The 57,671-nt window shown below is 58.4% G+C and carries 43 protein-coding genes (1 of these 43 running past the window's edge); 15 read left to right on the top strand and 28 right to left on the bottom strand.

Annotated elements, in window-relative coordinates; all coding sequences use genetic code 11:
* From M9Q49_RS33480 to M9Q49_RS33460, 5 genes are all read right to left on the bottom strand, one after another.
* Nucleotides 1-719, bottom strand: the 5' portion of a protein-coding gene (locus M9Q49_RS33480; protein ID WP_254513690.1) for a TrmH family RNA methyltransferase. It extends 73 nt beyond the left edge of the window; the window shows 719 of its 792 coding nt (coding positions 1-719); its start codon is at nt 717-719; its stop codon lies beyond the left edge, outside the window.
* 9 nt (nt 720-728) lie between these two features.
* A complete protein-coding gene (locus M9Q49_RS33475) occupies nt 729-1,976 on the bottom strand; it encodes a Gfo/Idh/MocA family protein (protein WP_254513689.1) in 1,248 nt (415 codons plus the stop codon).
* Nucleotides 1,977-2,075: 99 nt separating this feature from the next.
* Nucleotides 2,076-2,966: a hypothetical protein gene (locus tag M9Q49_RS33470; protein ID WP_254513688.1), complete on the bottom strand. Its 891-nt coding sequence runs from the start codon at nt 2,964-2,966 to the stop codon at nt 2,076-2,078.
* Entirely contained in the window at nt 2,963-3,649 is a 687-nt protein-coding gene (locus tag M9Q49_RS33465; protein ID WP_254513687.1) for a metal-dependent hydrolase, read from the bottom strand. Before M9Q49_RS33465 ends, M9Q49_RS33470 begins: the two co-directional genes overlap by 4 nt.
* Before the next feature lie 99 nt (nt 3,650-3,748).
* Complete coding sequence (locus M9Q49_RS33460; RefSeq protein WP_254513686.1) at nt 3,749-5,167, bottom strand: glucose-6-phosphate isomerase; 1,419 nt, start codon at nt 5,165-5,167, stop codon at nt 3,749-3,751.
* Between the two features lie 226 nt (nt 5,168-5,393).
* Between M9Q49_RS33460 and M9Q49_RS33455 the strand changes: the two genes are divergently transcribed.
* The 10 genes from M9Q49_RS33455 to M9Q49_RS33410 all read left to right on the top strand — a co-directional run bounded on the left by M9Q49_RS33455 (nt 5,394) and on the right by M9Q49_RS33410 (nt 17,958).
* Entirely contained in the window at nt 5,394-6,599 is a 1,206-nt protein-coding gene (locus M9Q49_RS33455) for a 2,3-bisphosphoglycerate-independent phosphoglycerate mutase (RefSeq protein WP_254513685.1), read from the top strand.
* A gap of 382 nt (nt 6,600-6,981) precedes the next feature.
* Entirely contained in the window at nt 6,982-8,028 is a 1,047-nt protein-coding gene (floA, locus tag M9Q49_RS33450; protein WP_254513684.1) for a flotillin-like protein FloA, read from the top strand.
* A 15-nt stretch (nt 8,029-8,043) separates the two neighbouring features.
* The gene (locus M9Q49_RS33445; RefSeq protein WP_254513683.1) at nt 8,044-8,574 is read left to right on the top strand and encodes a hypothetical protein; all 531 of its coding nucleotides are present in this window, start codon (nt 8,044-8,046) and stop codon (nt 8,572-8,574) included.
* Between the two features lie 123 nt (nt 8,575-8,697).
* Complete coding sequence (locus M9Q49_RS33440; protein ID WP_254513682.1) at nt 8,698-9,615, top strand: NAD(P)-dependent oxidoreductase; 918 nt, start codon at nt 8,698-8,700, stop codon at nt 9,613-9,615.
* 59 nt (nt 9,616-9,674) lie between these two features.
* Nucleotides 9,675-10,925 (top strand): cysteine desulfurase-like protein, encoded by a 1,251-nt coding sequence (locus tag M9Q49_RS33435; protein WP_254513681.1) that lies wholly within the window; start codon nt 9,675-9,677, stop codon nt 10,923-10,925.
* An 18-nt stretch (nt 10,926-10,943) separates the two neighbouring features.
* Nucleotides 10,944-11,264 (top strand): hypothetical protein, encoded by a 321-nt coding sequence (locus tag M9Q49_RS33430; RefSeq protein ID WP_254513680.1) that lies wholly within the window; start codon nt 10,944-10,946, stop codon nt 11,262-11,264.
* A gap of 8 nt (nt 11,265-11,272) precedes the next feature.
* A complete protein-coding gene (locus M9Q49_RS33425; RefSeq protein ID WP_254513679.1) occupies nt 11,273-12,085 on the top strand; it encodes a 3-keto-disaccharide hydrolase in 813 nt (270 codons plus the stop codon).
* A gap of 451 nt (nt 12,086-12,536) precedes the next feature.
* Nucleotides 12,537-12,890: a divalent-cation tolerance protein CutA gene (gene cutA / locus M9Q49_RS33420; protein ID WP_254513678.1), complete on the top strand. Its 354-nt coding sequence runs from the start codon at nt 12,537-12,539 to the stop codon at nt 12,888-12,890.
* A 150-nt stretch (nt 12,891-13,040) separates the two neighbouring features.
* A complete protein-coding gene (hrpA, locus tag M9Q49_RS33415) occupies nt 13,041-17,024 on the top strand; it encodes an ATP-dependent RNA helicase HrpA (protein ID WP_254513677.1) in 3,984 nt (1,327 codons plus the stop codon).
* A gap of 496 nt (nt 17,025-17,520) precedes the next feature.
* Nucleotides 17,521-17,958, top strand: coding sequence for a hypothetical protein (locus M9Q49_RS33410; protein ID WP_254513676.1), 438 nt, complete (start codon nt 17,521-17,523; stop codon nt 17,956-17,958).
* A 48-nt stretch (nt 17,959-18,006) separates the two neighbouring features.
* On the opposite strand, the gene M9Q49_RS33405 is transcribed toward M9Q49_RS33410, so the two are convergent.
* A complete protein-coding gene (locus M9Q49_RS33405; protein WP_254513675.1) occupies nt 18,007-18,402 on the bottom strand; it encodes an ASCH domain-containing protein in 396 nt (131 codons plus the stop codon).
* Between the two features lie 24 nt (nt 18,403-18,426).
* On the opposite strand from M9Q49_RS33405, the gene M9Q49_RS33400 reads away from it, so the two are divergent.
* Complete coding sequence (locus M9Q49_RS33400) at nt 18,427-20,097, top strand: glycosyltransferase family 4 protein (RefSeq protein WP_254513674.1); 1,671 nt, start codon at nt 18,427-18,429, stop codon at nt 20,095-20,097.
* A gap of 663 nt (nt 20,098-20,760) precedes the next feature.
* Nucleotides 20,761-23,019: a serine/threonine protein kinase gene (locus tag M9Q49_RS33395; RefSeq protein ID WP_254513673.1), complete on the top strand. Its 2,259-nt coding sequence runs from the start codon at nt 20,761-20,763 to the stop codon at nt 23,017-23,019.
* 7 nt (nt 23,020-23,026) lie between these two features.
* Here the strand turns inward: M9Q49_RS33395 and M9Q49_RS33390 are convergent, their stop codons facing one another.
* From M9Q49_RS33390 to M9Q49_RS33320, 16 genes are all read right to left on the bottom strand, one after another.
* Entirely contained in the window at nt 23,027-23,437 is a 411-nt protein-coding gene (locus tag M9Q49_RS33390; RefSeq protein ID WP_254513672.1) for a hypothetical protein, read from the bottom strand.
* Nucleotides 23,438-23,510: 73 nt separating this feature from the next.
* Nucleotides 23,511-24,467: a DUF1559 domain-containing protein gene (locus M9Q49_RS33385; RefSeq protein WP_254513671.1), complete on the bottom strand. Its 957-nt coding sequence runs from the start codon at nt 24,465-24,467 to the stop codon at nt 23,511-23,513.
* 437 nt (nt 24,468-24,904) lie between these two features.
* A complete protein-coding gene (locus tag M9Q49_RS33380) occupies nt 24,905-26,431 on the bottom strand; it encodes an arylsulfatase (RefSeq protein ID WP_254513670.1) in 1,527 nt (508 codons plus the stop codon).
* A 407-nt stretch (nt 26,432-26,838) separates the two neighbouring features.
* Entirely contained in the window at nt 26,839-29,844 is a 3,006-nt protein-coding gene (locus M9Q49_RS33375) for a M12 family metallopeptidase (protein WP_254513669.1), read from the bottom strand.
* Nucleotides 29,845-29,897: 53 nt separating this feature from the next.
* On the bottom strand, nt 29,898-30,938 hold the full coding sequence (locus M9Q49_RS33370; protein ID WP_254513668.1) for a trypsin-like peptidase domain-containing protein: 1,041 nt from the start codon (nt 30,936-30,938) through the stop codon (nt 29,898-29,900).
* A gap of 70 nt (nt 30,939-31,008) precedes the next feature.
* Complete coding sequence (locus tag M9Q49_RS33365; RefSeq protein ID WP_254513667.1) at nt 31,009-33,120, bottom strand: Dyp-type peroxidase; 2,112 nt, start codon at nt 33,118-33,120, stop codon at nt 31,009-31,011.
* Nucleotides 33,121-33,131: 11 nt separating this feature from the next.
* Entirely contained in the window at nt 33,132-35,738 is a 2,607-nt protein-coding gene (locus M9Q49_RS33360) for a pyruvate formate lyase family protein (RefSeq protein ID WP_254513666.1), read from the bottom strand.
* A 57-nt stretch (nt 35,739-35,795) separates the two neighbouring features.
* Nucleotides 35,796-37,679, bottom strand: coding sequence for a phospholipase D-like domain-containing protein (locus M9Q49_RS33355; protein WP_254513665.1), 1,884 nt, complete (start codon nt 37,677-37,679; stop codon nt 35,796-35,798).
* A 33-nt stretch (nt 37,680-37,712) separates the two neighbouring features.
* A complete protein-coding gene (locus tag M9Q49_RS33350) occupies nt 37,713-39,419 on the bottom strand; it encodes a S1 family peptidase (protein WP_254513664.1) in 1,707 nt (568 codons plus the stop codon).
* A 122-nt stretch (nt 39,420-39,541) separates the two neighbouring features.
* The gene (locus M9Q49_RS33345) at nt 39,542-40,834 is read right to left on the bottom strand and encodes an effector-associated domain EAD1-containing protein (RefSeq protein WP_254513663.1); all 1,293 of its coding nucleotides are present in this window, start codon (nt 40,832-40,834) and stop codon (nt 39,542-39,544) included.
* Between the two features lie 334 nt (nt 40,835-41,168).
* On the bottom strand, nt 41,169-42,026 hold the full coding sequence (locus tag M9Q49_RS33340) for a hypothetical protein (protein ID WP_254513662.1): 858 nt from the start codon (nt 42,024-42,026) through the stop codon (nt 41,169-41,171).
* Between the two features lie 111 nt (nt 42,027-42,137).
* Entirely contained in the window at nt 42,138-42,272 is a 135-nt protein-coding gene (locus M9Q49_RS35665; RefSeq protein ID WP_261365427.1) for a hypothetical protein, read from the bottom strand.
* 446 nt (nt 42,273-42,718) lie between these two features.
* The gene (locus tag M9Q49_RS33335) at nt 42,719-43,615 is read right to left on the bottom strand and encodes a cation diffusion facilitator family transporter (RefSeq protein WP_254513661.1); all 897 of its coding nucleotides are present in this window, start codon (nt 43,613-43,615) and stop codon (nt 42,719-42,721) included.
* Between the two features lie 10 nt (nt 43,616-43,625).
* Nucleotides 43,626-46,736 carry an efflux RND transporter permease subunit gene (locus tag M9Q49_RS33330; RefSeq protein ID WP_254513660.1) on the bottom strand — a complete coding sequence of 1,037 codons (3,111 nt, stop codon included), beginning with the start codon at nt 46,734-46,736 and terminating at the stop codon, nt 43,626-43,628.
* A gap of 58 nt (nt 46,737-46,794) precedes the next feature.
* The gene (locus M9Q49_RS33325) at nt 46,795-48,279 is read right to left on the bottom strand and encodes an efflux RND transporter periplasmic adaptor subunit (RefSeq protein ID WP_254513659.1); all 1,485 of its coding nucleotides are present in this window, start codon (nt 48,277-48,279) and stop codon (nt 46,795-46,797) included.
* Nucleotides 48,280-48,365: 86 nt separating this feature from the next.
* Complete coding sequence (locus tag M9Q49_RS33320) at nt 48,366-48,866, bottom strand: hypothetical protein (RefSeq protein ID WP_254513658.1); 501 nt, start codon at nt 48,864-48,866, stop codon at nt 48,366-48,368.
* A gap of 696 nt (nt 48,867-49,562) precedes the next feature.
* Between M9Q49_RS33320 and M9Q49_RS33310 the strand changes: the two genes are divergently transcribed.
* Entirely contained in the window at nt 49,563-50,480 is a 918-nt protein-coding gene (locus tag M9Q49_RS33310; RefSeq protein ID WP_261365426.1) for a DUF1559 domain-containing protein, read from the top strand.
* Between the two features lie 37 nt (nt 50,481-50,517).
* Here M9Q49_RS33310 and M9Q49_RS33305 read toward each other — a convergent pair whose 3' ends face one another.
* Nucleotides 50,518-51,258 (bottom strand): response regulator transcription factor, encoded by a 741-nt coding sequence (locus M9Q49_RS33305; protein WP_254513657.1) that lies wholly within the window; start codon nt 51,256-51,258, stop codon nt 50,518-50,520.
* A gap of 78 nt (nt 51,259-51,336) precedes the next feature.
* Here M9Q49_RS33305 and M9Q49_RS33300 point away from each other — a divergent pair, with 78 nt between their 5' ends.
* Nucleotides 51,337-52,413 (top strand): ATP-grasp domain-containing protein, encoded by a 1,077-nt coding sequence (locus M9Q49_RS33300; protein ID WP_254513656.1) that lies wholly within the window; start codon nt 51,337-51,339, stop codon nt 52,411-52,413.
* A 12-nt stretch (nt 52,414-52,425) separates the two neighbouring features.
* Here the strand turns inward: M9Q49_RS33300 and M9Q49_RS33295 are convergent, their stop codons facing one another.
* On the bottom strand, nt 52,426-53,817 hold the full coding sequence (locus M9Q49_RS33295) for a serine/threonine protein kinase (RefSeq protein ID WP_254513655.1): 1,392 nt from the start codon (nt 53,815-53,817) through the stop codon (nt 52,426-52,428).
* Between the two features lie 395 nt (nt 53,818-54,212).
* Between M9Q49_RS33295 and M9Q49_RS33290 the strand changes: the two genes are divergently transcribed.
* Entirely contained in the window at nt 54,213-54,983 is a 771-nt protein-coding gene (locus tag M9Q49_RS33290; RefSeq protein WP_254513654.1) for a M90 family metallopeptidase, read from the top strand.
* 31 nt (nt 54,984-55,014) lie between these two features.
* Here M9Q49_RS33290 and M9Q49_RS33285 read toward each other — a convergent pair whose 3' ends face one another.
* The 4 genes from M9Q49_RS33285 to M9Q49_RS33270 all read right to left on the bottom strand — a co-directional run bounded on the left by M9Q49_RS33285 (nt 55,015) and on the right by M9Q49_RS33270 (nt 57,467).
* Nucleotides 55,015-55,590 carry a hypothetical protein gene (locus M9Q49_RS33285; RefSeq protein WP_254513653.1) on the bottom strand — a complete coding sequence of 192 codons (576 nt, stop codon included), beginning with the start codon at nt 55,588-55,590 and terminating at the stop codon, nt 55,015-55,017.
* 407 nt (nt 55,591-55,997) lie between these two features.
* Nucleotides 55,998-56,342: a hypothetical protein gene (locus M9Q49_RS33280; protein ID WP_254513652.1), complete on the bottom strand. Its 345-nt coding sequence runs from the start codon at nt 56,340-56,342 to the stop codon at nt 55,998-56,000.
* A 9-nt stretch (nt 56,343-56,351) separates the two neighbouring features.
* On the bottom strand, nt 56,352-56,819 hold the full coding sequence (locus tag M9Q49_RS33275; RefSeq protein WP_254513651.1) for an SMI1/KNR4 family protein: 468 nt from the start codon (nt 56,817-56,819) through the stop codon (nt 56,352-56,354).
* 36 nt (nt 56,820-56,855) lie between these two features.
* Nucleotides 56,856-57,467 (bottom strand): hypothetical protein, encoded by a 612-nt coding sequence (locus M9Q49_RS33270; RefSeq protein WP_254513650.1) that lies wholly within the window; start codon nt 57,465-57,467, stop codon nt 56,856-56,858.
* Nucleotides 57,468-57,671: the final 204 nt, after the last annotated feature.

Below are 57,671 nucleotides of genomic sequence, written 5' to 3'. Positions count from 1 at the left end.
GGCAGCGTGATTTGCTGCGGGCAAAGTTGCAGCCAACGTTCATCGAGGCCGTGTCCTTCGCTGCCCAGAACCAGCGCGAGTCGCCGCGGCCGCGCGACTTGATCGAGGGGCGTGGCGTTTTTATCCAAGACCGTGGCCAGCACTTCGAAACCGTAAGTTTCACGCAGCGCGACGACATCGCCGACGAGATCGGCTGCTTCGCGAATCGGCAGGAACAGCGAACTTCCCATCGAGACCCGCAATACGCGCCGCGAGAAGGCATCGGCACAATCGCCACCGAGCAAGAGCGCGTTCGCTCCCATCGCGGCTGCCGTGCGAATGATGCTGCCGAGGTTGGTTGGATCCTGCACGGCAGGGCAAACCAACACCAGCGCCGGTTCATGATTTGCCGGCAGAATTTCAGCCAGCGTCGGCGTTTCTTTTCGTCGCCCACAACCGAGCACACCGCGGTGAAAACGAAAGCCGACGAGCTCGGTCATCAGCGCGCGCTCGACGATATAGATGGGCGTTTCGGCAGGAACCTGCGGTTCGAGTCGCTCCGCCCATTCTGCTTCAGCAAGGAGCGAATCGACCACGTAATCGCTGTCGATCAGCCGCTGGACGACCTTATCTCCCTCCGCGACAAACAGACCGCTGCCGCGCGTGAGATTGGTTTGATGCAGCTGAGCGTAAGGAGCAACTCGCGGATCGGTGATCGAAGTAACGGAGTAGCGCGGCATGACGGCAGACTATTTCGAAACCGCGACTTGTCCGCTGCGTAGTGCTTGATTCGAAAGCTGAGCCGCCGCTGCAGCGAGCACACCCGCTTCCACGGGAGCGACCGGCGCCGTGCGAGCGCGCACCGAATCGACCCAGTTGGTGAGGTGGAGCAATTCGCCGTCGGGGTTCGGATAAAAATCGGCGCCGCGCGGACGATCGGGATTGAGAATCCATTCGCTCGGCTTGACCTTGCTGTTCCGTTCGGGGATCAGTTCGGTGCGACCGCGGTCGATGTAGACGCTGCCTTCGGTACCCATGAACTCGATCATGGCAGCATTGCGGGCGTTGCTGAATGTCCCTTCGAAGTACGCTTGAATTGCACTCGGGCTCTCGTCCTTGCTCGCTTGCGGATCGGCGTAACGAAGGAGCGTTTGCACCGTATCGGGCGTTTCCCAAATGCCGGCCGCGTGATGGAAGTCGCCGATGCTGGCGGCCGAGAGAGGTTGCTTGAGGTCGAGCACCCAATGAGCGACGTCGATCCAGTGGACCATCAGGTCGGTGAAAATGCCGCCGCCGAAATCCCAGAACCAGCGCCAATTGCGAAAGCGATATTCATTGAAGTCTTGCTGCGGCGCACTGCCGAGAAACCGCTTCCAGTCGACGCTCTTGGGATCGATGCCCAGCTTATTCGCCGTCGCGCGCGAAGTGTTACGATTCCAACTGAGATGAATCTTCAGCACCTTGCCGATGCCGCCGGCCTGGATCAGTTCGCGGGCCTTGGCGATGTGTGGCATCGAACGCTGCTGCATGCCGACCTGCACGATTCGTTTGTGATCGTTCTGCGCGGCGATGACGCTTGCCCCTTCGGCTGGATCATGCGTCAGCGGCTTTTCGACATACACATCTTTGCCGGCAGCGCAGGCATCGATCGTGAGCGGCACGTGTTGATGATCGGGCGCTCCGATCAGCACGGCGTCGACGTCCTTGCGCGCGAGCAACTCGCGATGATCTTTCGTGGTGAAGGCCGCCGCATCGGCAAGTTTTTTGCCTTCGTCGAGATGCACATCCCACACGTCGCAGACGGCCGTGATCTTGACGTTCGGCACTTTCACGAGCGACTTCATCAAACCGCGGCAGCGACCGCCGGTGCCGATGCAGCCGACCTGCAGCGTGTCGTTGGCGAGATAACCGCGGGCCGTTTCGGGTTGCGTGCTGAGGGCGAGAAGCGCGGCGGACGCAGCGGCCGAATGTTGCAGGAATTCGCGACGCGATGACATGGAGAGGCTCCGGCGAGAGATTTCAACGAACGACTGCGCTCGATTGTTGCGCGGCGGGCGAAGAAATGGAAGTCGGCGAGCCGGTTTCCAGCGGCTTGCTTATTCGCGCGGCGTGAGTGTGGTGCTCAGCGTTGTAATCAGGTCGACGGTAATGGTCGAATCGCGATACATGCTCTCGGTAACGAGTCGCTGCGATGTTTCGGCGGCCAGCAATCGGCCTGGATCTTTCGCAAACCAAGCCGTGCCGGTATGGCTTTGCGTTTTGAGTTGCGGCGCGCCTTTGGGTGGCGAGTCGATCGTGAGTTCACCTTTCACATTGATCTTGTGTGCTGTTTTGCCGTCGCGGGTATCGCTGCCGGCGAGCGTGAACGTGCGGACGAGTTTGGCATTGCCGAGGGCCGCTTTGCTTTGGCGTTCGTCGGTCCAGGTTGCATCGCTGCCGGCGACTTCTGCGGGCAGCGGCAGGAGAGGTTGCTTGAGGAGTTGCTCGACCGTTTCTTTGCTTTGGACCGCGACTTTGGCCGCGTCACCAGCGGGCGCAGCTTCGGCGGGTGGTGACAAGCGTTCCGCGCTCGAGATCGCGCCCAGCGGCGTCATGGTGAGTTTGAACTTCGCGCCGATCAAACCCACAACCGCGCTGGCGAAATCCTTCGCGGCGCCGACGACGGGTTTCTTTTCGCGCGAATCGTAGATGACAGGAGTCTGCTCCGGGCCCTTCATTTCCATCCGCACGGCATCGATCGTTTGCTCGATGACAAACGCGTCGGCATCGGCCGACGTCACATCCCAGCCAACGAGAATCAGCAGATCGATCGTGGAGTTGAGCTTTTTGCCGCTGAGGTTCACCAGCGATTCGGTTTGTTGTTTCATCTCCAGCTGAAACTTGTCACCCTTTTGCAGCTTCCAGCGCAGTTCTTCCGCGATACTGCTCCTGTCAAAAGAAAAGACGAGCGCGAGAGCGGCGACCAACAAGAACATCCAAGTCTTCATAGCGAAAAACTTTCTCCCGGCTGCAGCACGCGCGGCTGGGCCGAGGTTTCCTGGCTGACGCGCTGAGCCCAGGCCTGAGCATCTTGCGCGATCGGCGGCCAGGTGTTGTAGTGCGAGGGCGCGACGAACTTCGGCTGCAGCAGTTTCGTCGCGGCGAGCGAATCATCAATTCCCATGGTATAGAGATCGCCGATAGGTAATACGGCCAGATCGAGTTTTGGTTCGGCGATCAGCCGCATATCGCTGAAGAAAGCCGTGTCGCAGGCGAAATAAATCCGCTTCCCTTCGTTCAGCTGCAGGATAAAGCCCGCCGGTGCGCCGCCATAACTGCCATCGGGCAATATCGACGAATGCCAGGCGATGGTCATCGTCACGCGGCCAAATTTTGTCGCCACGCTGCCGCCGAGATTCATGGCGATGGTGTTCTTCACGCCATGCTTCGTCTCGAACCAAGTGGCGATTTCGAAATTGGCGATCAGCGTGGCGTTGTTGCTGTTGGCTACCGCGGCTGCTTCCAGGCAGTGATCGTAATGGCCGTGTGAAACCAGTACGTAATCGGCACGGATGTCAGCCGCCTTGCAGGAAGCGGCTGGGCTGGAATCGAGATAAGGATCGAGCAGGATGGAGTGCTCGCCGGTTTGGATGAGCCAGCACGCGTGACCGAGCCAGGTTAGTGTCGCCATAGGAAGTTCTGAGTTTTGAGTTCTGAGTTCTGAGACAAGAGGACCTTGCTCGAGACTTCCTGTCTCAGAACTCAGAACTCAAAACTCAGAACTTTCCTCCTACCGCCCCAAAATCCGCTTCATCGCACCCTTATACATCTGCACGCCGGGCTGACCGTACGGATTGATGCCGAGCAACCGACCTTCGACGACCGTCGCGATCATCAGCCATTGAAAATATTGGCCCATCACCGTGACGTCGGTTGACGGCAAGTGCAGATCGATCGTCGGCCGGCCGTCGCCTGCATAGGCTTCGTTGGTCCCTTGGATGGCAGCGCTCATCAGTTCCGGCAGCGTCTTGGCGGCGATGTCGTTGAGCTTGTCTTGATCGAATTCGCTCTTGCCGACGGCCAGCGAATCGAATCGCCACTTGTCGACGATGACGTTGACGAACAGTTTGTCGCGCCGGCCTTGCTGATGTTGTTGAGCGCGGCTGTGCAGGTCGCGCGTGTTCACCGTCGTGAGTGGCGTCGCGCCCAGGAACCGCTTGCCGAGGCTTTCGGCGAGGAGTTGGTCATACCACAGGCCGGCGCACTCCAGCGACTTGGCCCACATGCAGAGGATCCGCAGGTTGGCCATGCGACGCGTTTCCATCAGGTGGCTCACGCCGACGAATTGCAGCACGGCGTTTTCCTTCGCCGGCGCTTCGCGGAAGTGCTTCGTCATCAGCGAAGCACCTTGCAGCAGGCGAATGATATCGAGCCCCATCAGGGCGGCCGGAACCAAGCCGACGGCAGACAAAATCGAGAAGCGGCCACCCACGCCGTCCGGCACGGGGAACCATTCCTTGCAACCGAGGGCCTGCGACAGATCGGCCAGTCGACCCTTTTCGCCCATCACTGGAATGATCAGCTCCGCAGCTTTCTTCACATCGCCGCCGCAGCTCTTCACGAGGGCCGCGGTGAACTGCCGGAAAGCAACGGCCGTCTCGAGCGTTTCGCCGCTCTTGCTGATGACGACAATGCCCCAGCGAGTTTCCGGCGTGGTCCCTTGCTGCGTGCCGAGCAGGTGCAGCAAGCCCTGCGAGGCATCGTTATCGATGTTGTTACCTTCGAAATAGATCCGCGGATAGCCGCCGCGCTCGGCTCGGCTCAACTCGTTGTAGTAAGGTTGGCAGCAGGCATCCATCAGAGCCTTGGCACCCATGTACGAACCGCCGATGCCGAGGATCACGACGCGATCGACCTGCTCGCGCAGCTTCGCGGCCGCCGTCATGATGCGGCCCAATTCGCTCTCGGCCCGCCTCTCTTGATATTCCTTCAGCAAGCGATCGGGCAGATCGAGAAAGCCGTGATCGAGCGGGTCTTTTTCGGCGGGGATCTTCTTCGAGTCGTACGCCTTGGCGTCGGCTTCGAGGACTTCCTTCTGAGCGTATTCCAGCGAAGGCCGCAGCGCGGCGAGCTCGGTTTCGGTCACGCCGAAGTCCGCGTGAATGGCGCCGGAGATGTCGAGTTTGAGAGGAACGATGGCAGCGGCCATGGAAAAACGCCTGTCAGAGCGGTAGCGAAACGCAAAAAGGAGAGAGTGCGGTTGAAGATACTGCGTCCACGCCACCTTGTGAACGGGCCGGGGGATAGGGATAAAGGTGGCAGAGAGGAAGAGGATAGAGATTAGAGCTGAAGCGACATTCTTCATCTCAAATCTCTCCTCTCTTCCCTTAACCTCTAGCCCCTTCATCTCTTCATCCCTACCCTCCGCCGCCGCCATGGATATCCACGCCCTTACCCGCGAATTGCAAACCAAGAACGACTCGAAAATCGTGATGCTCGTCGCCGACGGCCTCGGCGGTTTGCCGATGACGCCAGGCGGTAAGACGGAGCTCGAAACGGCGGTCAAGCCGAACCTCGATGCCTTGGCGAAAATCGGCGTGCAGGGTGCCAGCCTGCCGGTTTGTCCGGGCATTGCTCCGGGTAGCGGCCCCGGCCACCTCGGGCTGTTTGGTTACGATCCCATTCAATATCAGATCGGCCGCGGCGCACTCGAAGCCACCGGCATCGGCTTCGCCATGCAACCGGGCGACGTCGCCGCTCGCGGCAACTACTGCACGCTGGATAAGGACGGCTTGATCAGCGATCGCCGCGCCGGCCGGATTGCCTCGGAAGAAAGCGCGCCGCTGGCCACGCTCCTCCGCGCGGTGAAAATTCCCGGCGTCGAAGTCTTCGTCGAGCCTGTGAAAGAGCATCGCTTCGTCGTCGTCTTCCGCGGCGAAGGTCTCGCCGGCAATGTGAAGGACACCGATCCACAAGCTGTCGGCAAAGCGCCGCTGCAAGCCATTGGTCACGATGTGCCCAGCGAAAAAGCCGCCGCCATCGCCAATGAGTTCGTCAAGCAAGCCACGAAGATTCTCGCCGGTCAGCCGAAGGCGAACGGCCTCACGCTCCGCGGCTTCAGTGGTCGTCCCGCGTTGCCAAGCTACGACGAAGTGTACGGCCTCCGCGCCGGCGCGATCGCCGTTTATCCGATGTACAAAGGTCTGGCCCAGCTGGTCGGCATGAAGATCCTCGGCAAGGCCCAGACGCTCGACGAGCAAGTCGACGTGATGACGCAGTACTGGAAGGATTTTGACTTCTTCTTCCTGCACTACAAATACACCGACAGCACCGGCGAAGACGGCAACTTCGCCGCCAAGGTGAAGAAGATCGAAGAGTTCGACGCCGTTCTGCCCCGCGTCCAAGCCCTCAAGCCCGACGTGCTGATCGTCACCGGCGACCACAGCACACCGAGCTATCTGAAGGCCCACAGCTGGCACCCGGTGCCCACGCTCCTCGTCAGCGACTGCTGCCGCACTGACGGCAACACGACCTTCGGCGAAAACACCGCCATCCGCGGTGGCCTGGGGCAATTCAAGGCGAAGTACTTGATGACGCTGGCCCTGGCGAATGCCGGGCGGTTGCAGAAGTATGGGGCCTAACAAGGTAGGCCGGAATGACTTGCAACTTTTGGCCACCGCATCTCCTGCGACCACTGGGCTTGCCCCAGTGGAGCATTCACTGATCGGCTACACACGGACGACTCTTGAATCTCCCGGCGACCACCGGCCTCGCGCCGGTGGGGCCCTCACTACTTTGGCTAGATCGCAGCTCAGTGAACGCTCCACGGGGACGAGCCCCGTGGTCGCGGTGAGTTCGACATTCTCGTTCAACGTAGCTGGCCAGTGATCGCCCCGCCGGCACTAGGCCGGCGGTCGCGTGTCATCGAAACGCGTTGCCCATGAGTGTATGCGTGAATCGTTCCGGTTATCATATCCGGCAAGACACGCTATCTGAAAACGCGCCGCTTCCTGAGGCCTCATTATGTTCTTGCTTGCTGACGATATTTCGCTCCCAGCCATCATCACGTTGGTGCTGCTGGTTTTCGTCGTCATCTTTATGCTGATCGTGGCGGCGATCTTTGCGAACTTCTTTCGGCTGTGGATTCAATCGTTCCTCACCCGCGCCGGCATTTCGCTGTTCGATCTGATCGGCATGACGTTCCGCAAGGTGAATAAGGACGTCATCGTCAAATCGAAAATCATGTGCGTGCAGGCCGGCCTGCCCGATGAAATCACCGGCAAAGCCCTCGAAGCCCACTACCTTTCCGGCGGCAACGTGCCGCTGGTGATTCGGGCCCTGATCGCCGCCAACAAAGCCAAGATCATTCGCCTCAGCTATCGCGAAGCGACGGCCATCGACCTCGCTGGTCGTAACGTGCTCGAAGCCGTGCAGACCAGCGTTTATCCCAAGGTCATCGATTGCCCGGCCAAGAATTCCGGCAAGGACTTTCTCGAAGCTGTCGCGGCCAACGGCATTCAGCTCCGCGTGCGAGCTCGCGTGACGGTGCGGGCCAATCTGCAACAGCTCATCGGCGGCGCTACCGAAGAAACAATCATCGCCCGTGTCGGCGAAGGGATCGTGTCGGCCATCGGTTCGGCCGAAGATCACATGGAAGTGCTCGAAAATCCCGACCGCATTTCGAAAGCCGTGCTCGCTCGCCGGCTCGACTCGCAAACGGCGTTTGAAATTGTCTCGGTGGATATCGCCGACATCGACGTCGGCGAAAACATCGGTGCTCGCGTGCGAGCCGATCAGGCCGAAGCCGATACTCGCGTGGCTCGCGCCCGCGCCGAAGGTCGCCGCGCCATGGCAGTGGCTGCCGAACAAGAACAGATCGCTCGCATCGAAGAATCGCGGGCGCTCCTCGTCGCCGCCGAAGCCGAAGTGCCGAAGGCCATGGCGGCTGCGTTCAACAGCGGTAAGCTCGGCATCATGGATTACTACAAGATGCGAAATCTGGTGGCCGACACCGACATGCGTCGCGGCATCGCCGGGGCCAGCGCCAGCACGCCGACCAAAACGAACTAGCGCGGGAGCTCAGCCATGCGTGATGAAGTCGAAGAGTTTCTCCGCCGCGCTGCCGCCCGCCGCGCCCAGGCCGAAGCCAAACGCCGCGAGCAACAGCAACCGGCCAAGCCCGCGCCGCCTCCGCAGCAGCCACAGCGTCAGCCGCTGGTGCAACGCCAACCGCTCGCGCAGCGAGCGCCGGTACAAGCCGAGCCGCTGGTCGAAATCATCGACGCCGAAGTCGCCGATACGAGCAGCAGCTTTAACTCTTCCGTTTCGCAGCACCTCCGCGGCACGACCGAGATCGCTCGCCACGCTTCCAGCCTCGGCGCCGAAGTCGACCAGGCCGACGACCGGCTCGAAGCCCGCCTGCACAAAACGTTCGATCATCAACTGGGCCAACTCAAAGACACAACGACCGCTGCCCCCGTGAAGCAGCCGATGCAAACGTCCGACGCCCTGCTAGCCTCGATGAACCTCACGCGGCTGCTGTCGAACGCCCAATCCATTCGAAACGCAATCATCCTCAGCGAAGTTCTGAACCGGCCCGAAAGCCGGTGGGAGTGAGGGCAGGGAACTAGGGACTGGGGGCTAGGGAAATGCAGTTTTCCTAAACCTCGTTCCAGTGTTCAGCCTTTTTCCCCAGCCCCCAGTTCCTAGCCCCCAGCCCCTATTTCAGAGATAAACATCATGGCTATTCAACGCATCGTTCCCGGACAAACTCGCCTCGGCTGGATCGGCACGGGCGTGATGGGTTCGAGCATGTGCTCACACCTCATTGCCCGCGGTTTTCAAATGACCGTCACGACTCGCTCGCGCAGCAAAGCCCAAGCCTTGCTCGACCGCGGCGCGGCCTGGGCTAGTTCGCCGCGCGAAGTGGCCAGCCGTAGCGATGTGGTGTTTGCCATCGTCGGCTTTCCCAAGGATGTGCGCGAAGTGTTCCTCGGTGCTGAAGGGGCCCTCGCTGGTTCGAAGCCCGGCAGCATTCTCGTCGACATGACCACCAGCGAGCCGTCGCTGGCAGTCGAGATCTACGACGCTGCGAAATCGCGCGGCGTGCATGCGGTCGATGCTCCTGTTTCTGGCGGCGACATCGGTGCCAAGGAAGCTCGCCTGTCGATCATGATCGGCGGCGATCGCGACGTGGTCGAAGCCCTCCATCCTTGCTGGGAAACGATGGGCAAAACCATCATCCACCAAGGCCAGGCCGGCGCGGGTCAGCACACGAAGTGCGTCAACCAAACGCTGATCGCGGCCAACATGGTGGGCGTGTGCGAAGCCTTGCTCTATGCCTACAAAGCCGGTCTCGATCTGAACACGGTGCTGCAATCGGTCGCGCCGGGCGCTGCCGGCAGCTGGTCGTTGTCGAACCTCGGCCCGCGGATCATCGCCAACAATTTCGACCCCGGCTTCTTCGTCGAGCATTTCATCAAGGACATGGGCATCATCCTCGACGAAGCCAACCGCATGGGCCTCAGCCTGCCCGGCCTGGCGCTCTCGCGGCAACTCTACATCGCCCTGAAGGCCCAAGGGCATGGCCGCGACGGCACGCATGCACTCATGCTCGCCCTCGGCTCGCTCAGCGGCGTCGATTGGCGTCGGCGGTAACAGACGGCCTGCAATCCGCTAAAATGCCCGTTCACTAAAAACGGGTAGGAGCGGCGGCGATGAAATTTACTGCAGATGTTCTCGAGCATTGTCGACGGCAGTTTCCGGCGCTGTCGCGGCGCATCGCCGATCAGCCTGCCGTTTATCTGGATGGGCCGGCCGGAACGCAGGTGCCGCAGCGCGTCATCGATGCGATCGGCAATTATCTGGCCCACACCAACGCCAATCACGGCGGGCTCTTTCCCACGGGTCGCGAGAGCGATCGGCTGCTCGACGAAGCCCATCGCGCTGCTGCCGATTTTCTCGGCACCGACGATCCCGATACGGTCGCCTTTGGCCAGAACATGACGTCGCTGACGTTCGCTTTTTCGCGCGCCCTCGCCAAGACCTGGCAACCGGGCGACGAAGTGATCGTGACGCGTGTCGACCACGATGCCAACGTCACCCCGTGGGTTCTCGCGGCGAAAGATGCTGGCGCGACGCTCAAGTTCATCGAGTTCAACCGCAGCGATTGCACGCTGGACCTCGAACAATTTCGGGCTGCCATCACCAGCAAAACCAAACTCGTTGCGGTTGGTTGCGCGAGCAATGCCACCGGCGGCGTGAATCCGGTGCGCGATATCGCTGGCTGGGCACATCAAGTCGGCGCGCTGGTGTTTCTCGATGCGGTTCACTACGCGCCGCATCGTTTGATCGACGTGCAAGCGCTCGGCTGCGATTTCCTAGCTTGCTCGGCCTACAAGTTTTTTGGGCCGCACACGGGCATGTTGTGGGGCAAACGCGAGTTGATGGAAAAGCTGACGGCGTACAAGGTGCGCCCGGCCACCGATTCACTCCCCGGCAAATGGATGACCGGCACGCAGAGTCACGAGAGCATCGCGGGCGTGCTGGCCTGTATTGATTACCTCGCCGATATCGGCCGCATGGTGGCCGGCAACGATTCGCTCGACCGCCGATCGGCGCTGCGCGAGGCGTATGCTGCGATCGACGAGTATGAAAAAATTCTGATTGACCGACTCTTGCACGGTCTGAGCCAAATCGACGAGATCAAAGTCTGGGGCATCACCGATCGAGCCCGGCTGAGCGAACGCGTCGCGACCGTTTCGCTGACGCACGATCGCTACACCTCGGCCCAACTCGCCGAGCGTTTGGGCGAGCAGGGTATTTTTGCCTGGCACGGCAACTATTATGCATTGCAGTTGAGCGAAGCCCTCGGCCACGAACCCAACGGCATGCTCCGCCTCGGGTTGGTGCACTACAACACGACGGCGGAAGTCGACCGAGTGCTCAGATCGCTGGAAGAGGTTTAGTTTCCCGGAGTCGAGTCGATGTTCACGAAACTTCGCTTCACGATTCGTGATATTCTGTGGGGAATGACGCTGCTCGCGGTTTTGCTCGGCTGGGCCGTCGATCGGAATTGGCGAGCGCGGATTAGTTCCAATGAAGACTTACGCGCCTGGCAATTTGCCTCGGTCGCTCATTTTCTAAAACAAAAGACGCCTTGGACGGCAACAACCTCAGCCAACGGCGATGTGGTTTTCACCAGTTCGGATCACGAAAAGACCGAAATCTCGCAGCAGGCGTTTGTCAGGCCAGAACACGTTCCGCAACCTCAGTACGTTGGCAAGCCAATTTATCCACATCCTTAAGGAATACCATGTTTCGCTCCTCTCTTCTGACGTTGTCGTTCCTCGCACTCGCCACCGCAAGTTTGGCCTTCGCTCAAGAAGCCAAAAAAGACGAAGCCAAGAAAGATGACGGCGAATGGATTCAACTCTTCAACGGCAAGAACCTCGACGGTTGGACTCCCAAAATTCGTTATCACGAACTGGGCGAGAATTGGAACGACACGTTCCGCGTCGAAGATGGCCTGTTGAAGGTCGGCTATGACAAGTACGACAAGTTCAACGAGACCTTTGGCCATTTGTTCTATAAGGAATCGTTTTCGTACTACGTCCTCCGCGTCGAATATCGCTTCGTCGGCAAGCAGTGCGAAGGCGGGCCGGGCTGGGCCATTCGCAACAGCGGTGCGATGATTCACGGCGAAAAGCCGGAGACGATGACCAAGGATCAGGACTTTCCGGCGTCGATCGAGGTGCAACTCCTCGGCGGCAACGGCAAGGACCCGCGGACCACGGCCAACCTATGCACGCCCGGTACGAACGTGGTGATGAAGGGTGAACTCATCACGCGGCACTGCACCAACTCAACGTCGAAGACCTACCACGGCGAAGATTGGGTGACGGTCGAAATCACCGTGCGCGGCAACCAGGTCATTCAGCACAAGATCGACGGCGCTTCGGTGCTCACCTACAACGAACCGCAACTCGACGAGCGCGACGCGCACGCCAAGGACTTGATTGCCAAAGCCGGCAACAAAATGCTGAGCGGCGGTACGATCAGCCTGCAATCGGAAAGTCATCCGGTTGAGTTCCGCAAAGTCGAACTAAAGAAACTGGCTGTGGAGTAGTTCTGTATTCTCGGTACTCATTTCGCTCCGCCGAGATGAACCGCCGTAAGCGTACTCGCGAAGCGGCGGTGCGTTAAAGCGGGATTATCAAAGAAGCAGACAAAGGCATGCGTTACTTGCTCCGCACCCTCCTGTTCGTGATGTTCCTCGTTGGGCCAGCGATAACAATGCCTGGTATCTTCGGTCTGCTCGCGGGGATAGTAGTCGCAGTGTGCCTGATCGCTGCCGTGCTAACGGCAGCGGACCTATGGATGCGGAGAGTTTTCTGAAGGCATGCTTATTCGTGACATTGGGAATTGCCGCCTTGGCAAACAGAGGATCCGAACCCGTGAGTTGACCGTCACCTTAATCGCCCGGTTATGCAAACCGGGCCGTTTCGTTAAAATCGATCGCGAACAGCGTCGTTCTAACGGGCAAACGGCGTGCTTTTTTCTCATAACGGAGTTTGCCAATGCCCAAAGAGTTCATTCAGGTCGTCACGACCACCGGCGACAAGGAATCGGCCGACAAGATCGCGACGAACATTCTCAATCGTCGCCACGGCGCGTGCGTGCAGATCAACGGGCCGATCGAGAGCAGCTATTGGTGGAACGGCCGGATCGAAACCGCCCGCGAATACACCTGCACCATCAAGACCCTGCGCGATAAGTTTTCGCAGGTCGAAAAAACAATCCTCGAATTTCATCCGTACGATCAGCCGGAAATTCTCGCCACGCCGGTCGTCGCGATCACCGCCGATTACGCGGCCTGGCTGATCGAGCAACTGGCGCCGCCGAAGAAGGTGGCGGCCAAGGAAGAGAAGTAGCGGTTTTTTGCCGCGTGAACCTGCTGGCGAATGCGAGTGTCTGCGAAAGTAGCTGAATTCGCCAGAATTCAGATGGTGACGTTCAACTGCCGGCCCTGAATTCTGGCGAATTCAGCTACAACTCGCGAATTCAGCAACACGTCTCTCCTCATGTCCTACTACGCTCAGCTCGAGGCGCAACTCGCCGCAGCGATGCAGCGCGATGCTCATCGCCTGCGCAATCAACTGCGCGCCATCCGCCAGGCCGAGCAAAGCGGCAAGCCCTTCGATCGCAATCTGGCGAAGTTGCAAGCCGAACTTGAGAAGTCGGTCGCCGACGCCGAACGGCGCAAAGCACTCGTTCCCAAAATCGAATACGACGAGGCCCTGCCGGTCGTCGGTCAGCGCGAAATCATCGCGAAAACCATTCGTGAAAACCAAGTCGTCGTCGTCTGCGGCGAAACAGGCTCTGGCAAAAGTACACAGCTGCCGAAGATTTGTTTAGAGATCGGCCGAGGTGTGCGCGGGCTCATCGGTCATACCCAGCCGCGGCGAATCGCGGCACGCTCGATCGCCGCGCGTGTGGCGGAAGAATTAGGTCCCGGCGGACAAAAACTCGTCGGCTACAAGATTCGCTTTGCCGATCAGACCTCGCCCGACACGCTGCTGAAAGTGATGACCGACGGCGTGCTCCTCGCCGAATCGCAAAGCGATCGCTACCTCGAGCAGTACGACACGCTGATCATCGACGAAGCCCACGAGCGCTCGCTCAACATCGACTTCCTCCTCGGCTATCTCCATCGCCTGCTGCAAAAACGATCCGATCTGCGACTGATCATCACCTCGGCCACGCTCGATGCTCAGCGCTTCGCCGAACACTTCGGCCATGCTGGCGAAAACGGCAAAGTCATTCCCGCGCCGATCATCGAAGTGAGCGGGCGAACTTATCCCGTCGAATTACTCTACCGGCCGTTGTCGCACGAAGACGACGACTTCGAACTCGATCCGGTGCAGGGCGTGCTGCGCGGGATCGATGAACTCGCGTCGCGCGGACCCGGCGATGTGCTCGTCTTCCTGCCAACCGAGCGCGACATTCTTGAGGTTTCGCATAAGTTAAGAGGTCGGCAGCTCGCCGGCGGCTCGGCCGAAGTGCTGCCGCTGTACGCTCGCCTCTCGACGGCGGAGCAGAACAAGGTCTTCCGCAATCACAGCGGCCGGCGAATTGTGCTCGCCACCAACGTTGCTGAGTCGTCGCTCACCGTGCCTGGCATTCGTTACGTCGTCGATACCGGCACGGCCCGCGTCAGTCGCTATTCGGCCCGCAGCAAACTGCAACGGCTCCCCATCGAATCGATCTCGCAAGCATCAGCCGACCAGCGCAAAGGCCGCTGCGGTCGTATCGGCCCCGGCGTGTGCATTCGTCTTTACAGCGAAGAAGATTTTCTCCGCCGCGAGCGCTACACACCGCCAGAAATTCAGCGCACGAATCTCGCGTCGGTCGTGCTGCAAACGCTGGCGCTCGATCTCGGTCTGATCGAAGATTTTCCCTTCATCGATCCGCCCCGCTCCGAATCCATTCGCGACGGCTACAAGACCCTCTTCGAACTCGGCGCGATCGATCATCAGCAGCAGCTGACCCCCGTCGGCAGACAGTTAGCAAAGCTCCCCGCCGATCCGCGGATCGGCCGCATCTTGCTGGCCGCCGATCGCGAAGGTTGCCTAGCCGATGTGTTGATCATCGCGGCTGCCCTCGAAACACAGGATCCGCGCGAGCGCCCCGCCGATCGCGCTGCTGCCGCCGATGAAGCTCATCGCAAGTTTCAGTCCGGCGACAGCGACTTCCTGACCTACATCAAGCTTTGGGATTTTTACAACAAGCTGAAAACAGAGCTGACTCGCGGCCAGCTGCGCAAAGCCTGTTCGCAGAACTTCCTCTCCGAGCTCCGCATTCGCGAATGGCATGACGTGCATCGGCAGTTGCTCGACATGGTCACGCAGTTCGGCTTGAAGGTTGGTCACCGTCGCTGGCTCACCGCGGCCGGCGAAGACTTGCCGAAAGATCAAAATGCCTACGATGCGATCCATCGCGCGCTGCTCACCGGCCTGCTCTCGAACGTCGCGCTGAAGGGCGAAACGGCGGAGTACACCGGCGCGGGAAACAACAAGCTCTTCCTCTGGCCCGGCAGCGGCGTGTTTCAAAATCGGCCGAAGTGGATCGTCGCCGCCGATCTTGTGGAAACGACGAAGAACTACGCCCGCACCATCGCTCGCATCGATCCCGGTTGGATCGAGCCCCTCGCGCAGCACCTGGTCAACTATCACTACACCAATCCCGCTTGGGAAAAGCGGGCCGGTTCGACGATGGCCAACGAGCGCGTCTCGCTCTTCGGCTTGACCATCATTCCGCGGCGACGAGTTCGCTACGGCCCGATCGATCCGCTCGCTTCGCGCGAGCTGATGATCCGCAGCGGCCTGGTCGAAGGGGAATTCGAAACCCGCGCGCCCTTCTTTCGGCACAATCAAGAGCTACGCGAAGAGCTCATTCACCTGGCCGCGAAAGCGCGTCGGCGCGATCTGCTCGTCGAAGATCAACTCGTCGATGATTTTTACAGCGGCCGAATTCCGCCCGATGCTTACGATCAGCCGCGACTCGAAAAATGGCTCCGCGCGAATGAAAAAGAGAAGCCGCGCGTGCTGCATATGGAAGCTGCCGATCTTTTAGGTCACGAACTCGAACCGCCGCCGCCGGAAGAGTATCCCGAGAAGCTCGAGCTCGATCGGCTGCAGTTGCCGCTCGAATATCACTACGAACCGGGGGCCGAAAACGACGGCTTGACGGTCGACGTACCCCGCGAAGCGATCTTCCAACTTTCGGCCGAGCGACTCAACTGGCTGATCCCCGGCATGCTCGTGGAAAAAGTCGAGCACCTCATCAAGTCGCTCCCCAAGCAGCAGCGGCGCAACTTGATCCCCGCGCCGGACGTTGCCAAACGCGTCGCCAAGCAACTGCACTTCGCCAAGTCGTCGTTCATGCTCGAAGTGGCCCGCAGCTTGTCGAAGGAAGCCGGCGAACCGATCGGACCGGAGCAGTTCGATCTGTCGCGGCTGCCGACGCACTTGGTGATCAACGTGCGCGTCCGCGACGAGCACGGCAAAGTCCTCGCCGAAGGACGCGATTTGGAAGTGCTGCGCGAAAAAGTCGGCGCAACGAAATCAGTTGCCGCCGCGCAAGCCGCCGAAAAAAGCCCCTGGCATCGGGATGGCGTGAAGGCTTGGGAATGGGATGTGTTGCCGGAATCGGTCGATCTCACCCGCGGCGGTTTGTCGTTCACGCGTTTCCCCGCCGTTGTCGACATGCAGGAAACCGTCACACTGCGGCTGTGCGAGACGCAGCCCGAAGCCGAGCAACTGACCTGGGGCGGCATTCGGCGGTTGGTGGTGATCGATAAGCCACGGCGGTATCGCGAGCAGATCGAACACTTGCCGAAGCTTGCACAGATTCAAGTCCTCGCCGCGCCTCTCTGCAAGGAACGCACGCTCATTCAGCAATTGGTAGATTTGCTCGCGCAGCGCTCGATTGATCTGGCCCGCACTTCACCGCGGGCGATTGGTCCTAAGGGCGCTCTCCCGCGCACGAAGGACGATTTTCTCAAGCTCCAAAAACTCTCCGCCGATCAACTGCTCCCCGCCGTGCAGGAAGTAACGCGGTTCGCGCTGCCGCTGTTCGAAGCCTATCACCAGGCTCGCCTCGCGCTCGAACAGCCGCGGCCCGAAATGTGGCAGCCGATTGTGGAGGACCTGCGGCAGCAGTTCGCCGAACTTCTCACGCCCCACTTTCTCGCCAACACCCCTTGGGAATGGCTACAACATTTCCCGCGCTACCTTAAAGGCATCGCGCTCCGCCTGCAAAAGGTCATCAGCACCGGCCTGCCGCGCGATCGCCAAGCCATGGCGCAAGTCACGCCCCGCATCGAAGCCTGGCACACCCGCCGCGAAGTTCATCGCAAGCATCACGTGCTCGATCCGCAACTCGAAATCTTCCGTTGGCAACTCGAAGAATTCCGCATCAGCTTGTTTGCCCAAGAACTCGGCACAAGCCAGGCGGTGAGCGGACCGCGGCTGGATAAGCAGTGGGAGAAGGTGAGATTGACTTAGAGATTGCGACCGAACGCGTATCTAGTCGATCGCTGGATAGTGTTTCATTAGCCTCCGGCTTCAGCCGGAGGTGTTCGCGTAAAAACGCTCCCGGCTTTAGCCATCGAAATGCAAGCGGCTAAAGCCGAGCCCGCTTGGGCCGAAGTACCACCGGCTGAAGCCGGTGGCTAAGGGGTCACAATATCAGTTGCGACTTGCGAGGATTTGTCGCGCACGATTTTGGAGAATAGCGACGAACTTATTAGCACGCACGTACCCTGTGTACTCGGCTCGTTCTGCCTCAGTCAAATCGCCGTCGGTGCACTTGGTAGCGAGTTTCTCAATGCGATCTGCTAGCGCCAGATCTACGCGAAAGGCCGCCACCTGTTCAGCAAATTCGGGAAAGAGCAAGTCAAACAGCGGCTGAACGGCCCGCTCAAACGCCTTTGATTCGTTGGGAGTTTGCATTTGATTAACATAACAAAATCACCCTGCAATCTCCAAACTTTTGGACATCATGACCGACGCCGAACTCCTCCGTCGCTTCGAAACCCAAGCCATCGCGCGCAGTCAGTGGACGCATCGGCTGCATGTGCGGATGGCGTATTTGTATTTGCGGCAACATTCGTTCGACGAAGCGCTCGCGAAAATACGCAGCGGCATTCAACGGCTCAACGTGGCCAATCAAGTACCCGAGGAACCGCAGGCCGGTTACAACGAAACGCTGACGGTGGCTTGGGCGCGGATCATTCACACCACGATCGTCGAGCAAGGGCCGGAGCAAACTTCCGACGAGTTTGTCGATCGGCAGCCGCAGCTCTTATCGAGGACCTTGCTGCGGTTGTTTTATTCGCGTGCGATTTGGAATGAGCAGGATTGCAAGACGAAGTTTGTCGAGCCGGATCTAGCTCCCTTGCCAATGCCACGAACAGGATCGCGTAGCACGAACCCCTAGGTTCGTGCGAGCGAGTGAAGCTCCGTTTGTCGATCGACGCGAACGAACCTAGGGGTTCGTTCTACGTCGCTCTGGGGAATCGTCCGGCACGGCGAAGGGAAAGAAAAACATCGGCTGCGGCCGGCGCGTTGGTTTGAGCGGTTTCGTCAGGCGCTCGGGCCGAGCGAGTTGCCATTCGTAGAATTCTTCGCCGCGCACGCAATTGGTGATTTCGACGCTGCCGAGGATCAAGCCGATCGGCAGTTCTTCCCGGCTCAATTCGGCATCGGTAAATGCGCACGCGGGTCCCGGGATTTGACTCGCGTAAAGATAGACGCGCTCGCGCACGCGGGTGGCTCGGCTGCGGTATTCTATCGTCTTGCGGCCGGCGAGGATCAGCTCGATGTACGGCTGCCGAACGCTGAGGGCGCGCGTGATCGATGGTGGTGAAGCGCGACGTGACACGGCTGAAATGGGCAGGAGGATGATGTGACGACGACAGCCGCCGTCTGGTATCAACCGGATGGCTATGATACCAGCGGCCAACGCCTGGTGGGTCGGCAGGCCGCGGGCGAACAGTTTCTCAAAGCGTGGGTGCGGCATTCAGGGGCGGCGCTGTTGCCGTGCTGTTCGCCGACGAAAAAAGAATACGAAGACTTCGTCAGTCGCACGCGAGCCTGGTTGCCACCGGGCAAGACCGCGCAGTGGGTTCCTGCCCGCTGGCTCGAAGGGCTCGGCAAGGTCGGCACGCTCTATCGGCCTGATCCGGCGCTCGGCGATTATGCCTGGCAGCGTCGCAGCTACGATCAGCGGGCTTACAGTTTGTGCGGCATTACGCACACCATCTGCAGTCGGGCCGTGATGGAGTTTTTTGGCGAGCTCGTCACCGCGCCGCTGCAAAGTTGGGACGCGCTCATCTGCACCAGCGATGCCGTGAAAGACACGCTCGACCAGGTGCTGCAGCATTGGTGTGAATATCAGCGCGAACGCAACGGCGGCGGTAATCCGCGCTGTCACGCGCAACTGCCGATCATTCCGCTGGGCGTTGATTGCGAAGCCTTTGCGCCGAGCGCGAAGAGTGCGCAACTGCGCGCTGGCTTTCGGAAGTCGCTCGAAATGAAGGACGACGACGTTGCGGTGCTCTACGTCGGCCGGCTGAATTTTTATGCAAAGGCGCATCCACTCGCTTCGTTTCAAGCCTTGAGTCGGGCCGCGAAAGCAACCAAGAAAAAGCTGTATTTGATTCAGGTTGGCTGGTTTGAAAACGAGCGTGAGGAAAAATCATTTCGGGCCGCGACCAAGCAATTTTGTCCCGGTGTCGATGCGGTGTTTCTCGACGGCCGACTGCCGGAGGTGCGGCAGCAGGCCTGGGCCGCAGCCGATCTCTTCATGTCGCTGTCGGACAACATTCAAGAGACCTTCGGTCTCACGCCCCTCGAAGCCATGGCGAGCAGTCTGCCGGTGATCTGTTCCGATTGGAATGGCTATCGCGCAACGGTGCGTCATGAGATCGATGGCTTTCGCATTCCCACGGTCATGCCCCCCGCGGGCGTCGGCGAGGACCTGGCCCGCGATCACTGGTCCGAATTGCTGCAGTACAACTCGTTCATTGCCCGTACCGCGATGACGACGGCCGTCGATGTCGATCAAACGACGCGCACGCTGTTGCAACTGATCGAGAATCCCGCCCTCCGCAAGCAGATGGGCGCGTCGGGCCTGGCTCGCGCCCGCGCCGAGTTCGACTGGCGACACATCATCGCGCGCTACGAAGCTCTGTGGCGCGAACTGGGCGAACGGCGACAAAAGGAAACCGAAATCGCGCCGCTGAAAAAGGGCTCGCCGGCTCATCCGCTGTCGATCGATCCCTTTCGTCTCTTTGGCCATTACTCGACGACCACGCTGTCACCGGCAACGCGTTTGCAAATCGGCCCCGAAGCCAGCGAAACGTCGCTCGCCGCCCTCAACGCCGACTGGATGACCTCTTTCGGCGCCGATGCCCGCCTGCCAGTCGAAGAATGGCAGGCGTTACTCACTCAACTTCGCGCGAAGGGCGAAGCCACCATCGGCGACTTGCTGAAGGCTTACGCCGGCCGCGAGATCCCGCTGTGGCGGACGATTGGCTATCTGCTGAAGATCGATGCCTTGCGGGTGAAGGTGTAAACAAGCGATGTGTGTGCGCGAAACTCTGACCTAAGTTGTCACCACTTGCACATTTAATTGACGACTGATCTTTCTCACTTAGGTTGATATTCGTGAAAATGACAGTTGTCGCTGCGCTACCGGTGCGCGCTGAGAGCGCCGACTGATATCGAGTGAAACGCTGCGGTGGGAGCGATCGGTTTGCGTGGAAGGGTCGTCGCTGATTGTTCCGTTTGCTGGTAATAAAGTGTGATATTTGAGCCCCGATATTGCGGCCAGTTTTTGTTCTTAAGTCTGGTCCGGCAACGACTTGTGGCTGAAATGATTTTTTGCATCACCTGTTATATTCTGGGAGTATGAAAGGGGGGGCAAGCTATTCCAAAATAGTTGGCCCACTGCACGGCTTGCCAGGAGCCTCGCCTGTCTCGCCCTCGTGAAATCAGCGCCAGGATGAAGGGCGACATCGTTCCTTTGGAAAGGACCTAAGTTGTCGGCGCGAGTTGTCTAATGATCGGCAGATGGATGTTTCCATGGGCCTGATCAGGAGGACGGACGATGAGAACTAAGGAAGGTGCGACTTGCGAACGAGCGATTCACCAGCGAGTGAACTGCGACGAGGGGAATTTCGAGACTCCCAGTTGGCCGTTTGGTTTTGACTATAATCGGGCCACCTTAGGAAAACCTATGCAATGGTCCGTTGACGAATGGTTGGAACAACTCACCGCGAGTGGGTTGCGCACGCGCGAAGGCTGGGAAGAATTGCTGGCCACGATTGAGCCGGCCGTGCGCGCGAATGCGGATGCACTTGCGCGCGAATTGGTGCGACTCGAAGCACTGACACCCTATCAGCTGCAGGAACTGCGGGCGGGGCGTGGTGGTCGGCTGCGGCTGGGAAATTATTTGCTGCTGGATGAACTGGGCCAGGGGGGAATGGGGACGGTTTACAAAGCCCAGCATCGCCGCATGGAAAGGTTGGTGGCGCTGAAGATTGTATCGCCGGCGGCGTTCGACACGCCGGGCGCATCGCCAGGAGTAGCCGGAGTCGCTGAGCGGTTTCAACGCGAAGTGAAGGCGGCGGCGCGGTTGTCGCATCCGAATATCGTCACGGCATACGATGCCGATGAAGCCGATGGTCAACATTTTTTGGTGATGGAGTACATCGCCGGCGACAACCTCGCCCACGTGGTGCGGCAGCGCGGGCCGTTGTCGGTGCCGCAGGCGCTGCACGTGATTGGGCAGGTCGCGCGGGGCTTGGAATATGCTCACGATCAGGGTGTGATTCATCGCGACATCAAGCCGGCGAATCTGCTGGTCGATGACCGCGGCGTGGTGAAGATTCTCGACATGGGCCTGGCTCGGTTGGAGTCTTTGGGTGCTGAGCAGGCATCGCTCACGGGCACGGGACAGATCATGGGGACGGCGGATTACATGTCCCCCGAGCAGGCGCTGAACACGCGCAAAGCCGATCATCGGACCGACATTTATTCCCTGGGCATCACGCTCTGGTATCTGCTCACTGGCACGACGGCGTATGGCGGCGAAACCGTGATGGAGCGGATCATGGCGCATCAAACGGCGCCGCTTCCTTCGCTTCGGTCGCTACGGCCAGAGGTGCCTGCTGAACTCGAACAAGTATTTCAGCGGATGATTGCCAAGAATCCCGCCGATCGGTTTGCCTCGATGACCGATGTGGTGGCTGCGCTGGAACGCTGCGGCAGCGACCTGGCACCGGCTGCGGACTTGCTCTTGCCGGGCGATGATACGCGGCTGATCACGACTGGCACCTCGGCGGGAACGCTGATGACCTCGACCCGGGTCACGCCGGCGCCGGCGGTGTCGATCACGAAGACGGCCATCGTTGCCGATGTGCAGCCAACGATTGCGTTGATGACTCAGCCGGCAACCCCGACACCGGTGTCAGCAGGATCAAGCTTCGCGCTCGTACGCTGGATCGCCATCGCGCTCGGCTTGGCAGTGTTGTTGCCGGTTGGTTACTTCGCCTGGACTGCCAATCGTGAGCCCGAGAAAGTTCCGCAGCGAGAAACGGAACCGACTCCGGCGGTCGTAGTGCCCGTCGTTACACTTGAGGATCGGTTGTTTTCCCCGGAGTATGAATGGACCGAGCCGGTGAACCTGGGACCAGCGATCAACACGGCTGCGCGTGAGACTTGTCCTCGTTTTACTGATGACGAGTTGACATTGATCTTTGAGCGCGGGGGCCGATTGGTGCAATCGCGCCGCGCGAACCTCGACACGCCTTATGACGAGCCGCAAGAGTTGATCGGAGGAGTGAACGAGCTGCCGGAAATGCGAGCTGGTTTTGGGCTCTCGGGTGATGGCTTGGTGCTGGCGGTATGTGCTCGTCAGGAGGGAAACTACGACCTTTTCTTAGCGACCCGCGCCGCAGTCACCGAGCCGTTCGGTCCGCCGCGTAAATTGCCCGCGCCTGTGAACACGCCGGACTGGGAGATTGTGGCGATGCTATCTGGCGATGGTCTCACGCTGTTTGCCTCTTCGAACCGTGGCAATCGCAAAGGGCAAGCGCAGGTGCATCAGTTCACGCGTGCCTCGCGGGAAGATGAATTTCAGGGAGGCGAAAAGCTGAACGACAATGTGAACGATGGCGGGATGACGGTCGCGGAATGGCTCAGCCCCGATAGTTTGGTGCTGGCCTCGACGCAGATGATTCAAACGCCATTTCCGACGCGATTGCATCGGCGCGAGTCGGTCGACAAGGAATTTGGACCGGCTATTTCATTTGGCGGGCCGTTCGAAAAAGTGCAGCCCTCGTCGCCGTGGATTTCACCAACCGGCGAGCGACTCTACTTTCACGCGCGTAACCTGCCTGAGAGTCGCGGCGATCTCGATCTGTGGATGTCGCGTCGGGTGTTAAAATCGAGCGAGGCGAACACGAACTCGGCGACGAACAACAGCGCTCCTTGAGCGTTGGCTATTCGATATTGAAATCAAAGCGGTTCGCGCCGCTGGCTTTGACTTCGACCGTTTGCTCGCTGGCCGTGTTGTACTTGGGCGGGACGCGATTCTTGGCCGGCGGGGCGGTCTTGCCCGCAGCAAGCTCATCGGGCGTGATGGGAAACTCTTCCATGGCGTTGATCTGCACGCGATAGCTGCCGGGCATCAAGCCTTGCGCGGCAGGGATTGAGTAGCTGCCATTGGTCACGAGCGCGCCGGCGGCTTTTACTTTGGCGTCGGGGAGTTCCAGAAAGTCGATCGTGGCTTTGTCGAGGGACTTGCCGTTCAACGTAATCGAGCCGCTGACGGCGCGCCGGCCGCCATTGTTATCACAGCCTGCGAGAAGGAAGAACGACAGGATCAGGCAGACGATGGAGAAGCGATTCATGAATGGTGCAGGTCGAGGAGTAGTGCAAAAGCTGGTGAACCACCGCCGCAGGGGCGGTGGCGGTGGAGGGCGATTAGTAATCGCCGATAACTTCGTTGCCGTAGCTGGTGCCGAGGTCGTGCCAGGTGGTGGCGTTGATGTTGTTGGTGATGAAGCGGACGCTGCCATCGCAGAGCGCAGCGTTCACACCGGCGGGATGGCGGCTGCGAGCACCGAAGACATAACCATTGGTGCGGAAGGCGCACGGCGGGTTCGGCCTGACTGCATCGCACCAATCCGAGCCGCTCCACGAGAGATCGGGGCTGGTGTCATTGGGCTTGAGCATTACGGAGAAGCCGCTACCCGGACCCCACCAAGTGTTGCCGCGCAGATCGTTTCGCTGACCGATCACCAATTCCGAAACCATCAGCGTGGAGCTCAACCCATCGGTGATCAGAGCCAGGCGTGGCGGCTTGCCCGAGACGAAGGGAGCGCCTTTGAAGGTGTAAGTGCCGTAGGTCGCCGTCGTCCAGTTGGCGGATTCGTCGACCGAGGTGTTGCCGAAATTGACGATGTAGTTGTGATAGGAAACATTGCTCGTGCCGCCCGGCCAACCCTTCTTATTCTTGATATCGCTCGGGCAGAGATAGAACTTGATCTCCTTGCCCGATGCCCCCGCGATGTTGTCGGCATGGTAGTAGTTGCGGCCGTTGGCCACGCCGTAGTCGTAATAAATAGCCGCGAGGTTCGAGGCTTCGGTGTACGGCATGACGGGAACCATCCACGAGCCTTGCCCCCAATAAGGAGATACACCCGGATTGGCGGGAGGCAGACCGCCGAGCGCGTCGACGTGGTTGTGCATCGAGATGGCGATCTGCTTGAGATGATTCAAGCACTGCGTTCGCCGCGCTGCTTCGCGCGCCGCTTGCACGGCAGGAAGCAAGAGCGCGACCAATACGCCAATGATCGCAATGACAACGAGAAGCTCGACCAACGTGAAGGCAGCAACATGCCGGACGCGCATGCGCAAGCCAGGAGAGAGGCGCCGCATAGGAATCTCGAGAAAAGGGGAGAGAGCTTGAGAGCCGAAAACCGAAGCAGCGGAAATGGCAGCAATTTCCGCTGGCAGTATAACATGAACGACGAGCGAAACCGTAGTTCAATTACTTTTGAGAAAGCAATTTTTTAGGGAGCTTCGGGTGGCGGTTTTCGCTTGCCCTCGAGCGGGTATGTGAAGACGGTGTCGCACTCGGAACACTGAGCGGTTCCGTGCGTTCCGGTGGATAGAACGTCGTCCAACTCGCGGGCGTCGGCGCCACACAAGGGACAAGGCGGGGGGCGGGTCATTCCGCGGCTTCTAGGCGTGCGCGTGGCAGGCGCTAAGGTGGGCGAGTCATTCGGCCCTTGGATTCTAATAGCGGGCAGCGAAATCTGCAGCAAAAATTACCGACGGGTTGAAATCTTAACAGTCTCGCGGAGGCGACTGATCTACTTCTTCTTCAGATCAGCCGGCGGCGCGTCTTTCAGGGCGGTGGCAGAATACTCGCGTGCGCGGCGGTCCCACTCGGCGGCGAGCTCTTTGACTTTGTCGGGATGTTCCGCGGCGAGGTTGTGGGTTTCACCTCGATCTTTCGACAGATCGTACAGCGACCACTCGTTTCCCTTGGCGGCAACGAGTTTCCAGATTCCTTGCCGGATCGCGCGGTTGTCTTCGTGCAGAAACCAGAGAGCATCGCGGTTCAGGTGGGTGTCTTTGGCGAACGAAGGAACCAAGCTGCGGCCAGGAGACGCCGGATGATCTGCCGTGATTTTGGTGGCTGCCGTATCTGAAGTTGAGACGCTCAGAATCGTCTGTGATAGATCGATGACATGGCCGGGAGTGTGGCGGAACTCGCCTTTCGCGGCGATGCCTTGGGGCCAATGAACGATGAGGGGCGTCGAGATGCCTCCCTCGTGAACCCAAGTTTTGTGGCGGCGGAAAGGAGTGTTGGCACAGCTCGACCAACCTGGGCCGAGGCAGGGATAGGTTGCTGCCGAACCGAGGGGCGCGGAAGGATCGTGCCCATCGCCGCGGACCATGATCTCGGCACTCGCGCCGTTGTCGGAGTGGAAAAAGATGAGCGTGTTTTCGAACGCGTTCATCGCTTTGAGTTGGGCCAGGACTTTGCCGATCTCCTGATCCATGCGGTCGACCATCGCAGCATGAATGGCCATCTTCTGCGCTTGAAAAGCTTGTTGCTCGGGTGTGAGTTCCGACCAAGGCAACGGCCGATTCACTTCGCCGGGCCCAAGTTTCTCCATCGCGGCTGGAAAGGGATAAGGCGGGCCGACGTCGCGTTCCATCGGCGGCAGCTCCGCCGCGGGAAAGCCCAACTCCTGTTGTTTGGCAAATCGCCGCTGCTGAATTTCATTCCAGCCGGCCGTGTATTTCCCTTCGTACTTCTTGATGTCCTCTGGCAGCGCATGCAGCGGGAAGTGGGGCGCCGTGAAGCAGAGATAATGAAAGAAGGGCCGATCGGCAAATTTCTCGGCATGTTCCTGCAAGCAGCGAACGGCGTGATCGGCGACGCCGATGGTCGAGTAATAGCCTTCGCTCTGCGGCACCGGTTTTTCGTCGTCGGTCACGCTCCCCGTTTTGAAGTAGTTGCTCTGGCTGATGCCGCCGAGGTCGTAGGAGTGATCAAAGCCCTGGGCCAGCGGCCTGCCATCGATGTGCCACTTGCCGCTGTGATAGTTGCGATAGTTCTGCTCGCGCAGTTGTTGCGAAAACAGTCGCGCCCACTCCGGCCTTGTTCCCTGGCTGCCGCTCTTTACGCCGGCGACGGTATCGCGGCGGACCTGCTGCGGATAATAACCGGTCATGACCGCCGCGCGGGTCGGCCAGCAGCGAGCCGTGTTGTAAAAGTTGGTATACCGCAACCCACCTTTCGCCAGCCCATCTAAATTGGGCGTGGCAATCTCCGAGCCATAACAGCCGAGATCGGAATAACCCAAGTCATCGGCGAGTATAAGCACTATATTAGGCGCACGACCGGCCGTCGGTTGCTGTTCGCAATTGGCCGTTCGAACTGACACCGAAAGGCAACAGGTGGCAAGGATCAGTGCAACGAATGAGTGTTGTAGACGGCCAAAGTATTCGGCAGGCGAACACGGCATCATTCGGTGAAAGAGCATGAACCACCAAGCTGCTGAAAGATAAGCTGCGAAACGAGCGCCAGTATCTGTCGAGTGAATTGGCTGGTCAACAGACTGGGAAAGCCAGCAACATGAGCGCCGGGGTCGATCTCGTGCGCGATGCTTTCCGCCCTGCGCTGCAGGATTGGTTCTCAATGCGGAAGCCGATGGCCGCATTACCGACCTTGCGCCGACGTCTTAAGACGCGGCGTCTCACTTTCAGAAAAGATAGGTTCGTACTGCACCGCCTACGGGTACAAGGCTGCGACGGCAGCGATGTCTCCAGCGCTCAAGCCGGTGCGTTGCCCAATCGGTTCACCATGGGGAGTTCTGATTGTTGGCAACGCGGGATTCTTGGCAAAGGCGTTCCATGGATAATGCATGATCGAGCCGTAGTCGTAGGCACCGATGTCATCGCCATCGGTAACGTGCTGCAGAAAATTGTGAGCCATGTTGGTTTGCACGTTGGCAAAATCGATGGTCACAAATTGATCGCGATCTTTGCGGCTTTGTTCGTGCCAGAGCCCGACAACATGCCCCATTTCGTGAATGGCGTTGCCTGTCGTGCAATTTGGGCCGAGCGTGACAAATTGCTGCCCACCCTGGCGACCAACGGCAGCTGAGCAGCCGCCACCAGGGCGGAAGGTGACGAAGTCGGCTTGATTGGTCCTCGCCACAAACCGAATTTGAGTTTTGTTGTGCCACTCGTCAATCGCATCCGTCACGCGTTGCTGGTTGGGAAGCGCCGGATCAATGGTGTAGGGAATCTGCCGATGCGGCCAGCGGAACCGCGTGCCGGTTATTGCCAGGCCTTCAAGCCCTGACTCAGGGTCGCCGGCAATCTCGGTCAATGACCCTAGATCGATATCGCCTTCGAAGATTGCACGGTTCTCGAGTACCGAGAATTTGACGAGACGATTTTGAAACGTCTCGCCATGAATATATCCCTCGGCAACTTCAAGTTCACTCAGCGAGTCAGCAGTCTCGACATAAGCCCGCGGCGCCGCGGGAGCGTCTTGCGATTCCAAACCCGATCCGGCGACGACGCCTTCATTAACCGCGTCACCGGCCTCCAAGCCATGCTGGTCGTATTTTTTGAACCAGGTGAGTTTGAACAGGCCGCCCAGCATCGCTTCGATTTCGGCGATGGGTTTGGTGAATGGTTGCCACTCCTCGGGAACGATAAACTCGAGCCCGCTTTCGGAGAGATCCTGCTCCAACACAAAGCCAAAAGCCTGCGGACCAGTCGGGCCCTTGGCGACAATGATCTTCCAATAGGAGCTCGGAATTTGAATTCGCACCTCGCCGTAGTCATCAACAACGCGAAACACCTGATCATCCGCACGCAGCACAGGCCCGGCAAAAATGCACAGCAGTTCCGAGCCGGCCTGCTTTGCAACCATGTTTTCTAAATCGCCCCAATTGTCGTCCCCTTTGTTGCTGCGATTGAAAATCGCCGTTTGCGGCGAGCAATTGGTCGTATGAAAAGTGTCTCCATTGGCCTTGCGAATGTCGGGCAGCGTTTTGCCCCAGCACACATCTTCGCGGCGGATCAGATGCCCCTTGTCCCAGGCCTGGTTGTCGTCGGTGAAGAAGATGTCGGGCAACTGTTGATCCTCGGGAATGCGCGGATCGGTCACCCACTTTTCCGAGGTTCCTTCCGGCAAACCAGTCAGTTCGTTGCGAGTCGGTTTTTTACCGTCGATCAATCGCGACGACTTCCGCCAATCGACGTTGGCCGCGGTGAACATGGCCAGGCGGCGCTTCTTATGCATCACCACCGAAAACTTGTGATATTTCAACTCAACCGAATCATCGTCGAGCTTCGCTGCCATCCGTTTGCCGGCAGCGGTGAGCGTGGGGAGCGGCACCACTTCGTCATCGTTCAGTCCGAGAAAATCGGGCTGATATCCCTTCCGTTGATTCAACCGCCCCGCGATGATCGGCTCCTGCAGCCCCTCCAATCCGGTAGTTACTGCATCGGCCTGGATCGATTCGACCTGGGTGCTCTTGGGTGCGAGTGTTTCGACCGTCACCGTAATTTTGAGCGGACCGGACACAATGGTAGAAGTGATCGGCGCAATAGTTGGTGCCGACGCTGTAGGCGGTGTTGGCGCGTTGGCTTCAACTTTGACAGGCGGTGTGGTCGCAGGCGGATCTCCCGCGGGACTTAACGCAGGAGATTCAGGATCGGCCAATCGCCAGGCAGCGAGCCATTCGTCCGTCGCTGCAACGTTGGCCACAAAGTTTACCCCCGCAGCAACGACCCGGCTGTCGCGCGCGAGTTCATACGTCGGCACGCAGTAATTGGCCTTTAGATAAATCCCAGCAAAGTGCAGGCCGACGATTTCCCCGGTCATCACGTCGAGCACGGCCGATCCGGAATTACCGCCGAGCGTAGAACTATCGTGCGTCATTGCATTGACGGAGTTGCCAAAGCTATTGATGATCGCCCGCGCGCGAATCCTACCGGGATGCAGACGTTTGACATTAAAGACGCCGCCGAAGATCTGGTTCTGCAATTGAAAATCATTGCGAGCATCCTGAGCCGGATAGCCGATTACCGCGATCTCGCGGCCATCGAGTTCTTCTGGTGTGCGAATCGACAGCCGCAACTTGCCATGACCTGCAGGGAGACCGTCCACCCGCAGCAGCGCCATGTCCCAAAAAGGGTGGATCATCACGACTTCGCGCACCCGCAAGTTGACGGATGCCGCCGATTGAAATTCGCGTTTGAAGTCGACGGCAGCGGACTGTCCCGCCTTGAACGCGAGATTACGAAGGCCCAAGCCAACGGCAAATAGCTCACCCACGTGGCGGTTGGTCATCAACAAGTTGTCGCCGACCACGAATCCCGTGCCGCCGAACGGAAGCATCGGATTGTCTGGCAACTCGATTCGCCCAACCGAAGGAATCGCGGCTTCAATGTTTTTGCGAATCGCCTGCTGATCGAAATGTGTCCAGGGGGTCGGAATCGGGCCGTAGCTGTCGCCGGTGACAAAGACCACGGGGCGTTCGCGTGGCAGGATGATCGCTTCCAACCCAAAGAGTTCCGAGCTCGAAAGGTCTTCATCTTGGGCCACCTTTTGCACCGATCGCAGCGACTCATCCAGCAATTGGTCGTTCGCCACATTGATCGACTCCAAACCTTCCGTAAAACCGAACGACGGCTCGCGAATGAGCGACTCGACGTTCCCACCGGTGATCTGTTGCAGCATTTCTTTTAACCGGCGTGCTTTTTCATCGTTGTTCATTGAATGCGATCCTTATGTAGAGATAGTTGAATCGTGCTTTTAAAACGGCGGTGTTAGTCAATCGTCTCGATCAGCCCCGGCAGATTTTTGTCGCGCAGATCCTTCAATATCTGGCGCATGGGAATGCCATGGTTATTGATGTTTTCTTCGCCATGATGATGCAGGGCGGCGAGATCCCAGTTCTCTAAGAACACTGGCGAACCTGAGGATCCGCCGGCGGTATTGGCAGAATAGGCGACGCGGCCCATGAAGCTGTCCACATCGAAGACCACACCAAAGGCGAGGGAAAGTGGATTGCCCAGTGGATGCCCCAAGACGCTGACGGGCTCACGGAGTTTGTCGAACTGATAATTCCTGACTTTGAAGTAGCCGCGGTCTTTGTCGGGTGTGCGATCCAATTGGAGGATCACATAATCGAATTCTTTGGGACCGCTCCGAGCCAGTTCCTTGACGAACTTGTACTTCGGCAAATCCTCTCGATTGGTTCCCTCGACAAAATCGAAGACCACGTCGAACTCGGTGTGAGTTCCCTGCTCGGCGATCACGTGCGAGTTGGTGATGATTCGATCGGGACCAATCAAGAATCCGGTGCCGAGCATCTTTCCGGCAATGGAACAGACCTTCGTGCGGCTGCTGGCCATCCGCTTCACGAAGTTCTCCACATCTTGCCCCACTTTCAAATGGGGAGCCCTGACCACCACCGCCTGCAAGCCACCATTACTGTCAAACTCGGCATAGGCAGCCCGAACTTCTGCAGCCTTCGGGTTTTCGTAGTCCTTGTTCAACAGTGAAACGACCTTCGATTCGATCACCTGTTGCGAACTCTTGATCTCCTGATCCAGCTTTTGAGCGAGCGCTTTTAATTTGGGATTACCTGGTCTTTCCCGCAGCGCTTCGACAAATAGTTTGTCGACGATTCCAACGTGATCGCAGTGCCCGATCAGTTCAAAAACTCTTTTCTTGAGGGGCCCTGGCCCAACTACATTGTCCAAATTGATGTCGAGCTTGAATCTCACAAGCATCGTCAATTCATCTGCGTCGAATGCACTCAGCAAAGCTTCCGTGAACTCTTGATAGTTCTTACTTAAATCCACTGCGTTACCTCCTAGTGTTTGAATGCCGGCAGGTTCCAGATGCGGCGAGAATTCAAATTCACGAAGCCAATCAATGCAGCAGATCTTCGGTTGCGTGCGGATTGCCGACGACGGCAGTGTCGATCGTAAAGACTTCCAGCTTGACCTTTTGTTCTCGTTGGCTGTTGATCACAAAGAACCGTTTGTCTTGGTGTTTTTCTTTGCAATCCCGCATCGCGGAGACAATGAGGCTGATATTGGCCGGATCATCGTCCGACATGCCGAAACGATGCGGCAATTCGGGACCGTAGTCCCGCACAGCCCGGTCGACTGATTCGATAATGGCAAGTCGCTTGAGCGCTGGTATGGTCAGCGCCGGCATGGTCAGTGCCTCAGTGTTGGGAGCCGTGTTTTCGCTCAACTGCTTGCGAGTGGCTTCGTTGGTCACTGGGTAAATCGAATGGTATACCGGCTCTGCTGGCAGCAACTTGCTGTTCACGAGCGCGCGAATTCCGGCCTGGATGGTCGCCGCACTGTGACCCCGCGCGGTGATAATCGAAACGGGTCGTTGCTTCTGGCAGGCATAAACAAGCAGATCCCAGGACGGCGCTTTCCATTTGTCCTCGCTTTGCTGCACCGCCGCGAGCACATCTTTCACGAATGGTTGCTCATCCGGTGCGGCATCCGCATCGCGAAAGTTACGAAAGGTGCCCTCGAATTCTGCATAGTCACCCCACTTGCCTGGCTTCCCCAACTGAGGATGGACTGCGGCATAGTCTTCGGTCGACAGCTCGACTTCTTCGCCCGTAATCGTGTTGATGACGACAATTTTCGTTTTGAGGTACATAATGTTGTCATCGAAATCGAACAGGTAAAAGCTGACCGGAGACTTAGTCGTCGTCATGTGAACGCTCCTGCGAAGAGATTGCCCTCGGGGACCAAATAGCCCCGATCCGACAAAATCATCTTTCTCGGTGATGCCGGGCGGGCAAAAGTAATAGCCGCCATCAAGCGTTGAGAGCGTTGGTGGTTTTCCATCGTACTCTGCATACATCGCATCGATGCCGGTGCCCCGTCGGGGAAAGTTGGGGTTGAATTGCCACATCGTGGCAACATGCTCAAACTGCTCGCGGATGCTGCGCATGAACGCGAGAAAATGAAGCCCTACCTGCAACTGGTCGTTCTGAACGCCGTCAAAAAATGGATAGGCCCGGCGATGAAAACGGCGGTCGAGATCGTTCACACCAAACAAGTCTGGTGCCGGACGGCGCGGTTGAACCTTGCGAATATGCGACATCAGCGGAGTAAGCTGGCCGTCTTCATCGCCGGCATAATCAGGAATGAGTGTTTCCCGATTGAAGTTGTGCGTCAAAGGGTTCCCATCTCGTTTCGAGCGACCGATTCGTCGCTCTTGTTCGGCTTCGGCGATCCGCTCCCACTCGCCGATCTGCTCGCGAATTTTGCGGTAGACAAGGTACGTCCCACCCTCGCACCAAGCCGGTTCGTGCGCTTGCTGATCGACATAGACCAGGCGGTGCAACGGGTCATCGCCAGTTGCACGCAAGTTGGCGATGCCGTCGTCGAAACCCAGATGCTCGCGGAGATCAGGCCGGGCGAAACCACGCTCGACACCTGTCACGTCAAAGTATTGGCCAAGATCATTCGCATCTGTCATCCGCTTCGTGATCCAAACGTTGACATATTGATGGTCGCTGCACACCAGCAAGATAATGTCCGTCGCCGTGTCGCCAGGTAGAAACTGATCCTGCGGAAGCGATGGCATGATCTTCAGGCTGCGCGGCATTCGTCCGCGCAAACCGTAGCGATCGCGCCCAGTGCGATCGCGAAAGAGCGTTGCTCCGAATCCAATGGTCACAGTAACTCGATAGCTGTCTGGCAAGTTCCTGGCATCGAGCGGCAGCGTGTGCGATTGGTCGGGAGAACGCTCCATTTCGTGATAGGCCATCTGCGACAACTTTTGCAAAGCAATCTGCAATTCGGCGCGATCGCGCGCAAGTACATTGGCGCGAATGATGGTCAAAAAGCCCTGCAACTCGACACGCCCTCGATAGCGCGCGTAGGCTTCGTCGCTCACTCCCGCGGGAGTCTCCACAGGCCGGATCGGATCGGTAATTCCCGCCTGAAATCGACGCGCGTAGAGCGGCGTCAATTGGGCAATGGGAATGGTATTGGCTTGACTCATTGTTCTGGTCCTCAGTTCGGCACATACAGCGGACGCCGCTGGTGTTGATCTTGATGCGCAGGGAACAGCACGATGAAGTTCTCGTGCCAACCGCCCATTCGCACCCGGAGCAAGTCGTATTGATGTGGTCGCTGCCGCGCGCTCGCAAACGATTCCGGATCGCCCGCGGTGATCGTCAGCATGTTGCCTGCATTGCCCTTAGCGAATTCGCGAATCACCCATTCCAACTCGGCCTGGGGAAAGTTCTCGCGAACATTCATATCTACCGGCGCACCATCCGAAAGAAATTGAAAAGCAGGGTCAGCGAACGTTTTCAACGCGTGACGGATGGGAACTTCGCGGGCATGCCGGACTACTTTTCCATTCTCCGCAGCAAGTGCCGGTTGATCGGAGGGAATCGGCGCAGCCGAGAAGTCTGAACTGATTGGCTGACCAGCAAGCCGTCCGTCGGCCGACGCACCGCAAGGCGCTCCCAGCCCCACGTATTGCTCAAACGTTCCTACTCCTGGAGCGATCAATAATTCGAAGGGTTGGCCTGCAATGTCGTAGCGCGCTTTCAACTCCGCGAGTTTCGATTGGTACAGCGGATGGTTGCGGACGGCAGTGATAGCCGCTTGATACGTGCTGATCAAACGGCTGCCATAGGCGTCCACGTCAGGCAGTCCCATGCCAAACCGAGGGAGCGCCAGGGCCTCTTTCCGCAATTCAGCCATCCGTTGCGGCGACAACGCGGGCAGACCCAAGCCGGGAGTGGCTTGCCAGGTATCCGGGCGCTGTGGGTCGAAACCAAATCCCCAATTATTGCGCAGACAGACCAACAACTCTTCGAGGGTGAGTCGGTTTCTCTGAAACACTAACACGTCGATCGCGTACAACGAATCGACGACGTTGCTTGCACCTACCAGCAGCGGTGACAGCAAATGATAGCGCGCCCCGCCAGCCGACAAGTCACGCCCACTTTCTAAGCAGCCATTGATGAGGGCCGACAACAGCGGTGATGGACAGACTCGCTCTTTCTCACCGTAATACTTCATGACGTCGTGCAAATAATGATGCACGTCGAACTCCAGGTGCAGAGCCAGCACTTGCCAAAACTGTTCCATGTTTTGGATTTGTCCTGCGGCTGGCGTTCTGGCTGCGGCCTTCATTCCGCGCAAATGGGCGCCGCCGGCCCCCATCAGCAACGCACCACGGTTGAGCGATTTTTCGATCAACTGCAAGCCCAGAATCATGCCGAAGGAAAACTCCGTTTCTCCGGCGTACAGCGTTTCAAAGCACCCATCGCAGGCGTAATTGCGGGCGCTCGCGAGCGCAACATTGCCGCCGGTTCCTTGATGTAGCGGCGGGATCAGGCGCTCGTCACTGAGCAACACGGGCTGAGCGCCGCCACTAAGCAACGTGCGCGCTGCTGACTCGATCAGTTCCCGAGGCGAGTCGTGATGCAACCGTAAATTCAAAGTGGGGCTAACCAAGGGAAGTCGCCGGGCGGCTTCCAGGCAGAATGTCGTAATTTCGTTGCTGGCATCTTCAGCAGGCTCGGCATCGTTGGCCTTTACTCCGCCGATCGTGATCTGCTGCATCCACTGATTGAGCAGCGCGCCTTGATCGAAATTGCTTGCCATCTTGGAACCAGGCAGCGCGCCGTCGTGCGGCGTGAAGCGATCCTCGGCATGGCTATTGGTGAGCAACACATGAGCGTTGAGCTTGATCCACAGCAGATCGATGACCTCCTGGCCAGCTGCCTGTTGCTCAGCGCGCGCAACGCCCTGCAGATCGGCTGCCGCACAATCTCGTTCAAAGAATGGGCCCAACAACTGATCGACTCGACCCAGCGGCACGATTTCGCCAGTGAGGTGCAATACAGAGTGCATCAGCAGGAGGCATTGCGCGGCTTCGAGTAAGGTGCGCGGCGGCTGCGCCGGCGTGTGTCGCAATCGCTGCTCTACCTCCAACAAATTCTGCCGACGATCATCGGAAAAACGCGCGGCCTCTTTTCCGGCGAGATCCGCGAGCCGAGCGGCATAGTCCATCACCGCTTGCAGCGTGATTTCGACGGACTCATAAAAGTGGCGGCTTTGCTCAGCTGTTGCCAGGTCGTCGGTGATTTTTTTTTGGCGCTCGCGGCATTCGTCAACGATGGCCTGCAACCCGCGTTCGAGCACGCGCTGATGATTGGGGACAATGTGTCCGAAGGGGGACCATTCGTTTAAAAAGTTGAGGCCGTGCTCACGTTCTTCTTCTACGGTCAAATAGCGAACCAATTCTTTGCCTTGCCCGACCGAGTACGGTGGCGGGCAACCGACGATGCGCTCGTCGGCATCGATATCGAAAATTCCTTCCTCATCGCAGAAGCGGCCGCTGCTGACAGTCTCCAGAAGCAGACGGACGGCCAGGGCTTTGCGAATGGCGATTGGCTGGCAGGCGATTTTTGCGGCTTCGGCAGGAACCAGATCCCGAAACAAGTGCGGCAGATCGTCCGACGACAACGCAACCGGCCCGCGGGTCCAACGGTCAAACAGTCGCTGCAACAATCGGCACACCCGCGGCGATGGTACATCAAGATGCGTGGTGGGCAGACTGGCCAGATATTGCCAGTATTCGATGATGTTTCGGTGCATCTGCCGGCCTTCGGAGAAAGTTAAGAGCGAACCGTCACTCGCCACGCTCAGCAAGCGTTACCGTGAGCCGGAAAACAATTTGCGTTCTGAGTACTGTTGGGATTTTGGATCGAAGTAGGGCTTCACCCACGAGTCATTGGGGCTCAGCGACTCCGTCGTGACGTCTTCGCTGCCGGCTTTCTGATGCAACTGGTTCTCTTCGTTGCGATGACGAAAATGATTGAAGAGGCGCATAAACTCGGTCAGAAAGATGTCGGCGACACGCGTATCGCCACGAACGATGAGCATGTTCTCGTCGTTCTTCGTGGTCGAGTTGTCGCTGAAATTTGCCGAGCCGGAAATGACGATGGGATCGTCGCTGAGCGGATCGATCAGCAGATATTTGGTGTGCAGAAAATCAACGTTGACGTTCACTCCCGCCAGGCTTTCGCGGTATTTACGTTCATTTTCGCGGGCTTCTACGGCTTTGCGACTGAGCACATCTCCGTACGCGACTCGGTTCCAAGGTTTCTCGATTAAGTCCCAAAAATCGATAGGGACCGGCTTTTTCTTGGCCCGCGCTGCTTCCTTGCGATCGTCAGAGCTCTTCTTCGATGGCCGGCTTTCGAGCATCGTGTAGCGCAATACCTGGCCGTCGGTATCGCCCATCAGGCTTTCTCCAATCGGCTGACTGACGCCAAACGCCGCGGTGAAATGGACCGACTGTTTGGCCGCGGCCAATTGCTCGGCATACCAGCTCAGCATCGCCGTGCTGGGACGTGGGCTGAAAATAGTGGTGATCGAATCAGCAGGGGGCGGGCCGGTGAGGTCGGCTTGTTGCTCGATGATCCATTGCGGCACCTTGCCCACTTTCTTTGCGCCGGGTTTAGCCAGGCCCTGCACTTGCGCTTCGTACGCTTTGACATATTCCCAGTAAGCGAGGTATTGCGCGGCAATCTTTGGCTCGCGAATCACATGCAGCACATTCGACTGTCCGAAAATGCCGCCGGCTGTAAAGTTGGTCGACCCAGTCAACACTTGCTCCGGCTTGCCGTCCTTGAGCAACACGATGAACTTGTTGTGAGCAATGGTCGTGTCGGTGCGGCGCGAAACGACGTTCATCCAACGGGATGTATTTTTCCAATCGCGGATGCCGATCTCGCTGATCGCCTTGAGGGCCGATCGCGCTTCGGAATCGAGCTCTTCGACAATCTTGATCACTCCGCCGCGACCGACTTGCTTTTTTTTGGTTGACTTGGCGTGATGAATGATCTGCACATCGACGCCACTCTCGACGGCATCGGCAAAGGCTTGGATCACTGGCAGATAATTGAACTCGTAAACACACGCGCGCAATTGATAACGCTCGCCCTTGGCCTGGGCGATGAACTTGAGCAAACCTTCTTCGAGGCCGCGCGACAGCCAGATGAACGCTTCACGATCCGGCACACCATCTGGCTTGATATAGTCTTTCCATTCTTTGCGGCCGTTCTTTTCGGAGAGGTAATAACGGACATTCTTGCCAAAGCGTCGCGCATAGGCCTGACTGCCGGCCACACCGCGATTGAAGTAGATGCCGTGCTTAATCTTGGGGTTGTCGGGGTCTTCGGTTTCGATTTCAACTTCTACGGTTTCGCGGGCTTCCATCGCCGTGGGCGTGCCAAACTGCGCGGTCACCGCGTAGCGATACTTTTGCTTCGCATCGACTTCGTAGTCACCCCACAACATCGATTGGATGGGAAACGTTCGCGAATCGGCCGGCTGCTTTTCACTCAACTGCAAGTCGGAGAACGTTTTTCCCCCACGCAGCCATTTTTTCTTGCTCTTAGGGCCAGTCCGTTGAATGGTGAACCCGAGCAGCCCAGCGACCGCATTGGGCTTGGCATCCATTCCCAACAAAACTACTTCCGTGCCGGCGATTGCATGAACTGTAAACGTCTTTCCCTTCGCCAAAACGCGCATGATGTTTTCCTTAGGGAGAACGAGCCGAGGTCGTTAGCCTTCCTCAGATTTGGGCTTGAGCAGTACAAGATTGAGTTTTTCGATTGTTTCGTTGACGGGCGTTACGAACGATTCTTTGTCACTTGAACCTGTCAACACGCCAATCAATTTGCCATCCATCGTCAGCACCGCCGCGCCTGCATCTCCGGGCTCCGAAAGCCGAGTGGTGATCACAGTGCCATTCTTCTCGATGCTGTTTACGACCCCAGTCTTTAGTCCTGAAGTCGCGCCGATCATTTGCACGGCCATCCCAACTTTGACTTTTTTTTCTAGTCCAGTAACGCGACTGGCTGGCCCTTGCTCCCAGACCGAGACGCCATCTCGCAATTGGGCGAACGCCATGTTGTATTGACCAGCCGTGGTGAATTTGATGATTTTGCCAATGGGAGTTCCCTGATTGTTTTCTGCGTGTCCCCAGTTGTATTCAAGAACACTGTCCCCGCTTGCGCCGGAGAACAAATACTGAGGCATCAACAGAAAGCGCTTTCCCTGCTTGTCCTCTACAAAGACTCCTGCCGTGCCGTGAACATTTCCTCCCGGCGGGCCAATCCGCGAGCCTGGACCCAACTTTTCAGTAGCTTGAGGCTTCGGCAGCTTGGCGATCAGCGCCGTATATTCCGCCTTGTACTTGTCTCCAAGCTCTCGAACCTCCGGATCAGCGGAGGCACTCTTCGTCGCCAAAATATCCTTAATCAGGCGATCGATGCTCTTAAGGCTCTCGTCGCTGATTTTCTTTTGTCGCTGAGCTTCGGCTTCGTTGAGTCCAGCCAGTTGACTGGCCTGCTTTAGTTCCTCGACTGTTTTTGCCAATTCGTCCCTTTTCGCAGAAACCAGCGCCTTCTCATCTTCCAACTTTTTGCCTGCCGCAGCTAATTGATCGTTTTTCGATTGCAGTTCCACCGCTTGCTGGCTGAGTTTTGAACGCTGATACAACTGCACGATGCAACCAACACCCAGCACCACCACCGCAATCGAGAGCAGGCTGAGCTGAACTTGTCGCGAGCGATCCCGCCGCGCTCGGCTGGCTTCGGCAAACTCTTTCTCAAGTTCGCCCAGATCCCGATAAGCTAGCGCCTCTTCCAGTAAGGGGCCGGCAGCGAACAGCGCTTCGCGGTCGCGGTCATGCGAATCCCAGAACTCGGCAGCCCGGCGAAATCGCAACCGTTGCGCGAGTGCATCCGCCAAGGGCTTCCATTGTCGCATCAGCGAGTCGGAAGCCAGTTGCAAACTGGGCTGCTTCTGGTCGTCGTCGAATTGGCGGAGAACGCCGGTCTGCTTTAGTTGGGCGACGATCTTGTCGACTTCCTTCGCTTCGCTCAAAGAACGAACCGATGCCAGAGTTGCCGGCGCCGAGGAAAAGGTGCGGGTCGGCCCATCAAGCCGCACGAGCCGCATCAAAATGCGCAATGCCAGCGAGGAATCTTCTGACCCTAGATTTGAAAGGGTACGGTCCCCCTTTTTCATCGCCTCTTCAATCAGTTCCCGTTTGAAAGGCTGCAGAATCGCATGTTGAACCGATGCTGACTTCGCGGCTAGTTCTTTGGCCGACGCGTTCAGGGTATCGCGAACTGAGGCCCAATAATCCAACATGCTTTGGGCTGTGTCGCGATCTTCTGCCCGATCTAGCAATTGGCCCAGTTCCACGCCACGCCGCAAGAATTCGTCGATCGCGTGGATTTGCGGCAGCGAATCGCGAGACAATTCGCCGCGTCGTCGCAGCAAATCGCGATGCTCATCCTGCATCTGCTTCAGGCATTCGAACCCCACGAAATCAGTGGCGTGCGAATGCGAGTCAGTTGGGTTCGAAGTGGCCATGATTTCGCTCACAGGCTATTGAGTTCTGCCAGTGGACCGTTGAGAGTCACCAGTTGAGTGCAGACCTCCAACAATTCGGCGTCGACATTGTAGAAACGACCGCGAGCCAGGCGCTGACACTCGTAATAGTCGAACCGCATGTTTTCTGGCTGATTCAGCTCCAAAGCTTGGCGCAGCTTTAACCAAGATTTCTCTAAGGGTTCGCGCCATTCCGCCTCATGCCGCAGCGTACAAATGGTTTCAATCTCGCGAATAATCGACGGCAATAGGCACTGGAGATCCTCCAGCCAACTAGCTTCCGCTGCCGGACGATCGATTGCGTTGTCGATCAGTCGCAGATTGATGTCGATCTTCTGCCAGAAATAATGTTCGCTAATCACATCTCGTAGCCGCTGTTGCAAGGCAGCGAGCCCAAGCTCGCAAGACTTGAGGAGCCGGTTGTTCTCGTCTTGAAAAAGAGGCTTCATTTGCCGGATGCCCGTCAGCAAATGATCAAGAGGAATTTGCCGCGCGTCCTCAGCCAGCCTGGCATAAACCACCGATGGAGCTTGGCCCAGCGTTGGCCGAATCAATGTTTGAATCGGTGTCAGCGGGTTGGCCGAACCCGGCAGCAGGGCTGCCCGCAGCATTTCCGCCGCCAAGGCCAATTTTTCGACCCATCCTTCCAGCACTCGATCTGCTGGAACTAGCTTCTCTGTCAGCTTACGAGCCTCGACGACCTTGTCCTCAAAGTCGCTGGTATAAACACGTAGTTCGAATGCCTCCTCGGTACCCGTGGGGCGAGCACGATAGTTCTTTGCCGCAGATACTAGCAGTTTGAAAAACTTGAAATCAATGATATGCAATACTTCATGTAGCTGTTTAAGCAGCTTCAATGCCAGTATGCCATTGCAGATGATCTCGATTTCGTCGCTGATGTCCTTTAAGACTGCATTAACTTCGGGTTGAGATTGTCGGGCCCGCTTGATGGTTTGCAGACCGTCGGCGACGTCCGATGCCGCCTGAGAATCGGCCACGCGATTGATGAATTCTGGATGATATTGGCTGCAAAACGCGCGAAACAACGCATTATTTGATCGGACCTGCGCAATAGCGCTGATCAATTGCTCTAGCTCTCCCTTGGCTTCAAACAACTCAATTGTGTCGAAAACAATGGTCTTATTCGGAGTCGAAAGAGAAACCTCGTCCTGGATTCTAAGGTCAAACTGGAACCGAATAAGCTCCTTGAGACCATCAGTGTCGGGAAACGCGGAAACAACCGCCTCGTTCAATGCCTGCAAGTATTGACCATGGTCAGTCATCGTCGTCAATTTAAGATACCGTTGTCATTGGTAGTTGTTACTGCCAAAGTCCTAAATACCGGCGAATGCAAGCACGACTATGCGGTCGTTTATACACAACTATTGAGCCATGTCAAATTGTCGCTGACAGTACTGCAAGAGTGCAGCTATTAGTTGAGGTGCGAATATTTAGTTATTTCAACTAACATTCACGCACTTGGCCTGCCAGCAACAGGCAGCAACACGGAGGCGGAGCGTTTTTCCGCAGAGAAGCGGTTGATAGATACGCTATTACTGTCAGCGGCAACGATCAGCGCCGCGGAAAGAGATGATCGCGGCGCGGGTTCCGTATCGGCTATTTCTTGGTCTTCGTGGTACTCGAGGTTTTCGGCTTGGTCGCAGTAACGCTGGCTCCTAGCTTGCTAAGAATCTGCTGCGCCTGGGCCATCGACTCGCGGGCGGCGGCGGCGGCCTGCTGAGCTGTTTTGATTTGCTCCTTCGGCTCGGCTCGCTCTTTGGCGGAACCGTACAAGTCGATCGAGGCCTCGCGCTCTTCTTTGTGGGCCTCGGCCAGTTGGGCCTGGTGCGCGAGCCACTCTTTGTCTTTGTGAAACAATTCGCGCTTCAGAACATCTCGCTTTTCACTAAGCGTTGTCAGCGTCGTTTTTTGCAGCAGATAGTCGGTATCGTTTTCGAGCGTTGTTTGCCGCAAGCGGAACGCGGCTTGGGCGCCGTCATTGCTGCGGACTTGGTCGTACTTGTGGATGAAATCGGCCGACTCAGTCAGCTTCTTTTCCGTGGCGACCAAATGCTCTTTGGTCGCCCGGATCTCCTCGGTGATTTGGTAGTAGGGCGTCTTGGCCGTTTGCTCGGCGAGAATGTCTTCTTCGATTTCGGCCTGGTCCTGCAAGATCTCATGCGATGCGGAGCGAGATTTGCGCAACTCCATGGCAGCGCCGTTCATTTCGGCGATGACTGATCGCAAGCGAGCTTCGGCGCCAGCGCCCGTGGCTTGGGCTGCCGACAACACGGATTGGGCAGCTGCATATTGTGCTTGAGCGGCTTTGATGGTGCTCGCGCGGCGTGCGGCCGAGGCGGCTCCGTTGCTGCGGCTGCGGCGTGCAGCGAAAGCTGGCTCCGCAAAGGTCACGCAGAGAAGCAGCGAAAGGGACACAAACACGAGTGTTTGAAAACGTCTGGCAGAGTATTGCATGGTAGGAGCCTTGGCGGGTGGTATGGATGCAGCCGAACGCGCAGCGGCGTATTGAGTGGACAAAGACACTGCGGAAAAGATCATCTCGCGCGTTGCGCGGGATCGGCTGGATCAGGAGCGCAAGATGCTGAACCGCAGGGGCAGCGGCAGCGTGGGCGCAAAAGAGTCAAAGAAGTGATTGTGATCGGCGAGATCGACGGTAAGCGTGTGGCCGGAGTGAATTTGCCCGGTAGTAACAGTCCACATCGTCAAATCGCCGGAACGCTGCAACAAGTCTGTCAGGCTTTGACTGGAGTCCAGTTCGAGCCAGGGAGTTTCTTGCTCGTGTTGTGAATCCGCGGGCTCATTCCCCTGGTCGATCGGAGGATTCTCTTGAACAAGAGTGTTCGAAAGGGAGCCGCCATCGTGATGCGATTGTTCCACATTGCACGAAATCCGATGTTCGTGCGGGCTGACGAGGGAACCGTGCAGATGCGTACAGGGAATTGTCCCCAGACAGGCCGCCAAGACCAGCAAACAACGCAACCACCGTCCACGAAGCGTGACGGAGATCGGTTTCCGGCGTTGGTTGGGATTAAACATGGCCGAGGATCCATTGTAGCCAGCGGCGGTTGCTGGCGACCTGCATTCTACAATACCGAGTTCGATTTGCCTTTAGCAAGTGAAACAATTGGCGGTTGCTAGCGATTTCGTTAGGGCCGCTCACGGGGGGCGGAATGGGGTTCGATGTGAACGTGGACATCGGCGATCGACAGGTCGGAATCGCGCAGGGTGCTTCGCACTCGGCCGCCGATTTCGTGCCCTGCGCGCACGGTCGCTTCACCATCGACTTCAATGTGAATATCGACAAAGTAAGTCAGGCCACTTTTGCGGATGCGGCATTTCTCGATGGCTAGCACGCCTTCGACGCTGGCGGCCAACTCTCGCACGCGTAGCTCGAATTCCTTGCGCGGCGCGACATCCATCAATTCGCGGGCGGCGGACCGGAGCAATCGGAGTCCGCTGTAAGTGATCACCAGGCAGGCCACGAGCGCGGCCCAGTCATCGGCTGCTTCGTAACCGGGGCCGCCAATCAGCCCGACCGCGATGCCGATGAATGCGGCCAGCGAGGTCAAAGCATCTGAGCGATGGTGCCACGCGTCGGCTTGGATCGCTGAGCTCTCCACTTCCGCGCCGATCTTGTCGACCCAGCGAGCCAGACATTCCTTGATCACGACAACTAGCACCAGCACCGCGAGCGTCGACCAATGCGGCAGATGATGGGGCGTGACGATTTCTCGCACACTTTGAATTGCGATCATGGCCGCAGCGCCCAGCAGCGCGAGGGCCGCCACCAGGCCGGCGAGGGCTTCCGCTTTTCCATAGCCGTAGGGGTGTCGCTCATTGGCGGGAGTTGCCGCGACGCGCAGTCCGCTCCAGACGACGAGCGACGAGACGATATCTGCTGTCGACTCCAAGCCATCGGCAATCAGAGCGTAGGAGTTCCCCAGCACGCCCGCGGTAATCTTCAGTACCGCGAGCGATGCGTTCACTGCCATGCCGACGAGCGGCACGGAGCTCAATTCAGAGGTGGATTGTTTCGTTGACATGTCAGGGCGCTCAATGATGTTCCGTTGCCGGCAGTTCGCTGGCGGCCGGTTCGAACCAGCGATAAATGGCGGGCAAAACGAGCAACGTCAGGACCGTGCACGTCAACAACCCGCCGATCACAACCGTTGCCAGTGGCCGCTGCACCTCCGCTCCCGCACTGCCCGAAACGGCCATCGGCACGAACCCCAATGCGCCGCACATCGCTGTCATCAGCACGGGCCGAAGCCGATCGATCGAACCATTCACCACGGCGGAAAGTTGATCGTGTCCATGTTCGCGCAAGTGACGAATGTGTTCGATCAGCACCACGCCGTTCATCACCGCGATGCCGAACAACGCGATAAAGCCGACTCCCGCCGAGATCGAGAACGGCATGTCGCGCAGCCAGAGAGCAAAGATACCTCCTGTCGCAGCAATCGGCACGTTCAAATAAATGAGCAGCGTGAGCTTCACCGAACTAAAGGTGACATACAGCAACGAGAAGATCAGAAACAACGCGACCGGCACGGCAATCATCAGCCGCTGCGTGGCTTGCTGCAGATTTTGAAACTGGCCGCCCCAAGCCAGTGAGTAACCGGGCGGCAGCGTCACTTGCTTGGCAACCACCTCCTGGGCTTCGTTCACGAAACCTGCCAGATCGCGACCGCGCACGTTGCACTGAATCAGCAGTCGCCGACGAATCGCATGGCGACTGATTTCGGACGGGCCATCTTCGGTTTTGATTTCGGCCAACTGAGAGATGGGAATCTGCCGACCGCGCGCATCTTCGATTTTGAGTTGCTTCAACTGTTCGACCGATTGTCGCGAATTCGGAGCGAGTCGCACCTGCAAGGGAAACCGCCGTTGCCCTTCAAAGACTTCGCCCACAGGTTGACCGCCGACCACACTCACAGCATTGAGCACATCGCTCGAATTGATGCCGTACCGGGCAATGGCATCGCGCTGCACAATCACCCGCACATACGGCAAGCCGGCGATCTGCTGAGCCTGCACATCGGCGGCCCCTGCGACCTGGTTAAGCACTCGCACGATGCGATCGCCTTGAGTTTTGAGCACCTCCAGATCATCGCCATACAAGCTAAGGCCCACGTCAGACCTCACGCCCGCCACGAGTTCTTGCACACGCAGCTCGATCGGCTGAGTAAAGCCGAAAGAATTGCCGGGGACGTTCTTTTCGAGCGCCGCTTGCATCTCGGTGACCAGATCTCCCTTGTCGATCGCCTTCGGCCAATGCTCGGGCGCTTTCAGACGCACCAGGATATCGGTTTGATGCACGCCCATCGGGTCGTTCGCTATTTCCGGGCGGCCTGTTTTCGACACGACGCTTTCTACTTGCGGAAACACCAGCAGCGTGCGCTCGATCGCTTTGGTCATCTCCAGCGAAGTCTCGAGTGAGACGCTCGGCAAGCGGACGGCTTGGATCGCGAGATCCCCTTCGTCGAGCTTCGGCACAAACTCGACACCAAAAGTGGCCGCTGTGAGGACACTCACGGCAAAGATACCGCCGGCGACGGAAATCATGACGACGGGCCGCTCCATCGCGAACTTCAGCATGGGTTCGTATGAACGCTTCAGCCAACGAACGAGTCGCGTGTCTTCGGAACTAACTCGCCGTGCCAAAAACAGCGATGCCATGACGGGCATCACCGTCACGGAAAGAATGAGCGCTCCCGTCAACGCCGTCATGAACGTGAACGCCATCGGCCGGAACATTTTTCCTTCCACACCCTGCAAACTGAGAATCGGCAGGAAGACGATAATCACAATCAGCCCCGCGAAGAGAATCGGCGTACCGACCTCGCGAGCCGATTCTTTGAACACGGATTTGGGAATCCGCACGGCGCCGGTTTCGCGCTGGTAACGACTCGCAAAGCGAACAGCATTCTCAATCATCACCACCGCGCCGTCGACGATCACGCCGAAGTCGACAGCGCCGAGACTCATCAAGTTGGCCGACACGCCGGCGAGCTTCATGGCAATCAGTGCGCACATCGCTGAGAGGGGAATCGCGGCGGCGACAATCAGTCCCGCGCGCACGTCGCCCAGCAGCAGAAACAGCATGATGATTACCAGGATCACGCCGACACCGATGTTTTCGGCGATGGTGTGGATCGTTTTTTCGACGAGCTCGGTGCGGTCGTAAAACGTGTCGATGTACACGCCGGCAGGCAGCGTGGTTTCGATTTGCTTGATCTTGGCTTTAACGTCGTGCACAACCTGTCGCGAGTTGCCCCCCATCAGCATCATCACCATGCCGGTGACGGCTTCACGGTTGCCATCGCGCGTGACGGCGCCTTGCCGCAGCATCGGGGCAAAGCGCACTTGCGCAACGTCCTCAATCCGAATCGGCGTGCCGTCGCTACGGTTGTCGAGAACTACCTTGGCAATATCGTCGAGCGAGCCGACAAGCCCTTCGCCGCGAATCAGTCGTTGCTCGGCGCCGTGCGTGATGTAACCGCCACCGGCGTTGGCGTTGTTTTCTTCGAGCGCGTGAAAGATGCGATTGAGAGAAATGCCGAAGTTGAGCAACTTGTCGGGGTCGAGTTGCACTTCATACGTTTTCAATTCACCGCCGAAAGTATTGACCTCGATCACGCCTGGCACGCTGCGGAGTTGAAAGGCGATCTGCCAATCGAGAATGGTGCGCAGTTCCATCAGGTTGAAATCATGTCCTGGTTTGGCACGGACTTCGAATTGATAGATTTCGCTCATGCCTGTAGCGATCGGGCCCATTTGCGGATCGCCCATTCCTTTCGGAATATTCTCGCGGGCAATCTGCAGGCGTTCGCTGATTAGATTCCGCGCCCAATAGATATCGGTGCCGTCTTCGAAGGCGACGGTGACCGCCGACAGGCCAAAGCGGCTGATGGAGCGGATTTCGCTGACCCGCGGCAGGCCGCTCATTGCGTTTTCGACCGGGAACGTGATGAACTGCTCAACCTCGACAGGCCCGAGCGAAGGCGAAGTGGTAAGCACCTGCACTTGCACATTCGTCAGATCGGGAACGGCATCGAGCGGCAGCGTCGTGACGGCGATGAAACCGCCGCCTAGCAGCACGATGGCGAGCAGGATGACGATGAAGCGATTTTCGAGCGACCAATCGATGATGTGATTTACCACGGTAACCTGTGCAAGACGATGGAGTGAACGAGCCGATGCGTTGGCAACACAGTTCGCGTCACTCCGCGAGCAACTCGGCCAGCATCTGCGACTTCAGCGCAAAGCAGCCCGCCGTGGCAATCTCATCCTTGGCTTTCAGCCCTGCTACGAGCTCGACTGATTGGTCATTGCGCCGGCCGGTCTGCACGTCGCGGCGTTCGAAGTGTTCCGCATCGATCTGCACAAAGACGAACGATTTTCCCTCGTGCTCTTGCACAGCAGCGAGCGGCACGCTGAGGACTTCTTCGGTGGCGATGTCTTCGATTTCGATGTTGACGAACATCCCCGGCTTGAGCTTGCCGTCTTTATTCTCGGCGCGGGCTCGCAGCGATACCGTTCGGCTCGCTTCCTGAATGATGTCGCCGGTGTAGAACACGGTCGCCGCGAAAGACTGGCCGGGCCAGGAGGAAGTGCGCAACTGAATGTTCTTCCCCTCCAGCGACTTGAGTCGCGGCAGGTGTTCCTCAAAAATATCTGCCGTCACCCAGACCGTCGAAAGATCGGCGATGCTCAAGATCTGGCTCGTGGGTCCGATGCGTTCGAGCGGCGTGACGTCTTTGGCAATGACGGTTCCCGCAAACGGCGCGCGAATGGTGTAATGCGAGATGCTCTCGCCCAGCTTGGCGGGATTCACTTCGGCGAGTTCGCTCTTTTCAAAACCCATGACGAGTAGCGTGGTTTCGTCGACGGCGACGCGGGTTTGCAAATCCTTGACCATCTGCTCCGACGCCGCTGCCGTCTGCCGAGCATCTTGCGCAAGTTGCTCGATGATCGACTGCATGGCAGCCCGTGTGACGTTGTGAGTGGCTTCTGCTTCGAGCAATTGCTTGCCGGCAATCGCGCCGTCTTTTGACAGCGGCGAGAGTCGTTCGAGGTGCAACTTAGCGCGATAGTGCTCCAAGAAGGCGGACATCAGTTTTTCGCGATAGTCGCCGAGCGGCCGATCACGCAGCCGGGCTTCGATCGTTTCGAGCGTCGCGCCGGTGCGGATCAGTTCGAGCATCGCGAGCGCGTTAGCCGATGATTCCTGAGTCCACTTATTTTTCGCCAAGGCGAGTTCATGCTGCAGCCGATCTTGAAACAGCTGCAGCTTGGCCTGTCCCACTTCTTTGCTCTGTACGACCACCAGCACATCATTGGCTTGCACACGCTGGCCGAACTGCACCTTCACTTCCTCGACGCGCCCTTCCACGAGTGGATAAACGTGGCTCAACCGATCTTCGTTGAGCGCCAGTTTTCCCGTGAGCGAAATCACCTGCCGAAACGGGCCGATGTCGACGGGCTGGACGCGAACGCCCGCGGCTGCTCGTGCTGCCGGCGAGAAATCCACAATCTTGACGGCCGACTCGTGCGAGACCGGCGTGGCCGTGGGGCCCTGATGCTCGGCGGCTTTGTCGGCGGCGGAATGCTGCGGGCTCAGGAACTTCCACCCGATGCCGGCCAGCAGCAGTGCTCCGATACCGAGGGCGGCGTTTCTGACCGGCGGACTGAACGAAATAGCCATGGCAAACTCCCAAACACAACGAACGCGCGCAGCAAAATCGGCGAATGAAGATCACGAGCGATGAAGAACAATCGCTAGAAGTTCGCTCAGCAGCGAATCACGCCAAAGCGCAGCGGCATGGCCAGACTAGGAGCAAAGCCATCGAAGAAGTGTTCAACCGGATCACAAACTGTCGGTTGAGCGAATGTGGGAGCAACCACGGACATGCACGCGTTACAGTCGGTCGCATCGGCGGCCGATTTGACGAGCGCCGTCAGGTTGGCCTCTTGCAGTCCCGAAGTCAGGTGCCGCAGCGACAACGTGCTGCGTGCTCCTTCGGAGTCGTTTTCACCCGGCGGAAAGTCGATATGAAAGTGCCAGCCGAAGCAAACACTGCAGCAGGGATCGACCGATCCGTGATGCGAGAGCAAATGCGCTCGCAAAAAGCCCTGATCGCCGGCAGTGGTATTGCCGAGTGTGCCGTGCGAATGGCACCAGGGGAGCGGCCCATGCCAGGCCGCCCAGAGAATCAACAGCACGCGCACGACTCGCACCAGGTGCCCGCAGGCACTGATAGCGGGAGTCGATTTGCGGCGGTTGCTGGGCATGCTAGTTAAATCGGTGAAGCGGAGCTACCAAATCGAGGTTAGCTTGACGGGAATCGCACTGTCAATGGCGACCATAGTTGCAAATGCTTCAGGGAACGTAGGGGCAACCGCAAAGTGCAACTGCTATGCATTTGACATGCTCCGGTGAGTATGCGATAAGTGGGGCTGGAGCAAATGCGCTGATGCCACCGCGGTTCTTTCGAGTAACGGCTTTCCTGTGCCTCGCTATTGCAGCGATGGACGTGGTCGTTGCGCAGTTGCCGCACACGCATCAGCACGGCGCCGAAGCCTGTGCCACGCATAGTGAACACCAGCATGAGCATGCGGGTTGCTCTCATACGCATTCCCATTCGCACGGCTGTGGCCATCAGCACTCGCACGAACACGAGCATCTGCCGGCCGATTCGCAGCACTCGCCGGCGTCGGATCAGCCTTGTGACGAGTGCACGCTCTGCCGGCATCAATCGCAGGCTGCATTGCCGGTTGTGGTCGCGCCGGTATCTTTGCTTTGCACCGTTTGCGCAGAAGTCGCGGAACATCGCGACGCTCAAATTTCTGCGGTAACCCCGCGCGTCTATCGGGGTCGTGGTCCTCCCGCCTGGCTGTAGGTCGTCGTTTTTCTACAGCCAAGTTTCTTGCAGTTTGCCAGGCCGTTTCGCGGCAGGGTGGCGGCTGCATTTTGGGAGTTTTCCTTTCATGTTTCGCCTTTCGCTGCGCACGCCCGTGCGCGCCCGCGGTTTCACGCTGGTGGAATTGCTTGTTGTGATCGCCATCATCGGCGTGCTCGTGGCGCTGCTGTTGCCCGCCGTACAAGCGGCTCGAGAAGCTGCCCGCTCGGCGCAGTGCAAAAACAACTTGCGCCAGGTCGGCTTGGCCCTGCACAACTATCACGATATTCACGGCCGTCTGCCGCCCGGCTGGATCGGCAATACGCCGGAAGGCGTGCCCGGTTGGGGTTGGAGCGTGAGCATTCTGCCGCAGATCGAACAACAGCCGTTGCACGACAATCTCATCCAACGCAATTTGCCGATCAGCGATGCCGTGAATCAAACGGCCCGCGAGCACATCATTCCGGTGCTCCTCTGCGCGTCGGATCCAAACCCCAAGCGGTTCAAGCTCGGCACGGGGGGCGATCATGGCCACGATCATGAAGACGAAGTAGAAGGGGAAGCTCACCAACACTCGGTCGACGACGGCACGCCGATGTTTCAGGTCTCGCGCTCGAACTACGTTGGCGTGTTTGGCACGAACGAAGTCGAAGACGCGCCGAACAATGGCGACGGTTCGTTCTACTTTCTCAGCAGCACGCGTTTTTCGGATATCACCGATGGCTTGAGCAATACGCTGGTGATCGGCGAACGATCGGCCCGCTTCGGCGGCAGCATGTGGCAGGGCGTAGTGCCGACGGCCAACGAAGCCATGGTTCGCGTTGTCGGCGTGGGCGATCACACACCTAATCACCGCGATCACCACTTCGACGACTTCGGCAGTTACCACCCCGGCGGCGTACACTTCGTCGGCGGCGACGGCTCGGTGCGGCGGTTCAACGACACAATCGATCTGCAGGTCTACCAGGCCATGCTGACGCGGGCTGGTGGCGAAGTGAATCAATAAAGTCGGCTTTCGCGGAGCGAAAGGCGACTGAGGAGGCTTACTCCTCAGCCCCTTCCGGCAGCGGCTGCTTCACGAATCGATAGCCCATGTCGCGCACGGTCAAAAAATGTTGCGGCGCGGCGGGATCTTGTTCGAGAATCTTCCGCAAGCGGAGAATGAACTGATCCGGCGCGCGGGTCTGAATGTGGCCGGGCATTTGCCAGACGTTTTGCAAGAGCTCGGTGCGCGGAATGAGTCGGCCTTCGTGCTCGACGAAGTATTGCAGCAGTTCCCACTCGCGCTTGGTGAGCTGCTCTTCCTTGCCAGCTACTTGCAGATGGAAGCGGGGGAAGTCGATCTTGGCTTTGCCGAACTCGAACGTGGTGAGCTTTGTCGGCATCGACCGATCGATGAACTGCTTGCGCGGAAAATGCGTCAGCAGGTTCTTCACCCGACTCAGCAGCTCATCGAGATCAAACGGCTTGGTGAGATATTGACTCGCGCCGACGTTGAAGCCGCGGGTGCGATCTTCCGTGAGTGTACGCGCGCTGAGAATCAAGATCGGCACATCGTTGCCTGAATTGCGGATTGTTTCGCACACCGCATAACCGCTCATGCCGGGTAACATCAGATCGAGCACGATCAAATCGAAATCGTTTTCGCCTTCGTCGATCAGCCGCAAAGCACTCGGGCCGTCGCCGACCGTAGTGACCTGAAAGCCTTCGGCTTCGAGGTTGTACTTGATGCCGACGGCCAGGTGGCGTTCGTCTTCGACAACCAGGATATGTTTCGCGGTCATGGAGTTTTTAAAGAGGATGTGAGTCGCATTGGGCGTGGTCCATTATAGTCGTGAGTCAACAAGCCGGAGTACGGGCAAATGGAGCGGGGACCACTCATCATTTTAGGGGCCAGTGTGCGAGCGGCTGCGCAGTGGGCGATTGGTGCCGGCTATCGCCCCTATGCCATCGATCTGTTTGGCGATGAAGACCTGCGGCAGTTGGCCGAGACGGTGAAGATCGAGCGCTATCCGTCAGAATTTCTGCCTGCTCTCGCGGCCGCTCCGCAAGCGCCATGGATGTACACCGGCGGCCTCGAAAATTATCCGCGCCTGATCGCGCGCTTGGCGAAGCTGCGACCGCTAATCGGCAATGGGCCGAATGTCCTGCGGAAGGTGCGCGATCCGCAGTGGCTGGCGGAGTTCGTGCGCACAACGGCGGTGAAGTATCCGCAGATCGGGAGGCGAGAGGCTGGAAGCGAGGGGCGAGAGAAGGAGCATGGTTGGCTAATGAAGCCACTGCGGTCGGGTGGCGGAATGGGCATTCAACGATTCGTATCCCCCGCCTCTCGACTCGCGCCTCCCGCCTCCCGATCATCCCGCCATTACTACCAACAGTTCATTTCCGGTCAATCGTGCAGCGCGTCGTTTCGTGCCGATGAAGGCCGAGTGCGCTGGATCGGCGCGACGGAGCAGTGGATTGGTTTTGAACATGGAGCGCCGCAGGAGTTTCAGTACGCCGGTTCGCTCGCACCGCTGGAGTTGAGCGCCGCGGAACAAGCGGCGCTGCTGCAAATGGCCGAGCGTTTGGCCGCAGCCACTGGCATGCAAGGAATGTTCGGCTGCGATTTTATCCGCAATGCAGAAGGGCTGTGGTTGATCGAAGTCAATCCGCGTTACACGGCGAGCATGGAACTTTTTGCTCGATTGCGGAATGATCATCAAGGCAAGCTGATTGTCTACGCCGATCGCGCGGGGAGTTGCGGCGAGTCGTTGCGAGCAACGATGAACTCACTGCACGGGTCTGGTGTTGATGTCGCTGATATTCCCTGCGCCGGCACGTGCTTCGAAGCATCCCAGCCGATCTGCACGTTGCTGGTCGGCGGCGAGCGAGCGACGGAAGTCCGCCACCGGTTGCAGGCTGCGGCCGCGAAGGTTCGGCAGACCCTCGATTCCTGAAAACTCTGATGATTACCGAAACGGCCAGAGCAACATCGTGGCCACGAGCGCACCGGCTGCCATCGAGATCGGCACCGCGATGATCAGCGTGAGCAGGATCAGCGAGAGGGCGTTTTGCGGCTGGCTGAGGTTGAACGGTGGGAAGCTGAAGATGCCGCTGCTTTTGTGGAAGTTCTTGATCATCGTCGCCGTGTCTTGGCTGGCCGAGGCCAGCGCGCCGGTGACTTGCGAGAGTTGGCCGGGGCCTGAGCTCACGCTGTGATCGCTGGCGTCGGTGTCTTGTGCGCCGTCACCCTTCAGGCGATCTTCTTCGACGACGGGCATCGGTTGTGTGGTCCACGGTGACGGCGGCGACTTCGGCGAGGCGATGGGGACGAGCTCGCCGGCGAATTGTTCGAGGCGGGCGACCACTTCTTCGCACGTTTGAATGCGGCGGGTGTGGTCCTTCTCCATCATGTCGGCGATGACGTCGACAAACTCTTCGTGCAGTTCGGGATTAAACCGCCGCGGGTGCCAGGGCGTTTCGTCGCGATGCCGGCGTGCTTTGTCGCGCGCCGTACCGCCTGGGTACGGCACCTTGCCGCAGACCGAGTAATAGAGCGTGCAACCGAGCGAATAAATATCGCTGACAGTGGTGATCTCGCGCGGGTTGTTGATTTGCTCCGGCGACAGGTAGTCTGCCGTGCCGACGACTTTGCCAGCCCGCGGATCGGTGTCGGCTTCTTCCATGAATCCGGCCAGGCCCAGGTCGGAAACCTTCGCGATACCTTCGGGCGTGACCAGAATGTTGCCCGGCTTCACGTCGCGATGAATCAAGCCGCGGGCATGCGCCTCGGCCAAGCCGCGGGCCGCTTGCAGCACAACGCTGGCCGCTTGCTGCTGAGTGAGCGGTCCTTGCGAGCGGACGAGCTTCCGCAGGTCCATGCCCGGGACGAACTCAGTAACGAGGTAATGCACCTCGCCGTCGACGCCGGCGTCGTAGGCTCGCACCAAGTTGGGATGATCGAGCTGCGCTTGCAGCCGAATCTCGCGCATGAAGTTGTTGACGGCGTCGGGCGTGGCTTTGTGCAGCGGCAGCACCTTCACCGCGCACTCGCGCCCCATCATGCGGTGAATACCCTTGAAGACCTGACCCATGCCGCCATGGCCGATCGAATCGGTGATGACGTAGGGCCCGAGGTGCAGTTTCGTTCGGCCCGAACGAATCTGCATGGCCTGATAGGTGGTCAGGACCTTCATCTCGATTAGCTGCGTGGCGAGCGCGGCTTCGTCGACCTCGGTTGTTTCCGTAGGCATGAGCGCGCCAGCTCGCACGACAGCGACCGCGGCGTCGTACTGTTCCTGCGACACCAGCTTGCTGACCAGCGCGTAAGATCGAAATTTCGAACGCGTGGTACTGCTCATGGTGAAATTCTCGGAAGACGCACAATCGACATACTTAAGTAACCCGCCAACTGCCCGTTGTTACCGAATCGAGCCGGTAGATCAGGTTTAGACGACAAATCACGTGTCGCGGTTCCGGCCAAGTGACAAATCCGTGTGGCAAATTAGCGAGAAACGGGGGCAAGCTCTCATTATCGACGCACATCCGTATCTCTTAAACCCCGCTGGACAGGCAATGGTTCCAAATGCGGGAAAATTCTGGGGGAGCGGGGACGAGAGGCGGGAGGCGAGGGACGAGAAGGAAAAGTAATGAATCGCTGGGTACAAGTTGCTGACTCCCGCCTCCCGACCCTCGCCTCCCACCGCGACTGCGTTCGCTAGACTAATGGCATCTCCCTGTTCCCTTGGAAACCTCCATGCCCTTCTCCTGGCCTTTCGGTCGCAATGCCCGCCGCAGACAGTTGCTTGCTACGCCGCTGCCGGAGTTGTGGGAACCGACCCTGCATGAACACGTCCCGCTGTATGCCGAGTTGCCGGCGGATTTGCGGGCGCGGCTGATCGATAAAGCTCGGATTATGGTTGCCGAGCGGATCTGGGCTGGCAGCAGCGGTTTGGAGCTGACCGAGGAAATGAAAATCGTTGTTGCCGCCCAAGCCGTGGTGCTGCTCGCCGGCGACGACGGTTATTTGTACGAACGACTCCCCGCCATTCAGCTCTATCCCAAGTTCATCCGCTCCCGCCCGAATCGCCACAAGGGAGACTCCGATACCTTCACGGTGGCCGTCGGCGATGCGTGGCAGCACGGCAACATTCGCCTCTCGTGGCCGGCTGTTTTAGAGAGTGCCGCCGATCCGCACGATGGTGAGAATGTGGTCTTTCACGAGATGGCCCATCACCTGGATGGTCTCGATGGCCAGATGGGAGGTCAACCGCCACTCGCCACCGAATCGCTGCGGCAGCGCTGGCCGATTGTCAAAGAGGAATGCCGCCAGCTGGTGCTGGATTTGGTTCACGGCCGCCGAACGTGGCTTGATCCGTATGCAGGAGAATCTGCGGAAGAATTTTTCGCCGTGGTGACCGAAGCGTTTTTCGAAGTCCCACACGAGCTCAACGAACACCATCCAGAATTGTTTTCGGTGTTCGCTGAGTTATATCGCGTTGATCCGCGAGAGTTCGACCGGCGATGAGCCGCCGGTCGTCTTGTTGCTGGCCGTCAGGCTAGTAGTTCGAGCCTGGTCCACCGCTCACGTTGCCCACCATGTGGAAGTGGTTGTGATCGATATACATCACTTCCTGAGCATCTTCGTCGACCGTGGTGTAAGGCACTGGCCAGCCGACGCGAGTCACTTCGGAGTAGTAGATCGTACACTTGTAGTGAGCGTGGTGTAGCTGCACCGGACCGAGTAGCGGTACGACCCGCGGTGGATCGATATAGTCGGCTATCTTCTCTTTCAAGATACGCACGTTGTTTCGCTGACGTTCGTGCAAGAAGGGCAAGCCGCCCTGAATCGGGTTGGCTTTTTCCCAAGCGCGAATGACTTCGTCATCGCTCGGCGGATCCAAGGCGACCGTCGGGCCGCCCGGAGCTAGCGGCGGCAGAATCGGCGCCCGTTCGTAACGCTCGTGATTCCAGAATTCGTCTTCCTTCTTCTTTTGGAAGTAAGGGCTGACGGGGATCGGAATCCCGAACAAGCCGAAGTTGGTTCCCAACGCGAGACCAACACAGCCGGTGCTGCTCAGCGATGTGATCGCCATCACGGTGCAAAGTGCTGCCAGAGCCATCCTGTGCGACATGATAAATCCTCGAGAGCTGCCGTCGGTTTGCCGGGTTGTCGTGGGCATCGTCGTAGTCGATCTGCGTAATACCAACGCTGGCAAAATGCTGGTGCGTTGTTCCAAGGCTATTTATCGTGTGAAGCTGTAACGAACTTGCGGATTTTTCCGTTCGGGAAGGAAATTCCGGGGAAAGAGGCGGGAGGAGGGGCGAGGGACGAGGGACGGGAGGCGAGGAATAAGGCTAAAAGTGGCGCACAAGCGAGGATTTCGCTAGCAATGCATCTAATGCATCGCATTTCTCCCGCCTCTTGCATACCGCAGCGACCCGGGGCGATTGGCTGCCATCCCTTCGGGATGAGGCGGCGGTGACAGCGTGTGTGGCGGGCAAACGTCGGACGTAACACGACTATCTCAAAAAGCGATACTCAGCCGTGTTGCTCCCGCCAGGAAATTTCACCCTGCAACCCATCCTGAAACAGTGGCGCATCCTCGATCCTGAAAAGTTCGCCGCTGGGCTTTTGAATTTGCCATTTCCCCGAAGAGGCGAGGTCCCGATACGAATCAAATTCGGCTGCGTCTGCGCCAGCTTGAGAGCCTGACCGGGCGAACCAGTCGCGGCAAAACTCGATGAACTCGCGCAACCGCTTCGTTAATGCGTCACCACCGGCCGGCAAAGAGCATTGAAAGCAGCCGAACTGCGTTTCCTGATGCTCGGAGGCATCTTCAATCTCGCCAACGACAACGTTGTCAAACAATAGGAGAAGCTTCACACCAGGACCTCAGTTGATCGGTTTGATCACCTTCTTGATGAAGCTGACAAAGTCTGCGGTGGACTTTGACCATAGCATAGGGCGGTCGTCCGGCTCTTCGGAATATTCGTGGTTCCAATAGAGCACGGGATAACCTTTGGGCTTTGCGGGCTTCCGGAGGTCATAACAAAAGCAGCTTCCGCCCCAATCGCTGGCAAACGGAAGCACGGGGCCATCGGCCATGCCTTCGATGTAGGGCCGCATCTCAGCCAAATGACTGCCCAGGTCAAGATGATCCTTTCGGCCGACGCCATACAGCCGGATATAACCGACAACCCCACCGTTACCTTTCAGCAGGAATTCGCGATGCGCGTCAGGCAACGCGAAATCATGCTTGGCCTCGAAGGAGGCGATTGCTTTGGCAGTTGCCGGCTTTTCGAGTTGCGTGTCTTCATGTGCCAAAATCGCTGACCAGGCCTTCTCATCGAAATGAGACATTGGGATCTCCGCTCAAAAGATTGACCAATTCACCCACTAACCACCGCCTGGCCGCGATTCCCAAGTGGATTCAAACAACCGTTCTAGCTCCGCGACCGACGGCTCGAGTTCGCGCCATTCCTGGGGCATGTTGCACCACCAGACAATACGTGAGTTGCAGAAGAATTCACCAAACGCCAGTTCATAGGTGATTCCATCCAATCCCATCGGTGCTTCGGCGACCAGAAGGGGAATGCGGATGCTGCGAACCTGTGCCAGCAATGCTTCCAACTTCTCGGCGTCCAGCAACACCCAGCCAGATTCTAATGTTGGCTGGTAAGGTCGCGGATGCTTCTGCCGTTCCACGGGCGAACGCAAAGCCTCATGATCAACGTCCATTCGCCAGGTGGATCGAACCAGCCGCGTTTGCTTACCGTCCTCTCGAGAGAAGTAACTGACTACATCCCAACTCACGGGGTTGTCGAACGACGGCAGGATCAACAATTGACACACCGGCAGCGTGCGCCCTTCGATTAATAACCCAGTCCGCAGAGCGTCCGTCGCATACTGGCGAATGGCAGAGAACTCTTCCTGTTGCTCGTTGTCCACAAAGTGCTCCAAAGGCCAACGGATGCAGGCAACGAATTCAGCCGACGCGAAGGAGAGCATATCGGCCTCCAAGTGATCTAACAACGCAGCGACGCTGTCGCGGCGAGCGACCGGGAGGGCGAGGCTCCTGCCGAGCCGTTGAGGTAGACGCGCAATGGCTGCCGGCGCCTGCATTCGACCGGCGCGGCTCGGTGGGAGCCTCGCCCGCCTCGCCCTCCCAAGTAACCGTTCACGCTGGCAATGCAAGCATCGTGAACGCTCGGC

Origin of the sequence: Anatilimnocola floriformis (assembly GCF_024256385.1) — a bacterium.
GTDB lineage: Bacteria > Planctomycetota > Planctomycetia > Pirellulales > Pirellulaceae > Anatilimnocola > Anatilimnocola floriformis.
The sequence above is the reverse complement of the archived record's forward strand: the minus strand, read 5'-3'. Positions and strand labels throughout refer to the sequence as shown.

Bases quoted from the DNA above. Each gene is read 5' to 3' on its own strand.
- M9Q49_RS33325 (WP_254513659.1), bottom strand. From the start codon at position 48,279: ATGGCTATTTCGTTCAGTCCGCCGGTCAGAAACGCCGCCCTCGGTATC.
- M9Q49_RS33410 (WP_254513676.1), top strand. From the start codon at position 17,521: ATGACCGACGCCGAACTCCTCCGTCGCTTCGAAACCCAAGCCATCGCG.
- M9Q49_RS33300 (WP_254513656.1), top strand. From the start codon at position 51,337: ATGGAGCGGGGACCACTCATCATTTTAGGGGCCAGTGTGCGAGCGGCT.
- hrpA (WP_254513677.1), top strand. From the start codon at position 13,041: ATGTCCTACTACGCTCAGCTCGAGGCGCAACTCGCCGCAGCGATGCAG.
- M9Q49_RS33320 (WP_254513658.1), bottom strand. From the start codon at position 48,866: ATGCCCAGCAACCGCCGCAAATCGACTCCCGCTATCAGTGCCTGCGGG.
- M9Q49_RS33390 (WP_254513672.1), bottom strand. From the start codon at position 23,437: ATGAATCGCTTCTCCATCGTCTGCCTGATCCTGTCGTTCTTCCTTCTC.
- M9Q49_RS33290 (WP_254513654.1), top strand. From the start codon at position 54,213: ATGCCCTTCTCCTGGCCTTTCGGTCGCAATGCCCGCCGCAGACAGTTG.
- M9Q49_RS33375 (WP_254513669.1), bottom strand. From the start codon at position 29,844: ATGAACAACGATGAAAAAGCACGCCGGTTAAAAGAAATGCTGCAACAG.
- M9Q49_RS33445 (WP_254513683.1), top strand. From the start codon at position 8,044: ATGCGTGATGAAGTCGAAGAGTTTCTCCGCCGCGCTGCCGCCCGCCGC.
- M9Q49_RS33465 (WP_254513687.1), bottom strand. From the start codon at position 3,649: ATGGCGACACTAACCTGGCTCGGTCACGCGTGCTGGCTCATCCAAACC.
- M9Q49_RS33295 (WP_254513655.1), bottom strand. From the start codon at position 53,817: ATGAGCAGTACCACGCGTTCGAAATTTCGATCTTACGCGCTGGTCAGC.
- M9Q49_RS33345 (WP_254513663.1), bottom strand. From the start codon at position 40,834: ATGACTGACCATGGTCAATACTTGCAGGCATTGAACGAGGCGGTTGTT.
- M9Q49_RS33430 (WP_254513680.1), top strand. From the start codon at position 10,944: ATGTTCACGAAACTTCGCTTCACGATTCGTGATATTCTGTGGGGAATG.
- M9Q49_RS33340 (WP_254513662.1), bottom strand. From the start codon at position 42,026: ATGCAATACTCTGCCAGACGTTTTCAAACACTCGTGTTTGTGTCCCTT.
- M9Q49_RS33435 (WP_254513681.1), top strand. From the start codon at position 9,675: ATGAAATTTACTGCAGATGTTCTCGAGCATTGTCGACGGCAGTTTCCG.
- M9Q49_RS33365 (WP_254513667.1), bottom strand. From the start codon at position 33,120: ATGAGTCAAGCCAATACCATTCCCATTGCCCAATTGACGCCGCTCTAC.
- M9Q49_RS33275 (WP_254513651.1), bottom strand. From the start codon at position 56,819: ATGTCTCATTTCGATGAGAAGGCCTGGTCAGCGATTTTGGCACATGAA.
- M9Q49_RS33395 (WP_254513673.1), top strand. From the start codon at position 20,761: ATGCAATGGTCCGTTGACGAATGGTTGGAACAACTCACCGCGAGTGGG.
- M9Q49_RS33470 (WP_254513688.1), bottom strand. From the start codon at position 2,966: ATGAAGACTTGGATGTTCTTGTTGGTCGCCGCTCTCGCGCTCGTCTTT.
- M9Q49_RS33455 (WP_254513685.1), top strand. From the start codon at position 5,394: ATGGATATCCACGCCCTTACCCGCGAATTGCAAACCAAGAACGACTCG.
- M9Q49_RS33310 (WP_261365426.1), top strand. From the start codon at position 49,563: ATGTTTCGCCTTTCGCTGCGCACGCCCGTGCGCGCCCGCGGTTTCACG.
- M9Q49_RS33475 (WP_254513689.1), bottom strand. From the start codon at position 1,976: ATGTCATCGCGTCGCGAATTCCTGCAACATTCGGCCGCTGCGTCCGCC.
- M9Q49_RS33305 (WP_254513657.1), bottom strand. From the start codon at position 51,258: ATGACCGCGAAACATATCCTGGTTGTCGAAGACGAACGCCACCTGGCC.
- M9Q49_RS33360 (WP_254513666.1), bottom strand. From the start codon at position 35,738: ATGCACCGAAACATCATCGAATACTGGCAATATCTGGCCAGTCTGCCC.
- M9Q49_RS33385 (WP_254513671.1), bottom strand. From the start codon at position 24,467: ATGCGGCGCCTCTCTCCTGGCTTGCGCATGCGCGTCCGGCATGTTGCT.
- M9Q49_RS35665 (WP_261365427.1), bottom strand. From the start codon at position 42,272: ATGTGGACTGTTACTACCGGGCAAATTCACTCCGGCCACACGCTTACC.
- M9Q49_RS33285 (WP_254513653.1), bottom strand. From the start codon at position 55,590: ATGTCGCACAGGATGGCTCTGGCAGCACTTTGCACCGTGATGGCGATC.
- M9Q49_RS33425 (WP_254513679.1), top strand. From the start codon at position 11,273: ATGTTTCGCTCCTCTCTTCTGACGTTGTCGTTCCTCGCACTCGCCACC.
- M9Q49_RS33460 (WP_254513686.1), bottom strand. From the start codon at position 5,167: ATGGCCGCTGCCATCGTTCCTCTCAAACTCGACATCTCCGGCGCCATT.
- M9Q49_RS33440 (WP_254513682.1), top strand. From the start codon at position 8,698: ATGGCTATTCAACGCATCGTTCCCGGACAAACTCGCCTCGGCTGGATC.
- floA (WP_254513684.1), top strand. From the start codon at position 6,982: ATGTTCTTGCTTGCTGACGATATTTCGCTCCCAGCCATCATCACGTTG.
- M9Q49_RS33270 (WP_254513650.1), bottom strand. From the start codon at position 57,467: ATGCTCTCCTTCGCGTCGGCTGAATTCGTTGCCTGCATCCGTTGGCCT.
- cutA (WP_254513678.1), top strand. From the start codon at position 12,537: ATGCCCAAAGAGTTCATTCAGGTCGTCACGACCACCGGCGACAAGGAA.
- M9Q49_RS33335 (WP_254513661.1), bottom strand. From the start codon at position 43,615: ATGTCAACGAAACAATCCACCTCTGAATTGAGCTCCGTGCCGCTCGTC.
- M9Q49_RS33355 (WP_254513665.1), bottom strand. From the start codon at position 37,679: ATGCGCGTTTTGGCGAAGGGAAAGACGTTTACAGTTCATGCAATCGCC.